Origin of the sequence: Leeuwenhoekiella aestuarii (assembly GCF_004104055.1) — a bacterium.
Classification (GTDB): domain Bacteria; phylum Bacteroidota; class Bacteroidia; order Flavobacteriales; family Flavobacteriaceae; genus Leeuwenhoekiella; species Leeuwenhoekiella aestuarii.
Genome location: NZ_QOVJ01000003.1, coordinates 461373 through 519043, shown reverse-complemented (window position 1 = coordinate 519043; position 57671 = coordinate 461373). Strand labels below are relative to the sequence as shown.

The following is a 57671-nucleotide window of genomic DNA, read 5'->3' as shown; positions in this document are numbered from 1 at the left end:
TTAATGTACTTGCAAAAAATTAAGTGTATTTCATCGAGTATTATTGCATTTAAAGGTTTAAATGCGCTATATTTACGTTATCAAACAAATAAATCAAATCTGTATGAAATCAATCTTTACTTTTTTAGCAATAGCTTTCTTAAGTTTTTCAGCTTTGGCAGAAGTTTCAAGTACACAGAAACAGGCTTTGATTGATTTATATGACGCTACAAATGGTGCTGAGTGGAACAATACTTGGGACCTTAATTCTGATGTTGCAACTTGGCACGGTGTTAAAGTTGTAAATAATAATGTTGTAGGACTTAACCTAAGCATGAATAATTTAAATGGTCAATTACCAGAAAGTTTAGGTAATCTTGATGCTTTAGTTTCTTTAGAGTTATTTTTTAACAAAATACAAGGTTCTATTCCTGCTACTATTGGAAACCTCAAAAATTTAAAAGTATTAGTTCTTAACGGTAATATGCTAGATGGTAAATTACCTAATACAATCTATAATCTTACAAACCTTGAGCAATTGTTACTTACTAGTAATAACCTAAGCGGTTCTTTAAGTGATGATTTAGGTAACCTTAAAAATCTTCAAGTATTAAATCTTTTTGATAACAACCTTAATGGTCAACTTCCTGTTGCTGTATTACAATTAGAGAATCTTAAAGAATTAAACTTATCAAGCAATGACTTAGCTGGTATGATTCCTGCAGGTCTTTCTAAAATGAAAAATCTTCAAGCTGTTGCTTTAGCATCTAATAACTTTGATAATTATAATGAGGGTATCGCATTTACTGAGCATTTAGACAGTAATGCTACTCTTGCTTCTAATGAATAAAGATTTCCCCAAATCATAATAAATTAGTTTTAAGTTGGAAAAAAGACCTGTGACGTAAGTATGTACAGGTCTTTTTATTTATTACACGTGCTCTTGCTCCTAATCCTTTACAATGGCTAAGAGTAACATAATATATTCTCCCTGACATTCACCCATCTAAAAATGAACTTATTCCATTCTGCTGTACATTTAAGAACAAAAAAGATATTCTAACTTATCTTGAATGAAGTATTAAATCATTAAAAAAGCCTTTGCAGCAACACTGTAAAGGCTTTTTTTTATTCTTAATATGTTGAACTATTTTAAACAGTAATCACAAATCACGTCTCTTAATAATTTATTCTCGTTCTTTGGGAACCTGCAGTTTTCTGGGTTTAACCACAAATGGCGTAAACCAATCCCATGTTAGGCTTATTGAAAATCTGGGGTAATTATCTACAAAGCGGTAATTGTAATCATCATAGCCAAAATTAAAACGAGCCATAAAACCTAAATCGGTATCCCAAGGATACAAAGTTGCGCTGGTTTCAGAACGATATATCACAGCAGAAGGATGTACATCGGGATGTAGAAAAACACGCTGTGATAGGCTATAACGCATTTTTTTAAAGTGTGCAGTAAACTCATACCAGCTCTCTATCTGATGCCTGCCGTAGATATCTATATCTTCAGGGTTGTAACCGCCGAATTGAAAAGCGCCTAAAAATCGGTTGTGATACAATTGATACGCCAGCGTAAAGGAATGCGAGCGCAACGGATAATTAGATTCATCAAAGGTATTGATTCGGTAATTTAAAGACACACGCGTCAAATTGGTTGAAAAATTTCCGGAAGACCTATTGAGCAATACTGCCAAATCTGTATCATCTGTTATATCATCATATAAAGCGCTACTTTCATCTGAATTATCTTCAAACTCCTCACTAAAAGCCGACTTACTTTGCCCATTAGAATAATGACCCGTTTCTATAGCTGCCGTAAGAAAATTATTGTTTTTGGTCTTTATTATAGATTGCCAACCAATAAATGCTTTATACGAAGGTGTTTTTACTGGTTTAGAGTTTTCGTCATAAATACGTAAATGAGGCTGAATACTTAAATAAATAGCATCTCCGGCAACAATGGTATCTCTGTTAAGCGCATCGCGTATATCGTTATATATACTATAATAAACTACAGGTTTTGCTTCAAGTAAAATTTTTTCGTAAGGATTATTTCCTGTACCGGCAGCAAGAAAAGGGCGTTCTGCGATTGGAAAATAATCTTTAAATCCGTTAGAAGAGCGGTTATTTTGAGCCTGTGATATATTTGTGATCAGCAAGACAAAAAGTACTAACGTGAATTGTAAATTATTCTGCATAAAATGAAGGTTTATAAATTATGGATAAACTACTTCCGGACAAACCCGCGAAGCATTAAACTGAACAATACGTTTTTAAAACGAAACAAGTCTCGGAACAGTTAAATCTCGATTATCGAGTAAAGTTGCAAAGATCCATGTTCTTAGCATTTGTTTTTAAGATTAATTTGAGTAAACTCCTTCGGTACAAGCCCGCGAAACAAGAAGCTGAACGATACATTTTTATAACGAGAAAAGTCTCGGAGCATTTAAAAATCGATTATCGAGTAAATTCCACAGAATATATCCTGTTTCATTAATGCTAGCAGGAAATGTATAGATAATTCAGAACCAAATGAAACACTACGTATCTAGAACAGTCTTTTATTATAAATAGCTGAAATAACTGTATTTTTGAATCTAAGCCCTATTTGAATAATTGGGCATCATATTTGAAAATAGATTATTTATATTCTTAGAAACTCATTTTTTCATTATAAATACTGAAAATACCCCTTATGAAATTTAAACACATTGCTTGTATACTTTTTATAACACTTTCTGTGACGCTTTCTGCTCAGGGAACTGTTGCGCATATTAATATGGAAGAAGTCATCAACAGTATGCCGCTAGGGGCTGAAGCTGATGCAGAACTCAACCGACTCAAGCAAGCGTACCAACGTGATTTTGAAACTTCGTACCGTGAATATCAGGCACAATTTGTAAAGTTTGAAGATGAGGCCTCTACCTTATCTACTGAAGAAAAGGAAAAACGAAAAAGTGATCTCGAACTCATTGAACGTAACCTAGCGCAAACTCAGCAGAATATAGATAAACAACTCGCTGAAAAACGCGAACTCCTCTATGCTCCTGTAAAGCAAAAAGCCAAAGACTTAGTGACTAAAATCGCAGATAATCTGGGCTTTTTATATGTGTTAGACTCTTCTAAAGATGCCGGTCTGGTTATGGCAAAGGGAAAAGACCTAATGCCTGAAGTTAAACGCGCATTGGGAATTAATTAGGGTATCTTCTATAATAATTGGTTAGTTATACAATGGTGAACCAATTTTTGCTTCGATGAAAACTTTAGAATATTTAAGATACATTTCCCATTCCGGTATTTTACACGAAGTATAAAATCCTGAGGGCTTGGGAAAACTTTTGCAGTTCCTTAGCGCACATATCTCCTAAAGATTAAGAATAAAGAAATAGCTCGTTGTTCTAGATTCTAACTTGACAAGACTTGAAAACTAGCTTATATTTACAATTAGGAATCCGCTATTTAAATCCATAAAAGCTTCTAAAAAGACTGAATTAAAAGGTTGCTTGCATTATCCCCTACTTTACCTGTACTTCACCCAAGGTTCACGCGGGGTTCACCCGTAGATCACCCGTATATCACCCGTATATCACCCGAGGATAAAGCATATATAAGGCTAGTAAAACACCTAATTCACATAACCAAACTACTCAACAGTTCTAATAGAGGCTCCTACTTGAATTACTAAATTGCAATGCAAACAAACAGATAGTTTTGAATCGAAGTAAAGGGATACAACAAAGAGGATTTGGTGGATGGTAGGTATTGTCAAACTCCGTGAGTTTATCAGGATGTTATTAATAATTAACCACTCAAAACCAACTCCTGAGCTACAACTTCAACTTGACTATTTTTAAGCTTTTTCAGAAATCATCAAGAATGATAGGTAATCATGTTTTACTTTTAAGTACAATGTATTTTTGAAAGCTTCTAAAGGTTTGGAAGCATTATTAAAACTATAGGCTACTAAACTGAACATATTTAGGAATTAAAACCTAACTAAATTAAAACTGTTTGGTTTCGAATTAGTAGAGATTGCTCGATAGCCTTAGAATATTTGAATACTGGCGCACTAAAAACAAAATGGTTGCCGGTGGAATCAAACAACTAATATGGATGGAAAAATAAGTTTAAAAGATGCCATTTCAATCGGGATCGGTGGAATGGTTGGCGGTGGAATTTTTGCAGTTTTAGGACTTGCGGTTTCACTGGCTAAAGGGGGCACCCCTATTGCCTTCCTATTTGCTGGCATAATCGCTTTGCTAACTGCATATTCTTACGCCAAACTTTCAAAAAAATACCCCGCAAACGGAGGTACTGTAAGTTTTATACATCAACAATATGGAAATGGGATTTTTGCTGGCGGAATAAACAACTTGCTTTGGATAAGCTATATTGTCATGTTAGCGCTATATTCCTCTGCTTTTGGCTCTTATGGAGCTGAACTAATTTCCTTAACCGGAAATAAAGAAATCGATACTCGGATTTTTCAAAGCTCGATTATTGCAATTGCGTTACTAATAAACTACTTGAGTGTAACCCTTGTCGGAAAAATTGAGTCAATAGCAGTGATTCTTAAACTGGTAATTTTGGTTGGTTTCATTGGTGTAGGTTTTTATGGCTTCACGATACATTCCGAAAACCTTGAACAGTTATCACCAACAAATTGGGAAAACCCACTTTTGTTACTCTCTGGAGGTATGGTTATTTTCGTAGCATATGAAGGATTTGAATTAATTGCCAATTCCATTTCTGATTTAAAGAATAAAGAAAAAAATACTGAAAAAGCCTATTTTGGAGCAGTTGGCTTTGTTGTAGTTTTATATATATTAATTGCAATTGTTACTGTGGGGGCTTTACCTTTTAAAGAAATTGCAAGTGCCCAAGATTATGTGCTGTCAAAAGCGGCAGAACCAGTTCTGGGAAAAGTGGGTTTTACAATTATCTCAATAACCGCTCTAATATCTACATTTTCAGCAATAAACGCAACTGTTTTAGGTAGTGGAAGAGTGAATTATGATATTGCAGAGGATAATGAGTTGCCAAAATATTTTTGTCATAAATTTTGGGGTAAACCTATAGGCTTACTAATAACTGCTATTTTAGCAATTGCCTTAGTCAATTTGTTCAACTTACAAAGTATATCAACTGCTGGTAGTGCTGGATTTCTTTTAATCTTTTCCATAGTCAACTATATCGGCTATAAAAAACATCAAGAACTTGATTCGAAAAAATGGATACATTTAACTGCAAGTTTGCTTTGCTTCGTTGCTTTTATCACATTAAATATTCAACAATTTTCTACCAATAAAATGGGCGTTATTATTGCATTAGGAATAATAGCTTTTTGCTTCGTAATAGAATTAATATATAAAAAAACTTTGCTTGGAAAAGAACTGAGGTAAAAAGTAGTGATTATTTCTTGTAAGCCTCTAATTAATATCAGTTACTTAAAAGTAATATGAAATACCTAGGCCAATCTCAGACATACTAAATTGTGCATTAAAGGTTTTACTCTTAGAATAAAATTCTTGAAAATATTTACTAACTTCTAGTTTAGCGCTTGTATAGCCTAGAAATTCAAAGGTGCAAGAGCAAAATGTGGACTAAAGAAATAGGTTAATCCCGGTCTAAACCCCAATCTAAAAAGGGTTTCATCAGTATAGCCTTCTGATAGTGTGGGAAAACCGTAATCTACTACAGCTCTACCATTTATGAGAAAACGATTAGAAATGTTACAGTATTTTTTTGCATAAATTCCAAAACAATAAAAGCGCTCAATATTCTCTATCACATCGTTGCGGTAAGACGTGTTTACATCTTCAGCATATTTGTATTCCAGATGAGCACCCACTATTAAATTTTCGGAAACTGCTAAACCATAGCTTGTAGAAAGCCCAAAAAGCTTTGATCTATCTCCACTTGCAGTACCAAAACCTGCACGTCATTTTTAATACCAGAAAATCGCAAATTCAGTTCTACATTTTGAGTTCCTTTAGTGATGGTGATCGGGTCATCTTCAGTCTGAGCAACTGCAACTTGAATACCTAAAATAAAAGAAAAATCAAAGCTTTATGCATAGCAAATCAGTTGTTGATTAGTTAGACAAATAGTGCTCATAAAACCTCCAGTAAAATCTACGCCACTTTATAAAATATTTAATTAAATGTTGCGGCTAGGTTATGTGTGTTTAAAAAGAGAAGAACATTTTATAAATTAAGAGCTTTTTAAATCAAAAAACCCCAATGCTTTCGCATCGGGGTTTTTCTTAGTATTAAGTACCAAAGATACCCTTTGGTTCAATCTCAATTATCAAGATTTACTTCACTTCTTCAAAATCTACATCCTCTACATCGCTTCCAGAAGCTCCTTCAGCTTCACCTCCTGATGCCTGACCTGCGTCTGGACCTGGTTGTGCTCCGCCTTGTGCGCCTTCTGCCTGAGCTTTGTAAATCTCTTCAGAAGCAGATTTCCAGATCTCATTCAAATTATCTAGAGCTGGTTGTACTTTCTCAACTTCTTGAGTAGCATAAGCAGTCTTTAACTCTTCTAGAGCTCCTTCGATCTTTGTTTTATTGTCTGCAGATAACTTATCTCCAGATTCTTTCAACAGTTTTTCGGTTTGAAAAACCATCTGATCTGCCTCATTCAATTTGTCTACTTTCTCTTTAGCAGCTTTATCAGACTCAGCATTTGCTTCAGCTTCCGACTTCATTTTTTGAATTTCTTCTTCTGTTAATCCTGAAGAAGCTTCAATACGAATGTCTTGTTTCTTACCGGTAGCTTTATCCTCTGCACTTACTTTGATGATACCGTTAGCATCAATATCAAAGATAACTTCGATCTGAGGAGTTCCTCGCTGTGCTGGTGGAATACCATCTAAGTGGAAACGACCTATAGTTTTGTTATCATTTGCCATTGGGCGTTCACCTTGCAATACGTGAATCTCAACACTTGGTTGATTATCTGCTGCAGTAGAGAATACCTGAGACTTTTTAGTTGGAATCGTTGTGTTAGACTCAATTAATTTAGTCATTACACCCCCCATAGTTTCAATACCTAATGATAACGGTGTTACGTCAAGTAACAATACGTCTTTTACATCACCGGTTAATACACCACCTTGTATAGCAGCACCTACAGCTACAACCTCATCAGGATTTACTCCTTTACTTGGTTTTTTACCGAAGAATTTCTCTACAGCTTCCTGTACAGCAGGTATACGTGTAGAACCACCTACTAAGATGATCTCATCTATATCACTCTTAGAAAGACCTGCAGCTTTAAGTGCAGTCTCACAAGGAGCGATTGTTCTTTTTACTAGATCGTCTATTAATTGCTCAAATTTAGAACGAGTTAACGTACGTACTAAGTGTTTTGGTCCACTAGCAGTAGCCGTAACATAGGGCAAGTTAATTTCAGTTTGGTTAGAAGAAGAAAGCTCTATTTTTGCTTTCTCAGCAGCTTCTTTTAAACGTTGAAGCGCCATAGGATCTTTACGAAGGTCCATGTCTTCTTCAGCTTTAAATTCTTCTGCTAACCAGTTGATGATTTTACTATCTACATCATCACCACCTAAATGTGTATCACCATCAGTAGAAAGTACTTCAAATACACCATCTCCTAATTCTAGGATAGAAACATCATGCGTACCCCCACCAAAGTCAAATACTACGATTTTCTGGTCGCTGTCTTTTTTATCTAGACCATAAGCTAATGCTGCAGAAGTAGGCTCGTTAATAATACGCTCTACTTTTAAACCTGCGATCTCACCAGCTTCTTTTGTAGCCTGACGCTGCGAGTCATTAAAGTAAGCCGGTACAGTAATTACTGCTCCTGTTACTTCCTGACCTAAATAATCTTCTGCAGTCTTCTTCATTTTCTGAAGAATCATAGCAGATAATTCTTGTGGTGTATATAAACGCCCGTCAATATCTACACGTGGCGTATCGTTATCTCCTTTTTGTACCTTGTAAGCAACGTTTTCTAACTCTTTAGAAGACTCGCTATACTTGTTACCCATAAAACGTTTGATAGAAGATATCGTTTTGGTTGGGTTAGTAACTGCTTGTCTTTTTGCAGGGTCACCTACTTTAATTTCTCCTCCTTCTACAAATGCTATAACAGACGGGGTTGTTCTCTTCCCTTCTGCATTAGGTATAACTACTGGTTCGTTACCTTCCATCACGGCAACACAGGAGTTCGTTGTACCTAAGTCAATTCCTATGATCTTACTCATGTTATATATAATTTTAAGTGTTATTAAATTTTGTTCGGTCTGTTAAAGTCAATCTTTATGCCACTAGAAATAATACTGACAAGCTGTCACAAATCCTTTTAATCTTGTCTTTTGGGCAAACCCATACGCCGCTATCGCGGTCGTAGTGGCGGGCTATCCACTACAAGTTCCTGCAAAAAGACAGGAGGATTTCTGTTACTATCCCTTTTGCAACTTTAAAAACGTAAGTTTATACATTCATACGTCCCCTTTGACTTCAAAATATAAGCAACACCATTTTACTAAGAGTTTAAGCCTCTTGCTCCTGCTCTATGCCATTTATGCACTGGCCATACTCATCATCAATACTATTTACCCGGAAATTGAGCTCGCATCTTACAAGCAAAGCAGTCTTATGTCATTTATAAAAGAAAGCCCTCTACAAGCTTTTTTAATGATTCTGGTTGTAGGGCCTGTGTTAGAAGAAATGCTGTTTAGATCTTTACTAAAACCTTCGCATTACGACCTCGCCTATTTTGTAAGCAGCTGGCCGGTGTTTATTGCCTCACAATACATCCCAAATGAAATCAACCCATTTTTAAGAATCATATTTCTGGTTATTTTACTGGCAAGCATGATTTATATAGTTTCGCAGTTGATTCCTCCTTTAAAAGCAAGACGCATTCGTGCCTGGTTGTCAAAATACGTGAGTGTAATCTGGTGCATCAGTTCACTTATTTTTGGATTGTTTCATATAACAAATTATGTAACTGACTTTATTTTTAATATTCCACTGCTTATACTCATTATGCCACGTGTGTTTGCAGGGTTTGCCTTTGGGTATCTTAAAATTAAAAACCAAAAATTAGAATGGTCCATCGCGCTACACATTATTAATAATTTGATTCCCTTGCTGGTGATCTTGTTTCAGTCTACAAATTAAAAACCGTTGAATCTTTTATCTTAAGCTGCTATATTTCCTAGCATTGAGATGGCTTTAACGCATCAACCTACAAGCACTCCGAGTCAATCGTAAGCAACTCCTTCCACTGTGTGGTGTATCTGGGGCTTCGGTCGTTTTTAACCAGTTCCCACTGGCTGATGCGGTTTCCTACTAATGCTGAACAAACAGTAGACTTTCCATATTTTTGATTAAGCTTGTCTACGGTGCGCATCAATTGGGTACGATCTTTACTGATTTCCTGTTCAAAAATATTGGTCTGCACATATTCCTGCGGAATTAGACCACTTAAGTTCACACCTACCTTTTTATAACGATAACCCGGTTTGTAAATCTTCTGTAAGGCTTTTTTGGCTTCACGTGTTAGGATATAGGTATTATTTGTTGCCGTGCTCAACGTCACCGTCACACTTTTTGAATATTGAGCATCTCTGTCACTGTGGTAATTGGTTTGTAAAAAAACCTGAATGTACTGAGCACAAGAATTCTGATTGCGCAACACCTCGCTCACTTCAGAAATATAATACGCACAAGCCTCTTCTATCATTCCCAAATCGGTAAGTTTTTTACCAAAGGATTTTGCAGTTCCTATCGCTTTTTTGGCTTTAGGAAGCATGGCCAAGCTAAGACAGGATTCACCGCGCAACTCCCGCCAAATTCGCTCGCCTACTACGGTCATATTCTTTCGCACCCATTCTAGCGAAACCTCATAAGCAAATTCATAAGCACTAAAAATCCCTTGATTATTCAACCGCTTCCGATGTTGTTTTCCAATACCCCAGACATTTTTCAGTTCAGCTTTCTTTAAAGCTTTGATGCATTTATCAGTCGTATCTAAAACACAAACGTGATCATATCCCATTATTTTCTTAGACATACTGTTGGCAAGCTTTGCTAGAACTTTAGTCGGTGCAATCCCTACGCCTACAGGCAAACCCGTATGTTGTAAAACAGTATTCTTAATCTGATGCCCATGAGCATTAAGATTTACAAACCTCATATTAGCCAGGTCAATAAACGACTCATCAATACTGTAAATTTCTACCTGAGGCGAAAAAAGCTTCAGGGTATTCATGACACGCTGTGACATCTCCCCATATAAGGTGTAATTAGAAGAAAAGAACTCCACCTTATTTTCGATCAGTAATTTTTTGATCTTAAAAACCGGCTCAAACATCGGGATATCAGTAAGGGCTTTAGCCTCTTTATTAGCAGCGATCACGCACCCGTCATTATTGCTCAAAACAACAACAGGTTTACCCCACAGGTCAGGCCTAAAAACCTGCTCACATGAGGCGTAGAAGCTATTACAATCTACCAGCGCAATCATAATACTGCGTGAATGATGTAGGTTATTACGCCCCAAACAGTAAATTCTAAATCATCTACCGAAGCAGTAGGGATACGTTCTATCTTAAAGATGCCATCTGTAACCACAAGTGCTAACTTCCCACGTTTTACAGGAGCTGCCCGGTTTATGATGAGTACGTCTTGATCTAAAATATTATGTGCTTTCCATCCGTTACCGCTGATACGAATAAAAAAAGTGGCATCCCGGTTTGTGGTTAAGATCGAGTTGAGATCGATGGTACTTTCTAAATAATGTGTCGCCGGACTCGGAAAACCGGTCTGCTTAGAGGTACCGGCTTGATGCACCTCATCAGGTACTTTGATCTTATATAATTCTTCAAATTCCATTTTTCAAAAGTATGGAATATTTCCTTTTAAAAGGAAATATTCCTAATAATTAACAGGTGATTGATTTGAATTTCAGCTCTGTGAATTATGCTATATTTGAAGCCAAATTCTCAGTATGCGTAAAATAGAAAGTATCAGCGTTTTTGATATGCTTAAGATTGGTGTGGGACCGTCTAGTTCACACACGTTGGGTCCGTGGCGAGCAGCCTTAAGATGGATCGATAAGCTAAAAGAAAAAAAGAAGTTTGCCAGCATCACTGAAATCACAGTAGAACTCTACGGTTCCTTATCCCTTACAGGTAAAGGCCACGCGACTGATATCGCTGTACTTTTAGGCTTAGAAGGCCTAGACCCGCAACGCTATCCTATAGAAGATATCCCAAAGGTTGTAGAGCGTATAAAAGAAACCAAGCAGATCCAGTTGAATAGCGAAATCCCTGTTGATTTTGATACTGAAAATGCTATTATTTTCAATAAAAAATTCAAAGAATTTCATCCTAACGGAATCACATTCAGAGCAAAATTGAATACCGGCAAACGCACTTCAGAAACCTATTATTCTATAGGTGGGGGGTTTGTGGTTCAGGAAGAACGTCTGCGCTCTAAAGCCAAGCAGGAAAAGCTGAAAGAATTTCCATTTCCGGTACAATCTGGTAAAGAACTACTGGCTTTTTGCAATGCTGAAGATCTTAAAATTTCTGAGCTTGTGATGGCCAATGAACGCTCACTGGCTACTGAAGAAGAAATAGATGTTAAGCTGAAACAAATCTGGGATGTTATGCTCGATTCGATGTATACTGGCTGTCATACAGAAGGTACTTTACCGGGTGGACTCAACGTACGTCGCAGGGCATTTGACACGCACAAAACGCTTATTGGTGATTGCCAGTATACCTCTCCAGATGAATGGATCGCCGCCATACGCAGCACCGAAGTAAAATTTAGACAGATCCTTAAATGGGTGTCGTGTTTTGCACTTGCCGTTAACGAGGTAAATGCTTCGCTGGGACGCGTGGTAACTGCTCCCACAAACGGAAGCGCCGGTGTTATCCCTGCTGTGATGATGTATTATATGGTTATTGAAAATCACGATGCAAACTTTGAAGATGTCAAGCAGTTTATGCTAGTAGCAGGTGAAATAGGAAGTCTGTTTAAAAAAGGGGCTACCATTTCTGCAGCTATGGGCGGTTGCCAGGCAGAGATAGGCGTCTCTAGCGCAATGGCCGCAGGCGCACTTACCGAACTGATGGGGGGAACTCCTGAGCAGGTTTTGATGGCAAGTGAAATTGCGATGGAGCATCACTTAGGGCTTACCTGTGACCCTATTGGAGGTCTGGTACAAATTCCATGTATAGAGCGTAATGCGATGGGGGCAATTAAAGCGATCAATGCTTGCGAGATGGCGCTCGACACGGATTCAAAGAATGCAAAAGTGCCTCTAGATAAGGTAATTGAAACGATGTGGCAAACTGCAAAAGATATGAATTCTAAATACAAAGAAACCAGCGAAGGTGGTCTTGCAGTAAATGTGGCGTTGAGTGACTGCTAGTTTACAAGAGGCGCTTTGAGTAACTTTCGTAGTTTTTTATCGTCAGTATAATCTGCGACGCTTTGTCGCTTTACTGTTTGAGCTTCGGGTAAAGCGCCATAATTCAATAACTTTATAATAGTAGGTTTATTGGTGATTCCGGCTTTTACCGCCCAGTGTAACGGCGTCTCCCCTATTTTGTTCTTTGCATTGATATGGACTCCGTTTTTGATCAACACATCAAGAGTTTCCGCATCGTCTTCATCATATTTATAAACTATAAAATGCAGAAGGCTGTTTTCTTCGTTATCTGTAATGCGTGGATTGAGATTCTTTTCTAGCAATACCGGTATCGCTTTACTAAAACCATCTTTGACAACTCTGATCAAATCGGTATCTACCAGTTTTGCTCCTTTTGCAAGTGCAAGATTTAAAACTTCAATATTCTTAAATTGAAAAGCCGCTTCTAGAGCATAGTCAGGGTTTTGTAAGGAATCCATAAGCACCTCAGCAACTTGAGGCATTCCTTTTTGAATCGCAGTAAACAAAAGCTTTTCTGAAAATTCTTCTTTTGAACCTGAAGCCAATAACAACAATACAAGATCTTCATTACCACTATCTAAAGCCGCATTCATTATTGCTGAATTTAGCTGAGCTCCCAACGCTATATTCTTTTGAACCAACGTTAAATTGTTTGTTTTGATCAAGTCTAACATGATTGCATCAGGATCAATGCTATCGGTATCTAATAGCAACTTCACCAACGCTGTATTTTCAGCTTTGATAGCATTCTGAATCAACTGCGGATTAGATACTGAAGCACCATTTTTGATTAAAAATTGGGTGATTTCAAAATTTCCGGAAGCCACCGCAGCATCTATTCCTAGTTCAGGATTGGCATCCTGAGTTACTAAGAATTTAACCAGATCAAAATTCTGGTTCACTACAGCATGTGGCAATTGACTTTCGGCTTTTAATTCTGTTCCCTTATGCTCGAATACATATATCACGTGATCGAGTTTATCGTAGAAAACAGCTTGCTCAAAAGCCAATTGTGGATCACCCTTATACTGAGTTAATACCTCTTTAAACAAGTCAAAGTCCTCTTCTAAAATTGCATATTCAAAAACCGAATCCGGCTCTGCTCCTTTTTTCAAACTCAACCTAATCGCAGACGTGTTCTTAAAAGCAATTGCCTCTTTTAAAGCAAAATTCTGCAATTCTGAAGCTTCAAGTGCTTTTTCAAGAATCACCATGTTAGTATTCTGAATAGCTGTAGATATGATTTGAGGAGAGATGGTAACAGTTTCTTTTTTAAAAAAGTAATCAAACAACGCTGTATCGTTTGCTTCGGCAGCTACTTCAAGCACCTGTGTACTGCCTGGAGTGATCACTTTTACCTGATCTATAATGTTTTTATCTCCTGTCTTAGTTGCCATCTGTAAGGTTTTGGCATCTGCCTCAGCCCCATAAATTATAAAGGTATTGGTCAGTTCTACATCTCCATTAGCAACCGCAAGCGCAAGCATCTGTTGATCTGCTTCAAAGGTCTCAAAACGCATACTCATCAAAGCTTTAACTACCTCATAATTTCCCATTTTAACAGCAAATGCAACATCGTTGTTAACGGGTATTGCTCCTTCACGCAATAGGGCGTGAATTACCTCTGGTTGTTTAAAAGCAACGGCTTTATAAATCATATTATTTTTAGGAGATGCACCACGTTCTAGCAATGTTAAAGCGTCAGCCTTACTAAAATAATCAGGGTCAAAAACGATGTCAAGATCTGCTGTGGTAGGACGCACACCAAAGTCACAAATCACATTTAAAACTTCGGCATCGTCAAAATTCTGGATAGCAGCTTCTAACACCCCGCTTGTTGTTCGGGAGGCACCTTTGGCATATAGATTTTCTAGTGTCTCAATGTCACCACGTGCGGCAGCAGCAACAAGCTCAGACTCCATAGAATAAGTATAGCTGTTGTTTGCACTTAAAATAGCAGTAGTATTACGTAGCTGCTCCAGACTATATTTAACGGTGTACACAGCTCCATCAATCGTGGTAATTGCAACTTCGTTATAAACCGGGCTGACCAATGCATCTCTAAAAGGAATTTGCGCATCTTGAGGACCTGAAACAAATAGTGCTGTGCGCTTCTCACCTTTTACCAACTTTTTTGCATCATCCCAAACACTCACATAACTTTCTTTCAATTCTTCTGGAGAAATCGTAAAATCAAGGATTCGGTTGAGTTTAACCTCCTCATCGGTCAATAACGAATTGAGATCTATCCCGTTATTCTCAATTATCGGGGCTGTTTTGAGCGGTTCTCGATTTTTACTAAATGCCCCGTAAAATAAGTCCCCCACATAGGCATTTGGCTTTTCTTCAGCTCCTGTTTCAATCTTTATCACTGAAGTGATTTTTTGACGAAACTGCAACGAAAACTTCTTATAAAAATCAGCAGTAGAATCTTTTGCCTGCCAGGAGATCGATTTTTGCTGTGCAGAAATAATAGCTGCGTGAAGCAAATCGCGTTTGTAATTAAGCGCTTCAGTTTCCGGGAAGTTATTTGTGGAAAGTAAATTGGTAAGTTCCACAAGCCGGGTATTAATGACAACTGCGTTATCTTCAGTAACCGTATTTTCCCAGCGCTCAGCCCATAGTTCAGCAGAGACTCCACCCTTTGTAAAAACTTGTGGCTGACCGATATTGATATAAGGTTCGGTCAATGAATCACCACGCTGCTGCTGAGCAATCTTGAGAAGCATATTTTTTTGAAATGCGTTTTCATCATAGGGTGAATTCACATAATCCCGGCTACTTATTTTATTTCGCAAAATGTACAATCCACCATAAGTAAGCTGCTCGGCATAATGGGTTCCAAATTTGGAAATAAAACCTTTAGGAGTTAGATCTCGTCCCAGACGCTCTACAGCATCTTTAAATTCTTCTGTAAAATTTAGCTCATTCAAACGCAGATCATAGAGCGGCTTTCTATTTAGCGTATAGACAAAAACCGACTCTTCTTTCCCATTTTCTTTACTGAACGTATTATAAGCTTCGGAAAAGCGAGCGGAAAATGTATTGGCAATCGTATCGCTTAATAGAAGCTCCCGTTCAAAATCTAATGCGCTATAGATCAATACATAGCTAAGCCCGGTAGCAACTTCAGATTTTAATTTAGGAAGTTTAGTTTCAGCATTAAAAATAGCTTGAGTATTACCAGAAATCACGGAGTTTGCTTCTTGATCTAAAGGATCAAAAAATCGAATATCTACTGTAAAACCGGGACGTAAAGTTTCTAAATAGGATTCTTGTTGCTGGGCATAATTAAAGCCATACATCAATATAAAAAGCAGAAATAAAGTATATAATTTTTTCCCCAACTTCTAAAAAGTATAAAAGTAATTAGCTTAAGATCAGGGGAAACATTAAGGTTATGAAAGATAGCCAATTACTTTAAACCTGCAAAAATATTATTTGCAAGTTTCTGATTTTCGGGTGTCTACGATATAAAATATCTTCCATTGTTTATCAACCCAGATTAACTGAAAACTATTTACTCCACAATGGCTTAATGCACCATTAATATAAAATTCATAAGGCGTCCACACGTTAGCCATCAATCCGTCTGAACGGACTTGATAATCCAGAATACGCTCTTCAAATGTCACCTCTTTAGGAATTGACGCTATCGACTTTAAAAAAGCATCAAAACCACTGTTAGAAATCTTTACTGTTCCATCTGGTCTGGTCTGCACCGATTGTATTTTTACGGTATCGTAAATCAGTTCTTTTAGCGCTAGTGTATCCTGCTGATGAAAAGCATTAAAAAAAGCGACTACTGTTTCTTCAGGATACATATCTTCTTGTGCATGCAGATAATTAAAAGAGATAAAAACGAGTAGAACAACAATTCTTTTCATAAAGTGATGGTTATAAACCGCTTCTTCGCAAGCTGCTACGGGATTTATACTGTACTATTTTTAATTCGAGCGAAGCTCTAAGCCCATTTTATCTCGATTATCGAGTAATTTACTACTTTTACCCGCATTAAAAAATTGTGCTATGTCTGCAGCAAAAAAAGAATACAAGAGAATAACCGTAAAGTCACTTACCGAGATGAAAAGTCACGGTGAAAAAATCGCTATGCTTACGGCTTATGATTATACCATGGCAAAGATTGTTGATCGCGCTGGTATAGATGTTATTTTGGTTGGTGACTCGGCTTCTAATGTGATGGCGGGTCACGAAACCACCTTACCCATCACCCTTGATCAGATGATCTACCATGCATCTTCGGTTATCAGAGCCATTAAACGTTCTCTGGTAGTTGTTGATTTACCTTTCGGAAGCTATCAAAGTGATCCTAAAGAAGCGCTTCGCTCTGCAATACGCATTATGAAAGAAAGTGGCGGACACGCTTTGAAATTAGAAGGGGGTAAAGAAATCAAAGAATCGATCAAACGTATTCTAAATGCCGGAATCCCTGTGATGGGACACTTGGGACTTACTCCACAGTCTATATATAAATTTGGTACGTATACGGTACGCGCTAAAGAAGAAGCCGAGGCTCAAAAACTGAAGGAAGATGCCCTGCTTCTTGAGAAAATAGGATGTTTTGCCGTTGTACTCGAAAAAGTGCCCAGCAAGCTTGCTAAAGAAGTAGCCGAAAGTTTAACAATTCCTGTAATAGGTATTGGTGCCGGTAATGGTGTTGACGGCCAGGTTTTGGTGATGCACGATATGCTGGGTATGAGCAAAGAATTCAGTCCGCGCTTTTTAAGAAGATATTTGGATCTGCACACGCAAATGACCGGAGCTTTTGAGCAATACATTTCTGACGTGAAATCTGTAGATTTCCCCAGTGATGACGAGCAATATTAAAAAATATAAAGTGGGGAGTCTAAAATAGAGCTACTTTTGGATTGCTTTCGTTTAGAAAATAATTGCCCTTATGAACTTCAGAAAGATTTTTCAATCAATAAGCTACCTTCAATACCCATTAATGTTGATAGGGCTATTCTATGCTTTAGTTCCTTACTTAAAGGGATTTGATTATCTAAAAGAAAATCCAGATATAATTTTTGAGAATTATAATTACACACTTATATTTATGGGTTTAGGAATAAGCATTTCTACATTACAAGACACGACAAAAACCCAAAATAATTTCTCTAAAAAAATTTGGGAAAATCCCAAAAAAGGCAAAGTTGCAATTGGAATTTTTGGATATTTTATTTCTGTTAATGAGAAATTACAACAATTATCTATTGGAATATTAATTTTTGGAATAGGTTTAATCGGATTTTTGAAAACTGCCTTAGAAGTTTTTGAAAATCATCGATTAGATAAAAATGTAGCTCCAAAATCTTGAACATTTAACGTTGATCACAAATCCACACAGCACAAAAGACAACCTACAGGTTCTTTACGAAGATAATCACATCATCGTGGTAAACAAGCGACCGGGTGATATTGTACAAGGTGATAAGACCGGTGACAAGCCGTTGAGCGAAGTGGTTAAAAGCTATATTGCAGAAAAGTATGACAAGCCTGGAGCTGTTTATCTGGGTGTAGTACACCGTCTGGACAGGCCTACCAGTGGGATTGTAGTTTTTGCACGGACTTCTAAAGCTTTACCGCGGTTGAATAAGTTATTTGCTCAGAAAGAAGCTAAAAAAACATATTGGGCAGTGGTGAAAGATGCTCCGCCCCAAAAAGCAGATACGCTTATACATTATCTAAAACGAAACCCTAAGCAGAATAAATCGTATAGCCACGCAAATGAGGTTCCTGATAGTAAAAAGGGAATTTTAGACTATAAGATTATCAAAGAACTCAATAATTATTACCTGCTGGAAATAGATCTGCATACCGGAAGGCACCATCAAATACGCTCGCAGTTAGCAGCCGTTGGTTGTTCAATTAAAGGGGACCTAAAATACGGCGCAGACCGAAGTAATAAAGACGGAAGCATTCATTTACACTCCAGAAAATTGGTTATAACCCACCCTGTTAAAAAAGAGGAAATGACCTTTATTGCAGAACCACCCACTGAAGATGCGATCTGGAATGCGTGTATCAGCTACTAAATTACCTCAGGGCTAACCCAAGAGGCATTTGTTAAAACAAATTTTTCTATTTCAAGACAAGCTTCGGGGCGTTACACCCTTTAGCGGTGCCAATAAAAAAAGCCCACAGATCAGCGAGCTTTTTTATTTAGGAAAAACGTTTAATACCTAAGCCATATTGTTATTAGGAGCCCAATGCGAACAAAGCATTTCTGGGGCTGCTTTTTGTGGATTAGCGCAGGTTGGACCATGAAAGCGTGCACAATTTGCGCAATTAGGATCATTTTTAAGTGCTGCTTTCATTTCAAAACTGTCACAAGTATATCCTGCAGTTACATGAACTCCATGTAATTTACAGGCGTTCGATGCTGTCAAATTTTCACAATTTGAACAACTATTTCCTAGTCTGATAGCCATAGTTCTTGTTTTTAGAAATTAATAGAACTTTAAGTTACCCAGACATACGCATAGAAACAATACAAATAATTGAAACAACAAGTTTTTATATTTAGACTTTATAAAAAGAAGACTGTATAAAGTGCTTTTACCCCTTCCCTTTTGCACTGCGTAAACTTTCCACAACTACTGCGCTTATAATGAGTAAGCCACCCACAATAGTCAATAGCTTTGGGACTTCTCCCAAGAGTAAAACGCCTAATAAAATACCATAAACCGGCTGAACGCTACTGATGATACTAGCTGTAGTTATTGAAAAATACCGAAAGGTCAGCAGAAATAAAGTATGACCTAATGCGGTAGTAAAAAGTGCTAAAGCTAAAATCCAGATCAGATTCTCCTGCAGCGCTACAGCTGTAATTTGAAAACTCAAGGGTGTCAGTACCACTCCAATTATCAAAGCTTGATACATCATTAATAAACTTCCGTGATAACGCGAAACTTGTTTTTTCATCAATATATTACGCAGGGCATACGCCAATGCAGAGCCTAGACCATAAGCTACGGCCTGTGTGTATTCATTCTCAAAGTCAAGATCAGGAATCAGTAATGCGATCCCGCCCAGAACCAGTAGTCCCAAAAACAAATGAATTTTCTGAAACGGCAAGCGTAAAAGCAACGGTTCTAAAATACTGGTCAATGCCGGGTAAGTAAAGATCGTAAGCATTCCAATCGCAACATTACTCAATTGTAAAGCTTTAAAATAAGCCACCCAGTGTATACCCATTAAAATCCCGCCTAAAACAACCTGCTTCCGGTCCTCTTTTTCAATCCTAAAAGAAATTTTTTTCCACTTTAGAAAAACAACTAAGAATAGCATTGCAAGCAAAGCCCGCCATCCTATTGTAACCACAGGAGGCAACGTGACCGCGCGTCCCAGCACGCCACTGGTGCTCACTAAAAGCATCGCCAGATTGAGTTGAAGAATGTTTTTTAAAAAAGAATTGGGTTGGTTTGGCAAAAGAACGGGGGTTTCGGGTTTCGGGTTTAGGGTTTCGAGTTTCGGGTTTCTAAAAGTAAAAAAGTGGAATCGGGTAATTGTTTAACTGTTGAATCGTTATGGCAGCTACATTTCTTACCTGTTCCTTTTTACTGCCAACTGAGACTGTCCACTGATCTTTTGTCTTTCTTCTAAAGTCTCAAGTCTCAAGTCTAGCATCTAAAATCTACCTATTCAACACCATTGCTTTTTCCTTAATAATTTCAGCAACCGGGCGACTTTCAATTCTACTGTCTAACCAGGAAAGAATATCAAGATATAAAAAGGCTCTGCGCTCGTATGGATCTTCTTCATAAACCTCCAGCCGTTTACGTAGTTTTTTAAATTCGTTCTTCAGCTCACTAGGAAAAATATCTCCAAGATTTCTAAGGAATTTTATCATTTCCTTTTGGACCTCATGCAGATCGTCCATTTTGATCAAAAACTTATAGGTACTCTTCAGTAAGGTTTCAAGATGGTAATCCATTCCCGCCTCATAATGTGCTACGAGATTCAGAATACGAGAAAAACACATCAAATCTTCTCGCATTTTGAGCGATTTATTATTGATGATTTTTCCTAAATATTCAATGCATTTTTTGTTCTGTCCATTACCAAAATACAGACTTGCGATCTTGTAGTAAAACACCATAATGTGGTGTTCGTCCATCCGCTGCCCGTTTTGCTTCAAATACTTTTCGATCTTTTCAATCAATCCGTCACTGGTGCTGAAATCACCTACCATAAACTTCAGATTCAATTTATGCGAATACACGTATAAAAACTCTAAAATCTCCAGGTTATCACTGGTGGGAAAATCTGTTGTTTGCAGTCGCATCTCCAGACTTTCAAGAACTTCTTTAAATTTGGTGTGATGTTTTAAGTAGAAAAGAGATTCTAATAAATAATGATTTCCTTTTAAATAAAACACCGGGTTACGAGCAATCATTGCCGGATTTTCCTCAAAGAGTTCTACATACCGGGTGGCATATTTAAAGCAGGACAAAAAATCCTGAATCAAAAAACTATGCCACAGATAGGCCTTGTACAACCAGAGTTTTTCGCGGAAACCCAACGTGCTCAATTTATATTTGGGTAGTGATTGAGTGAAAAATGCAGTGATCTCACGTTTTTCTTCATCGCTGCGCACATAGCCCGTCTTAAGCATTACCCCATACAACTGAATAGACAAATTAGAAAGCTTGCTGGTCATTAGATTTTGCTGACTCAAAACTTTGGCTTCGTGCGCTAATTCTTCGGCGCGGGTACTCATACTGCGAGTTATATACTGGGTTTCAATAACCTTCTCAAGCTCTACAATTTCATAAGCCACATTTTTCTCTTCATTTTCAATCGCCATATGTTTGGCTTTCTCGAGTAATTTGAGGCTTTGCTGATACAATCCTTTTTGATATAAAACAGTAGCAAAATCCAGCTGTTCGCGTATTTGAACGCGTATATTTTGATGAGCTGGGCTGAGTCTTAGGGAAATTAGAATTTGTTTATAAAGGTGTGCTTTAAGATTAGAGAGCTGCTGTTTTTTAACGATGTTATTCTTAAAAATCTCGCTTTCATTATAAGAATTCATCTTATCCATCAGGTTGAAAAGCTGCAAATATTTAGAATCTGCATTACCGTCTAAACGACCTACATATAATTTAAACTGACGCTTTTCAGACTTAGATAACGACTTTATCAAAACGTAAAGTGAATCTTTTGAATCATTTGCTGTTGTAATGATTTTACGCATAAAAAACTGTTTATCAATGTTTTATATAGAGACAAATTTAATTAAACATCGTAGGTTATTTGCCGTTAAGAACTTCAAAAGTACTACCAATATATATATTCACACTTAAATTGAGAAAAAAAGCACTATGACCGATAACAAAGTCCAAATTTTTGACACGACGCTTAGAGACGGGGAGCAAGTCCCGGGCTGCAAATTAGACACCAATCAAAAACTGATTATAGCAGAACGTCTCGATTTACTGGGTGTTGATGTTATTGAGGCCGGTTTCCCTATTTCTAGTCCCGGTGATTTTAATTCTGTTGATCAAATTGCACGTCTGGTAAAAAACGCTACAGTTTGTGGACTTACCCGCGCTGTAAAAAAAGATATTGAAGTTGCTGCTGAAGCGCTTAAACACGCTGTAAAGCCGCGTATACATACAGGTATCGGTACCAGCGACTCACATATAAAATATAAATTCAAGTCTAATCGTGAAGACATAATCAAGCGTGCTTATGATGCTGTGGCCTATGCCAAGACTTTTGTGGAGGATGTGGAGTTTTATGCTGAAGATGCCGGCCGTACAGATAATGAATATCTAGCGCGTGTTTGCGAAGCTGCGATTAAAGCAGGTGCAACCGTTTTAAACATACCAGATACTACAGGATATTGCCTTCCGGAAGAATATGGTGCAAAAATGAAATACCTTAGAGAAAATGTAAAAGGTATTGATAAAGCCATACTTTCTTGCCATTGCCATAACGACCTGGGCTTAGCAACAGCAAACTCGATTGCTGGTGTTATAAATGGTGCACGTCAGATTGAGTGTACGATCAATGGTATTGGCGAACGTGCAGGAAATACTGCTTTAGAAGAAGTGGTAATGATCTTACGCCAGCATCCTAATTTAGGTTTAGATACTGATATCAACTCGCGTTTATTGTGGGATACCAGTAAAATGGTGAGTGATAAAATGGGAATGCCTGTACAGCCTAACAAAGCAGTTGTAGGTTCTAACGCTTTTGCGCACAGTTCTGGGATTCACCAAGACGGAGTGATTAAAAACCGGGAGACTTATGAAATCATGGATCCTGAGGAAGTAGGTGTTACTGAAAGTGCTATCGTACTTACCGCCCGTAGTGGTCGTGCTGCCTTAGCTTACCGATCTAAGAAAGTAGGTTATGAATTAACCAAGGTTCAGTTAGACGCGGTTTATGATGTGTTTCTTAAATTTGCAGATAAGCAGAAAGAAATACATGATGAGGACATTCACGAGATTATGAAAGAAGCAAACATTCAGACTCAGGTCGAAGCTTAATTCATTATAAATCAAAATTTAACATAAGGATTCTTCATCATAAGAATCCTTATTTTTTCAAATACTATTAAAGTTCTACGGAACTAATTACACTAAAATGGCAGGAAAAACCTTATTTGATAAAGTCTGGGATGCACACGTGGTAGACACGGTGCCTAATGGACCACAAGTACTTTACATTGACAAACACCTTATTCACGAGGTGACCAGCCCACAGGCCTTTTCAGAATTAGAAGAGCGTGGCATTCCTGTAGCACGCCCAGATCAAATTGTGGCGACTGCAGATCACAACACCCCAACTGTAGATCAGCACTTACCAGTGCGTGATGTACTTTCAAGAAATCAACTTAAACAACTCACCGAGAATTGTGAGAAACACGATATCACGCTGTATGGTTTAGGTCATAAATACAACGGTATCGTTCACGTGATGGCTCCAGAACTGGGAATAACACAACCAGGAATGACTATGGTTTGTGGAGACAGCCATACCTCTACTCATGGTGCTTTTGGTACCATTGCTTTTGGTATAGGTACCAGTCAGGTTGCGCAGGTTTTTGCGAGTCAGTGTTTATTATTGACCAAGCCGAAAAGTTTACGAGTTAAGGTAAACGGAAAACTAAAACCAAATGTATTGCCTAAAGATGTTATTCTTTATGTGATCTCAAAAATAGGCACCAATGCCGGTACAGGGTATTTCTGTGAATACGCCGGTAATGTTTTTGAAGAGATGTCTATGGAAGGGCGTATGACCGTTTGTAATATGAGTATCGAAATGGGTGCTCGAGGCGGAATGATCGCTCCAGACCAGACTACCTTTGATTATGTACAAGGGCGCAAGTTTGCACCTGAAGGAGCTGAATGGGACAAAAAACTAGAATACTGGAAAACCCTTCCAACCGATGCCGATGCGGTCTTTGATAAAGAATATTCTTTTGACGCAGAAGACATTGAACCTATGGTAACGTACGGTACAAACCCGGGAATGGGGATCAAAGTGACCGGTACGATTCCTGATAAAGAAGATGTGAATTTAGAGAAGGCTTTGGCCTATATGAACTTTAAAAAAGGAGAAAGCCTCATCGACAAGCCTATAAATTATGTATTTATAGGAAGCTGTACTAATTCGCGTATCGAAGATTTCCGCATTGCGGCAAACTTTGTAAAAGGAAAACAAAAAGCAGCAAACGTCAATGCCTGGTTAGTTCCGGGATCGCAGCAGGTTGCTAAGCAGCTTGTTGAAGAAGGTTTAGACAAAGTTTTTACCGAAGCAGGATTTGCACTAAGACAACCGGGTTGCTCGGCGTGTTTAGCGATGAACGATGATAAAATTCCGGAAGGAGAGTATTGTGTTTCTACCTCTAACCGAAACTTTGAAGGAAGACAAGGTCAGGGTGCACGTACCATTTTGGCGAGTCCGCTAATGGCAGCAGCAACAGCCGTAGCCGGAAAAATTACAGACATTACAAAACAATTAAACTAAATGGAAAAGTTTATAAAACTTACCGATACTGCTGTTCCGTTACCTATTGAAAATATAGATACTGATCAGATCATACCTGCACGCTTCTTAAAATCTACTGACAAGCAAGGTTTTGGCGATAATGTATTTCGCGATTGGAGATACGATCATGAGGGGAATGAAAACAAGGATTTCGTATTGAATGACGATACCTATAGCGGACCAATTTTGGTTGCTGGAGATAACTTTGGCTGTGGTTCTAGTAGAGAGCACGCGGCATGGGCAATTGCCGGCTATGGATTTAAAGTGGTGATCAGCAGTTTTTTTGCTGATATTTTTAAGGGTAATGCGCTGAATAACGGCATCTTACCAATACAAGTAACCCCTGAGTATTTAAAGGAATTGCTTCAGACTATAACAGATAAACCCGATACTAAACTTACGATTGATCTGGAAAACCAAATATTAACTTCTCCAGCTGGAGATTTAGAATTTGAGATCGATCCGTATAAAAAAGTATGTATGATCAACGGGTACGACGACATCGACTTTTTGATCAGTAAAAAAGACCGAATCGAAGCTTTTGAACAGGAACGCAGTTTTTAGAAAATGCACCTATGAATGACTCAATTATTTTAAATAAGCCTACAATTCACTCAGAAATTGAAAAGAAATCCCAGGAGATAGGGTTTACGATGCCTTCTGATCTTTATGTAGGAACTCTTTTAAAAACCTTGATAACTTCAAAACCAAAATCCAATCTACTAGAACTAGGAACCGGCATAGGATTGTCGTTATCCTGGATGTTAGACGGAATGGATGCTGAATCTAAAATTACTAGTGTAGACAATGATCCTGAACTCATCGAGATGGCGAAGCATCATTTTTCTGGGGAAAGCAGGTTACAATTAATTAATGCTGATGCTTCTCAATGGATTAAAGAGTATCAGGGAGCTAAATTTGACCTCATTTTTGCTGATGCCTGGCCGGGCAAGTATAGCGAACTTGATCTAGTGCTTGATTTATTAAAAACAGGTGGCTTCTATATTATTGATGATATGATGGCGCAGCCCAACTGGCCTGATGGTCATCAAAAAAACGTGGATAAACTTATAGAATATTTAGAAGACCGAAACGATCTAAATCTTACCAAAATGAATTGGTCTACTGGAATTATTATAGCAGTAAAAAAATACTAAACTTTAAGTATGATTCTGTCCAAAACTTGACGGGCTCATACAGATAGCAAAACGAAGAATTAAATACAGATTATGAAATTTAATATAGCCCTTTTAGCCGGAGACGGCATTGGTCCTGAAGTGACCGAGCAGGCGGTAAAAGCATTAGACGCTATTGCCGATGTTTACGATCACACGTTCAAATTCACCAAAGCCCTGGTAGGTGCCTGTGCAATTGACGCCACCGGTAATCCATTGCCTGATGATACGATTGCACTTTGTAAAGAAAGTGATGCAGTATTGTTTGGTGCTATTGGGCATCCCAAATACGACAACGACCCGTCTGCAAAAGTAAGACCCGAACAAGGCTTACTCAAACTGAGAAAATCACTCGGTTTGTTTTGCAACATCAGACCGGTAAAGGCTTACGAGCGCTTGATTGAGAATTCACCTTTAAAAAAGGAAATCATCAGCGGGACTGATATTTCAATCTATCGCGAGCTTACCGGTGGAATTTATTTTGGGGACAAGCATCTCAGTGATGATGGTCAGGTTGCAAGCGATGGCTGTTCCTATTCTGTAGAAGAAATTACGCGCATTGCGCATCTGGCTTTTAAAGAGGCGCAAAACCGAAGAAAAAAATTAACGCTTGTTGACAAAGCAAACGTGTTAGAAACATCTCGTTTATGGCGCAAAACAGTTACCGAAATCGCCAAAGAATACGACGATGTTGAACTCGATTTCTTATTTGTAGACAATGCTGCGATGCAAATGATCTTAAACCCCAGTCAGTTTGACGTGATCCTAACCGAAAACTTATTTGGTGACATCATCTCAGACGAGGCTTCAGTAATAGGGGGTTCTATCGGATTGTTAGCATCAGCTTCTGTTGGTAGTACGGTAGGTATGTTTGAACCTATTCACGGTTCGTTTCCACAAGCTACTGGTAAGAACATAGCAAACCCACTGGCTTCTATTCTTTCTGCTGCGATGATGTTGCGTCATTTAGACTTGCATGAAGAAGCAAACGCGATTGAAAACGCAGTTGAAAAATCATTGGAGTTGGGAATCACCACCGGAGATATCAATCCTAAAAAGGCTTTTACAACGACTAAAGTGGGAGATTTTATTGCAGATTATATCACCCATCCTGATGATACCAACCGCAATTTTAAGAACATCCACATGGGACAGAGCACGATCATTTAGATCTGAGATGTTAGATGTTAGAACATAGAAGAAAGATGAAAAAGCGACCCGGTTTGGGCCGCTTTTTCATTGATTAAATCTATTTAATGCTAAACCACCACATCTATCTCATTTATCTGCTCCTTATAATTTTCCGGTAATAAAAGAGCTTTTAAGAGTACATCCAGTTTTAAACTACGACTCAATTTATAAAAAGGAATTACAGGAGTTAGCATCGAAAAGCGGCTAAAATCAAGTAGCATGCTCACTTGTGCAGGTACGAGCAACTTTTGTCCTTCGATTAAAAAGAAATAACGAAGAGTGCCCAAATGCTTTTTATACTGTTTGAATAAGTCTTCTGTATAATCGCTTTTCCTGAGATTGTTATCTAAATGTTCTCCGCGCTGCGGCAACCAAGTTAAATAATCTGGAGCAAGATCTTTCAAATGCATGTGGTTTCCAAAACGGTAAAACACATCATAAATTTCTTGTTTTTCGGCAGCGGTAAGTTTTCGCTCTAAAACCTGAAAGGAAGCAATCGAATAATGAATGAGCATAAAGAGCACATCACGATAGGCCCAGTCTGGTATTGTAGCATCCCGCTTCTGCTCTACTGCTTTATGAATATGATATATAGCATTTATAGTTTGATGGGCCTCCGCTTCTTCAGCAAAAATAATCTTACGCGCATAAGTCACGGTAGAAAATAAACGTCCTAAGGGATCTGCAGGAAGTTTACCGGTAAAATACAACCAATCTACAGCTTTGTTGAGTGCAAACTCTGCAGCAGCACCGGCAAAAATGAGTAAAACAGTATCGCTTTTACCCCAAATTTCACGCACTATAGAATCTTTTTTTTACAAACGATTTCATCGATTCGATTACAGAATATATAAAATAACGAAACAAATTTAGATGTGGTATAAAATTATCTCGATCCTTAAGTAAACTAAAACAAACTACTTTGAGATTTTAAACCCTTTTGGCGGTGCCAATAAAAAACCGCCCGGGACATCACCTCCGGGCGGTTTCTAGTTTGAAACACTTCCGATATCAAGAAGAAGTGCTGCAAACCACCTCAACACTAACTAAATTTTAGTTCCAGCCACCACCTAGTGCTTGATACATATGCACATAAGCGTTCATCTGATCCATTTTGGTTTCTACTAATTCGAAGTTGGATTCTAAAGCATCACGCTGAGTCATCAAGACTTCCATATAATCTGCGCGTGCCGATGAAAACAACTGTCCCGAAATAGTTACCGAGCGGTTCAAAGCTTCAACCTCCTGAGATTTCAGATCAAAGCTTTTACTCAGATTATCTACCTTGGCAAGCTGATTGGCCACTTCGATATAGGCATTCAGTACGGTTTTTTCATAATCGTAAACCGCCTGTACCTGCTTGGCACTTGCACTTGCATACGAAGCTTTGATCTCATTCCTGTTGATCAACGGCGCGGTCAATTCACCGGCGATAGTATACAATAAAGACTCTGGTGTATCTAATAAATACTTAGGATTGAACGCCTCAAAACCCACTCCTGCAGAAATACCTAATGATGGATAAAAACGGGCCTTAGCAACTTTCACATTCAATTTAGAAGCTTCTAAAGCCAGTTCTGCTTGTTTGACATCAGTCCGATTTTCGAGCAATTGGGCAGGAATACCCGCTTGAATTGCCTTAGGAACCATGGTTAACAATTGTTCTGAACTGCGTTCTACGTGCTGCGGAAAACGACCTACCAGAAAGTTGATGCGGTTTTCTGCTTCTACAATACGCTGCTGAATGTCAAACTGCAAACTTTTGGTATGTAGAACTTCAGCTTCAAATTTACTTACCGCAAGACCTGTAGCCCGGGCCGCTTCTTTTTGTAAACGCACAATGCGATAAGCATTACTCTGTATCTCAATATTTCGGTTTACGATTTCAAGCTGGTTATCAAGAGCAAGAAGTTCATAATAACTTTCAGCGATCTCGCCTACTAATTGCGTAACCATAAAGTTTCGGCCTTCAACACTTGATAAGTAATTGAAAACTGCTGCCTTTTTAGCATTGCGTAACTTCTTCCAGATGTCTAATTCCCAGGTCGCCTTTAATCCAAATTCATAATTAGGCAACGGTTCCGGAAATTCTTGTCCGGGTCTGATATCAGTATTTGCATCATTAGCTCCCTGACTGGTATACCTACCTACCTTTTCCGTTTCGGCACCTGCACCAAAACCTACAAAAGGCAAGTATTCTCCTTTTTTGGCTCTGATTTCTGCTTTAGAAACCGCAATCTCCTGAAGCATCATATTCAACTCCTGATTGTTTACCAAAGCAGAGTCTACTAAACGCGTCAGGTAAGGATCTGTAAAATACGCTTTCCATTGTATCAATGCGGTATTAGTAGTATCTGCATTACCTCTGGCGAAGTTCTGAGGGAGGTCTTTTAAATCGACCTCCCGTTCTAGTACGCTGGGTGCTTTACAGGCTGAAAAAGCCAGTAAAACAAACACCACTGCGCTAAATATATAAGGGGTTTTATTTATCTTCTTGATCATCTTCTTCTGAATTTGAAAAACTATCTATTTCGTGTACAAAGCCCTCTGTTAAAGAACCGTCTTCTTCGTCTTTAATTAACTTTCTTCCGTCTGCAAGAGAGCCAAATATGAAGTACAATCCGGGAACAATAACAACCCCGAAGATGGTACCAAACAACATACCTCCCAGTGCAGAACCACCTATGGTATGGTTACCTATCGCACCGGCTCCTGAAGCAAACAGCAGCGGAATCAACCCGGCGATAAAAGCAAACGAAGTCATTAAAATAGGTCTGAAACGTACTTTTGCACCTTCTATCGCAGCGTCTAGGATTGTCGCTCCCTGTGAACGTTTCAATACCGCAAACTCTACGATAAGCACGGCATTTTTACCCAGAAGACCTACCAGCATAATAAGACCTATCTGTGCGTAAATGTCATTCTGAAGTCCCATCATCTTGAGCACCATAAAAGAGCCGAAAACCCCGACAGGTAACGAGAACACAACTGCTAGTGGTATGATGAAACTCTCATATTGTGCCGCCAAAACAAAGTAGACAAACACCAATACAATTAAGAAAATGTAAATAGACTCGTTACCACGATTAGCTTCGTCATAAGAAAGACCTTCCCAACCTATATCATAGCCTTTAGGCAATGTGGTTGCGGCAACTTCTCGAATAGCTTCAATAGCGTCTGCTGTAGTATATCCAGGAGCCGGAAGCCCTCTGATCGCAGCAGAATTGTACATATTAAAACGCGTAACTTCGTTAGGACCTTGTGTTTTCTTCAAAGTCATAAATGCTGAATACGGCACCATCTCTCCCTCATCATTCTTGACAAACATATTTAAAACATCAGAAGGAAGTCTTCTAAACTTAGGATCAGACTGTACATAAACCTTGAAGAAACGACCAAACTTAATAAAGCCTTGTTCATAGGTACTACCTATCATAATGTTCAGGTTTTCCATAGCATCACCTACAGAAACTCCTTTTTGCATAGCCAGATCATTATTGATCTCTAGCTCGTACTGCGGATAGTTTGCAGCAAAGAAGGTGAATACACCCGTAAGCTCTTTGCGCTCTTTTAAATGCTCTATAAACTCCTGATTGATTTTATCAAAATCCTGATAATCAGTCTCGGTATTCTCATCCAATAAACGCATAGAGAATCCACCAGAAGAACCAAAACCAGGGATTGCTGGTGGCTCAAAGAACTCGATTATTGCACCAAGACCTTTAGATTTTTCCTCAAGCTCTTCCATGATCTCAGTTACATCATGCTCCCGTTCTGACCAGGGTTTTAAATTGATCAAACACGTACCCGCATTAGATCCACGACCTTCGGTCATAATCTCATAACCCGCCAGTGAAGAAACAGATTCTACACCATCTACGTGCTCAGCAATTTTCTGAAGCTCTAAAGAAACTTTATTGGTACGCTCTAAGGTTGCACCCGGAGGTGTCTGAATAATCGCATAAATAGTACCCTGATCTTCACTAGGTATAAATCCGGAAGGCAGATATTGACTTTGTACAAAAATACCGATGCAGAATGCGATTAGAATTCCAAAAGTCAACCAGCGCCTGCTAACGATTTTCTTAAGAAGAATCACATATTTACCGGTAAGTTTATCAAAAACACTATTGAATTTATCAAGCGAACGGGATAAAATATTGCGCTTTTTCTCTTTACCGTGATTGTTTTTCAAAAGCATGGCACACAATACCGGTGTAAGGGTAAGTGCAATTAATGCTGAAATCACAATCGAACTCGCCATCGTGATCGAGAACTGTCTGTAAAACGTACCTACCGGTCCAGACATAAAGGAGATAGGTAAGAATACCGAAACCATAACCCCGGTGATCGCGATAATCGCACCACTTATTTCACCAAGAACCTGCTGTACTGCTTTATAAGGTGAAATATGGGGATGCTCTGCAAACTTAGCATGCACCGCCTCGACGACGACAATCGCATCATCTACCACAATACCAATGGCAAGTACGAGTGCAAAGAGGGTTACCATATTTATCGATATCCCAAAGAATTGAATGACAAAAAATGCCCCGATCAAAGAAACCGGTACTGCAATAATTGGGATCAATGTAGAACGCCAGTCTCCTAAGAAAATAAACACTACAAGTGCCACTAAGATAAAAGCATCTCTAAGTGTATCTATCACCTGCTCTATTGAAGAATCTAAGAATTTAGAAACGTCATAACTGATCTTATAATCCATCCCGGGAGGAAAATCAGCTTTCATTTCTTCAAGCTTTTCTTTTACCTCATCAATTACATCACTTGCATTACTACCGTAATTTTGTTTCAGTACGATAGCCGCAGAAGGATGACCGTCTAAATTGGAGTAAATATCAAAGAATTCACTTCCCAGTTCTACTTTACCAATATCTTTAAGCCTGATGCTCTCACCTTCTGAATTAGCTCTGATGATGATATTCTCGTATTGTGAAGGTTCGTTATACCTTCCTTTATAGGTCAATACATATTCCAAGGACTGTGCCTCAATACCCGAGCTTCGTCCCAGACGTCCCGGTCTACCTACAATACTTTGCTCTTGCATCGCTTTCATCACTTCATCTACCGAAATGTTGTAAGCACGCATACGGTCTGGGTTTAACCACACACGCATCGCATATCTACGGCTACCTAAAATCTGAGAACGTGCAACCCCCTTAAGACGGTTGATCTCGGGTATCATTTTTACATTGGCATAATTGTACAGAAATTTTTCATCCATACTTTTTTCCTTAGAATACAGGTTCACATACATCAACATACTAGGCTGTATGGGTGTAATAACTACCCCTTCTCGCTGAACCAACTCAGGCAAGAGGGGCATAACCTGGTCAACCCTGGTCTTGACCCGCACGACCGCCTGATTGGGATCTGTACCGGGTTCAAAAATAATTCTCAGGGTTGCTTCACCGGCACTGGTCGCATCGGTGGCCATATAACGCATCCCTTGTACTCCGTTGATGGAGTTCTCAAGAGTTACTAAGGTTGATTTTACTAATACATCTGCACTCGCACCAGGATAAGCAATAAAGATATTAACCGTGGTGGGTGCGATTTGCGGGAACTGGGATATAGGCAGCTGCTTGATCGCGAGCGAACCTATAAACACGATAATAATAGAAATTACTATCGCAAATACGGGTCTGTGAATAAATCTACTAAACATTTTTTTCTTTTTTAGAGCGGTGATTACTCGGCATAAAGCTCTAAATCAGCCATGGCCTCATTAGGGTCTTCTACTTCATACGCTATTTTATCATTCTCTCTAACCAGGCGTAAACCTTCTAAAAGAATTTTATCGTTAGTGCTCAAGCCTTCTTTAACGGCATACAAATGCGGCATCTCTTCAGCGATAACAATTTGCTTAGAGTGAACAGTACCTTCGTCGTCTATCACATAAACATATTTTTTATCCAAAACCTCAAAAGTTGCTTTTTGTGGAATTAATAGCGCTTGATCCAACGGAATGGTTACGTGAACATTACCGGTTTCCCCGTGTCTCAACAATCCGTCAGGGTTAGGGAAAGTCGCTCTAAATGGAATATTACCGGTCTCATTATTAAAATCTGCTTCTATAGTTTCTACGATACCGGGATGACCAAAGAATTTATTATTAGCCATAAGCAATTGTACTTTAGGCTTGGTAGAATCTTTCAGGGCAGCTTTGTAGTCTAAATATTCTGCTTCCGGAACATTGTAGTAAACCCACATAATGTTATTATCTGAAAGATTGGTAAGCAACTCTCCTTCATCAACCAGACTACCTAAACGTACGTGAAAACGGTCTACAATACCATCAAAAGGTGCTCTGATCTGTGTGAATTCTAGATGTACCTGCGATAAAGACAATTCTGCATTTGCCTTTTCAAGTTTAGCTTTAGCCATCGCCAGTTCATTAGGAGCCACAACATTACTGTCTGCAAGTTTTTTTGTGTTTTGGTATTCAATTTCTGCAAAGCGGGCTTCGGCTTTTGCTTTTTGCATTTCTGCCTCATAAAGTTTTGGCATAATCTGAAATAACAACTGCCCTTTTTTTACAGATTGTCCTTCATCTACAAAAATTTTCTGAAGATACCCTCGCTCCTGCGCACGCAATTCAATATGACGGCTGGAGTGAATTTGGGATACATAATCTTTTGTGATGACGGTGTCTTTTACAACAGGATTAGTAACCAAAAAGGTTGTTTTTTCTTCGTGTTCTTTGTGTTCTGACTTACAGCTCACGTGCAACAACAGCGCACCTAAGCCAAACATCATGAGAATTTTTTTCATGTGATGTGAATTTTACTTTAAAAATTAAAATGGATTTGATGCTTTTTCGGAATGAAAAAACACAGGATTTTCCGCTTAGTTTGAGAATCTAAGTGTGAGGTAAACTAATTGCGAAAAATGCGTTTAGCCCAACTAAATTGAGCGTGAAAAGAAGTTAAAATCAAAGTCTGAATACCTGAAACAAAAGGTAAGGCTTGACTGCAGCACTAATAGAAGATCGTGCTTTAGATTTTAAATGCTTGTATTTAAAGTAAAAACATCTGGGAGCAGATGTCTGGGTAGCTAAAATAGAAGTGTTTAGACTTTGTGTCTGCTTGTCTTTAGAAACAGAATCACTGCTTTCTTCGATCTCAAACTCAGCCATTCTAATTTCAGGGCTGTGCTTGTGATTCACATCGAAATGGAAAAATTGCTGACTGTATAATGAAGCTTCAGCATTATATTCTATAGCGGTGTTTGCACGAGCAGGAAGAGTGGCTCCACCGGACAGCTGCACAAAACCAGCTAAGAAAATAATAAATGAATATATGAGCTTCATAAAGTCTTTTTAGAAACAAGACGATGCAAAATTAAAAGAAGAACAAGCAAAGCACCAAATTTGTAAGTGAAAAGTTTTTACGAATAATCTAATTCTCAATATTTCACCATAATAAAATCTATAAAATCAAAAAAACCTGCTCAAATTATCATTTAAGCAGGTTTTTAATTAAAACGTTAAGTTTTTAGTTATTTAATATCCAGAGCAGTTGAATACTTGCGCATTTTGGCTTTGATTTCTGCAAAACCGGGATTGTGAATACTACCAATATGGGTATGGCTTTTACCGGCTTCAGGCTTATAGGTACCGGCCTGTACCTGCCCACCTATTTCCTGATAAGCTTCACGAAAGGATTTACCTCCAACCACCAGATCATTGATGCTGTCTACCGTAAACAGGTATTTATATTTGTCGTCATTCAGGTCAATTTCTTTAACCTGCACCTGCCCGATTGCATAGTCAAAAATCTCCAGAATATCTTTCATCGACTCTACAGCATTGATGGTGTTTTCTTTCAACAATTGATAATCGCGGTGGTATCCACTGGGCAGGTTATTGGTAATGAGAACCATCTCGGTACTTAAAGCCTGGATTTTATTACACTTCCCGCGTATGAGTTCAAAAACATCGGGATTCTTTTTATGCGGCATAATGCTGCTTCCGGTAGTCAATTGCTCCGGAAAGCTTACAAAGCCAAAATTCTGACTCATATACAAACACACATCCATCGCAAAGCGTGAAAGCGTATTGGCCAGACTTCCCAAAGTGGAAGCCAGCGTACGCTCACTCTTACCGCGAGCCATCTGCGCAGCAACCACATTGTATTTCATCGTGGCAAAGCCCAGCTCTTTAGTCGTCATTTGGCGGTCAATAGGAAACGAACTTCCGTAGCCGGCTGCAGAACCTAACGGATTTTGATCTACAATATCCTGCGTGGCATTAAGAAGAATGACATCATCAATAAGTAATTCTGCATAGGCGGTAAACCAAAGTCCAAAACTGCTAGGCATCGCTACCTGTAAATGTGTATATCCAGGTAACAATTTGTTTTGGTGGGTTTCCCCCAAATGCATCAAAGTTTCAAAAAGCGAAATCGTACGGGCCTTAATCTGCTGCAGCTGCTCTTTGTAATACAATTGCAGGGCCACTAAGACCTGATCGTTACGCGAGCGTGCTGTGTGTACTTTTTTACCAGTTTCGCCCAGAATAAGGGTTAATTCGGCTTCTAGCTTAGAATGAATATCTTCATACTCGGGTTCAATAAAGAAGTCGGGGTTTTGGGTGTGCGCCTCGAGTATATCCAGTTGGGGCAATAAATCCTTAAGCTCCTGACCTGTCAGAATACCAATTTTATTTAACATTTTTACGTGCGCGCGGGTTGCCTGCACATCGTATTTCGCAATATGGGTATCAATCTCTCGATCATTACCTACTGTAAAATTGATGATCTTGTCATCGATGTTTGCTCCTTTATCCCAAAGTTTCATATCTCCTTTTTTTTTATTTCCGCCCTTCGACTATCGCTCAGGATAAACTACAGACTGGAAATCTTATTGTCCTCCCCTAAACCCCTCTCAGGGAGGGGGAACTTTTATTTCGTGAAATTAAAATCGCTGGCGATTTTAAAGATGTTAGTATTATTTCTATTCCCGCTAATCATTACCCCTTCGGGGCTATGGGGATTATAATATGCTTTTCAGCAAATCTATATAAATCTGTATTCCTTCTTCGATTTCGTTGACGTAAATAAACTCATCTGCACTGTGTGAACGCGTACTGTCTCCGGGCCCTAACTTAAGAGACGGACACGTCAATACGGCCTGATCGCTCAACGTAGGCGAACCATAGGTACTTCTACCCAAAGCAATACCGGCTTTGACCAATTCGTGCTCCTTAGGTATAGAAGACGAGTTTAGGCGCAAACTACGCGGTATAATTTCATCACAGGGTGCCTGAGCTTGTAACATATCTGCAATTTCCTGATTGGAATATTTATCATTTACCCGTACATCTACAACGAGATCCACATCTGCAGGAACTGCATTGTGCTGCTTCCCGCCTTTTATCTGGGTAACGGTCATTTTTACTTCTCCCAAAGCTTCAGAAGTTTTATCAAACTCAAAAGCCTTGAACCATTGCAATACCTCTATACAGTTATAGATCGCGTTGTTATCATTCGGATGCGCGGCGTGAGACGGAGTCCCTTTTACTTTGGCATCAAAAACCACCAGGCCTTTTTCGGCGATAGCCAAATTCATCAAAGTTGGTTCACCTACGATTGCCACATCTATATGTGGGATGACTTCCAGCATACTGTTAAGCCCGTTAGGACCACTGCTCTCTTCTTCTCCGCTGGCTACAATAACCAGATTGTATTTTGGGTTTTCCTGAGCATAGAAATAGGTAAATGTGGCTATTAACGAAACCAAACAGCCACCGGCATCGTTACTTCCTAAACCGTAAAGCTTTCCGTCTTCAATATCCGGACTATAGGGATCTCGGGTATAGCCATTATTAGGCTGAACCGTATCGTGATGACTATTCAGTAACAAGGTGGTTTTACCTTCCTCAAAGTTTTTGTTGGTTGCCCAAATGTTATTGGCTTGCCGCTTAAAAGGGATATCGTGTGCTTTAAACCAATTCTCGATCAACGCAGCGGTACCCTCTTCTTCTGAAGAAAAAGACTGCGTTGCAATCAGGTTTTTTAATAATTCTATCGCCTCTTGCGTAAGTGTTTCTATGCTCATTGCAGTCGTAAGGTTGTAAAATTAGTATTCCTATTCTTTAGCATTTCGGGTTTGCCTAGTTGTACCTGGTGTACGCCGCCTTTAAGCGCATAAAAGCAATTTTCAAGCTTGGGAAGCATCCCATCTGCTATAATCTTATCATTGAGTAATTCGGTATATTTTTCTGAATTGATGTCTTTTACTACCGAATTATCATCATTAATATCCAGCAATACTCCGGCTTTCTCAAAACAGTAGTTTAAAGTCACCTCGTACTTTTCTGAAAGACCAATCGCGAGTTCACAAGCAATGGTATCTGCATTGGTATTGAGCAGTTGTCCCTTACCATCGTGCGTGATTGCACAAAAAGCAGGTGTGATCCCAATGCTCAACAAGTTATCAATCATTTTGGAATCTACCGCGACAACATCGCCCACAAAACCAAAATCAATATCCTTCACAGATCGCTTTACCGACAGAATCGTATTCCCATCAGCTCCAGAAAATCCAATAGCATTACAATCACGAGCCTGAAGACCGGCAACAATACTCTTGTTTACTTTTCCGCCGTAGACCATCGTGATGACTTCAACGGTTTCGGCATCGGTGATGCGGCGACCATTAGTCATCTGTACGGGTATATCAAGGCGTTCTGCAAGCTGTGTCGCCAATTTGCCTCCCCCGTGAACCAAAATTTTGGGTTCAGGCAAAGCCGCAAAAGCATCTAAAAAAGCCTGTAAATCTTCCTCTTTTTCGATGATGTTTCCGCCTACTTTGACGACGTTAAGCTTTTTCATACTTCCTTTTTAATTCAGATTCTCTAAAATCTTTTTCAAAACCACCTGTGCCGAAAACGTACGGTTATTGGCCTGCTCGATCACTACAGAATTGATTCCGTCTAAAACCGCATCTGCAACAATCACATTACGACGTACCGGTAAGCAATGCATAAATTGGGCATTGCCTAGTTTCTCAGGTGTGATCATCCAATCGGAATGTGTTTCCGGCGTAGCCGAAACTTTTCCATAGTCTTTATAACTGCTCCAGTTTTTGACGTAGACAAAGTCGGCATCTTCGAGTGCTTGATCCTGATCGTAGTTTACTGAAGTATCTTTGATAATCGCATCGCTGAGCTCATAGCCTTCAGGATGTGTGACCGTAAGATCTACATCCATTTTTTGCATCATCCCGATAAACGAATTGGCCACGGCATGTGGCAAAGCTTTGGGATGTGGCGCCCAACTCAACACGACTTTAGGCCGTTTCTTTTGAGAAAGCTCTGTTATGGTAATGGCATCTGCCAGTGCCTGTAAGGGATGTGCGGTTGCACTTTCCATATTGACAACAGGTACCGAAGCATACTTCACAAAATTGGAAATCACATATTCCGATTCATCTTTAGCTTTGTCTGTTAGCGTAGGAAACGCTCGCACCGCGATCACATCGCCGTATTGCGAAATCACCTGAGCGGCTTCTTTGATGTGTTCTGAAGTGTCGGCATTCATTACGGTGCCGTCTTCAAATTCCAGTTTCCAGGCGTCACTGTTAAAGTTCATCACGGTGACGTCCATTCCCAGGTTACAAGCTGCTTTTTCGGTACTTAAGCGCGTGCGCAAACTGGAGTTGAAAAACAACAGTATTAAACGCTTACGCTTTCCTAATTCTTCAAAAGCGTATGGATTTTTTTTGAGTTCGCGAGCTTCCGCGATGAGTTCCTGTAGATCGGTAATGTCGTCTAAACTGGTGTATTTTTTCATTAGTTGATTCCTGTCAAAGTTTATATTTAGCAGCCGAAATCTCTGCTTCTCCCCACCCCTAACCCCTCCCCAACTGGGGAGGAGAATTTGAGCAATATTTTAATTAAAATTCTTGGGTTTATAATTTATCTAATTCGATTTTGAGTGCTTCAAAGAACTGATCGATGTGTTCATTCTGCACCGTTAAAGGCGGAAGAATACGAATCAGGTTTTTGTTTTTGGCACTTCCTGTAAAAATATGCTGATCGTAAATGAGCTTTTTACGCAAAGCTGCAGTATCAAAATCAAATTCGATGCCCAGCATGAGTCCGCGGCCTTTTACGTTTTTGATCTGCGGAATTTCAGTAGTTTTTGCTTTAAAATGATCAGAAACTAGCAGCGCATGCTCCATTAGGTTTTCTTCTTCTAAAACTTCAAGCACCGTTAGCGCAGCAGCACAAGCCAGGTGATTTCCACCAAACGTAGTTCCCAGCATTCCGTACTCTGCTTTGATTGAAGGATGAATGAGAATTCCACCAACCGGAAATCCATTCCCCATACCTTTGGCCATAGAGATCAGTTCCGGCTCTACGTTGTATTCCTGAAACGCGAAAAACTTACCCGTACGCCCAAAACCCGCCTGTACCTCATCTGCGATTAAGCAGGTACCGGTCTCTTTACAGAGCTTATCCACACCTTCGTAAAATTCAGCAGTGCTGATGTCTAAACCACCTACACCCTGAATAAACTCAACGATCACAGCACATACATCGCCTTTAGCCAGAACAGCTGCAAGCGCATCGAGATCGCCCAGTGGCAAAAACTCCACTTCCTGCTGTGCGTTGATAGGCGCTACAATTTTAGGGTTATCGGTCGCGGCAACTGCTGCAGAAGTTCTTCCGTGGAAACTGTTGTGAAAGGCCACAACCTTTTTTCTTCCGGTAACAAAAGAGGCCATTTTTAGCGCATTCTCGTTCGCTTCTGCCCCACTGCTACACATAAACAACTGGTAACCGGGACAATTGGCCTGTTTCGGCAATTTTTCGCCTAAAGCCTCTTGTAAGGGGTTATGCACTGCATTGCTGTAAAAGCCGATGTCGTGCAATTGCTTGGTTAGATTTTCAATGTATTTGGGATGCCCGTGACCTATTGAGATCACTGCGTGGCCCCCGTATAAATCTAAATACTTTGTAGGTGTGGCATCATAAACCCAGACGTCCTGAGCTTTTATAGGTGTGACATCATAAAGTGGGTAAACATCAAATAAACTCATTATTTCTGGTCTGTTTTTATAACATTAATTTTGTTGAAGGAAGCCACCATTCCCTGAATTAAAGACGAACTCAAGCCTTTATGCTCCATTTCGTTCAAGCCTTCAATGGTGCAGCCTTTTGGAGTGGTTACGCGGTCGATTTCTTCTTCCGGATGGTTACCCGAATCGATGAGTAATTTTGAAGCACCGTTACAGGTATGCATCGCTAGTTCCTGAGCTTCTTTGGCATCAAAACCAAGCTGAATCGCTGCCTGAGTGGTTGCACGAATCAGACGCATCCAGAACGCAATACCGCTGGCACAAACAACCGTTGCTGCCTGCATTTGATTTTCCGGAATTACCAGACTGTTTCCCAAACGGTTAAAAATAGCCTCAGCGATTTTGATACGCTTCATCCCTTTTTCATTACTCGCTAAACAAGTCATCGAAGCGCCCACAGCAATCGCCGTATTGGGCATCGCCCTGATGATAAACTGATCGGTACCCACGATGGCTTCAATTTGCGAGATCTGGTAGCCGGTAATGGTTGAAATCAACACATGCTTATCAGTCAGCTCTTCTTTGATATCGTGCAAAATAGCTCCCAACTGTGCGGGTTGTACCGCAAAAATGATAATATCTGATTTCTTCACCGCCTCAACGTTATCTGAAGTCACAAACACATTCTTATACTCCGCATACGACGCAATACCTTCCGGATTACGGCGGGTCATATAGAGTGTTGTGATTGCATTGTTGGTGATCAACCCTTTTGCGATGGAAAGTCCTAAGTTTCCGGTACCTATAATTGCTATTTTCATCTATAATATCTTTTTATCATTCCCGCGCAGGCGGGAATCTTTTAATCCTCACCCCCAGCCCCTCTCCAAAGGAGAGGGGAGTTGGATTTATTTTTTAAATATTATTTTCATTTCTGCCCTTTGGCTTATGCTCAGAATAATATGGTTTTTAATATCTCTATAGAGGTTAGAAATAACTTCCTTTTAAATTCAATCCTTCTGTTTGGGGAAGGCCAAAAATCAGGTTCATATTTTCTACTGCCTGTCCTGACGCGCCTTTTAGCAGGTTATCAATACAACTCGTTATCAACAGTTGATTGTTGTGTTTGTGCAAATGAATCAGGCATTTATTAGTATTTACCACCTGCTTCATATGAATATCGTTATCCGAGACAAATGTAAAGGGTGCATCGGCATAAAAATCTGTGTAGACTTTTTTGAGGGCTTCTAAATCTCCATCAAATTGGGTATAGGCTGTTGCGAAAATTCCTCTTGAAAAATTTCCCCGATTGGGAAGGAAGAAAATCTCCTTGTCAAATCCGCCTTGTAACTGACCAACGGTCTGATTGATTTCGCCCATATGCTGATGCGTAAAGGGCTTGTAATACGAAAAATTGTTATCTCTCCAGGTATAATGCGTGGTCGCTGAAAGCGAAGTTCCTGCGCCCGTAGCTCCGGTTACCGCATTGATGTGCACATCTGACTCAATCTTACCGGCATCAGCTAACGGAAGTAAGGCCAACTGAATTGCTGTGGCAAAACACCCCGGATTAGCGATAGAACCGGCTTCTTTGATCGCGCTTTTATTCAATTCCGGTAAGCCATAAATAAATTCACGCCCTTGAAATTCCGCGTCGGGTTTTAGGCGAAAATCATTGCTTAGATCAATAATAATGGTGCTTTCGCTAAAAACATTTTGTTCTAAAAAGGCTTTAGAATTCCCATGTCCCAAACACAGGAAAACCACATCCACGTCAAAATCAACAGCATCTGCAAATCGAATATCGGTACTGCCTAAAAGATCCTGATGTACATCGCTTAGCAGGTTTCCGGCATTAGAGGTACTGAAAACAAAACTTAAATCAACATACTTGTGATTCAGTAAAATTCGAATCAATTCACCCGCAGTATATCCCGCACCACCTACAATTCCTGCCTTAATCATGAATTTCCGTTTACGTGGTTGTAAATCTTATTTTGATTCCCTGTGATCTTGATAAATCCTTTGGCATCATCTGCCGTCCAGCCTTTATTCATTTCGCCGTAGGCGCCAAAAGAAGCATTCATCAAATCGTGATCCGATTTGATTCCTTCTAATGTAAAACGATAGGGTTGTAAGGTCACATAAACCTCTCCCGAAACATTTTTCTGACTGTCGGTTAAAAATGCCTCTATATTGCGCATTGCGGGATCTAAGTACTGTCCTTCGTGCAGATGCATTCCGTAGAAATTAGACAAATACTCTTTATGCTGCATTTGCCATTTGGTAAGCGTATGCTTCTCTAACAAATGGTGTGCTTTTAGAATAATCACGGGAGCCGCAGCTTCAAAACCTACACGGCCTTTAATCCCGATGATGGTATCACCCACGTGAATATCGCGACCGATTCCAAACGGAGCCGCTAGCTTTTGAAGTGTTTCAATATTTTCAACCGGAGTGCCCGATTTTCCGTTCACCGCGGTAAGTTCTCCTTTTTCAAAAGTTAAGGTCACCTGTTCTGCTTCGCTTTTTTCTACCTGAGATGGAAAAGCAGATTCCGGTAAACCTTTGTGCGAGGTCAGGGTCTCGCTACCGCCTACTGAAGTCCCCCAGAGTCCACGGTTTATCGAGTACTGTGCTTTCTCCCAGGACATCTCTACGCCGTGACTTTTTAGGTAATCGATCTCCTCCTGACGGGAAAGTTTCAAATCTCGAATAGGCGTAATAATTTCGATTTCGGGAGCCAGAGTTTGAAAAATCATATCAAAACGCACCTGGTCGTTTCCGGCTCCGGTGCTTCCGTGCGCTACGTATTCGGCACCAATAGATTTTGCATAATTGATGATCTCAACCGCCTGAATGATACGCTCTGCACTAACAGAAAGTGGATAGGTATTGTTCTTCAAAACATTACCAAAAATCAGATACTTAACTACTTTATCGTAAAAGCGGTCAACCGCCTGAACATTTTTATAGGTTTTTGCACCAATTTTTAATGCCTTTGATTCAATATCGTTGATTTCTTCCTGAGAAAATCCACCGGTATTGATGCTCACGGCGTGAACTTCAAATCCTTTTTCCACGGAAAGGTATTTAGCGCAATAGCTGGTGTCTAATCCGCCACTGTAGGCGAGAACTAATTTTTTCATTATACTTATTTATTCTGAAATACTCCTTTAACTGAAAGTAATGTTCTTATTCGTCTTTTTTTTTATCCTTTTTCAAAAACAGATGCTCCTTTATGCTCTTCAAACGGGTAAAGGCCTTAGGATTCATAGTTTTGTCTTTTTTAGCTTCTGAGCCTGATGACTTAGCCGCCTCCAGTTTTTTCTTTTCCTCTTTTTCAGGATCGTACAACATCCCGGTACACAAGCACATTTTCTGCTCCGTACGCTGTAGGATATCGTAATTACGACAGGTTTGACAGCCTTTCCAGAATGTAGGATCATCGGTAAGTTCTGAGAAGGTAACCGGTCTGTAGCCCAGATCTGAATTGATCTTCATTACGGCAAGACCTGTAGTGATACCAAAAACTTTAGCATCAGGATATTTCTCCCGAGAATGTTTAAAAATGGCTTCCTTGATTTGTCTGGCCAGTCCGCTACCTCTATAATCGGGATGTACGATGAGTCCGCTGTTTGCCACAAATTTACCGTGGCCCCAGGCCTCGATGTAGCAAAAACCGGCAAACTTATCACCATCTAAAGCAATGACGGCATTACCGTTTTCCATTTTTGTGATGACGTATTCCGGAGTACGCTTAGCGATTCCTGTGCCACGTACTTTAGCTGATTCTGCGATCGTATCGCAAATATATTGTGCATATCCCGCGTGGGATTTGTTAGCAATAACAATTTCCATATTCTGTTGAATTGGAAGTTAGAAAAAAAGTGAAATAATAATTTGAATTGAAGACGGAACCGGACTCACCTAAGTTCCCAAGAAAACTGCACCCACTAGGGGCGGCGGCGCTCATGGCGACGTACAGGGATTAATATCATTGTAGTCCTGGAAGTTTCAGGATACAAAAATGAAATACCAGCCTCTGCTGCTTCTTTCAATTGTATGATATGTTTTTTAATTCCCTTCATTGGTACTGCTAAAATACAAAGTAGATTTAAATGACCGTCCCATTTTACAGGGAAATGTCACCTAAATCTACTTTTTTATGATTTCTTTAGATTTCTATCCAAATTACTGTGCTCACTGATTATTATTTAATCAAAATCTCGATTATGAACGATTACAATAAGTAATCGGTGCTTACAAAGTTTGATTTCTTAGTATCTAGCAGCTCATTAAGTATTGCATTGTTGTATGCATTGTCTTTTGAGGCTAAAAACGTTCGTATTGAAAAAGAACGTAAGGCATCATGAACACTCAAGGTTCCCACCGCTGAATCTTTTCGACCGGTGAACGGGTACACATCAGGACCACGCTGACACGAACTGTTTAAATTCACACGACATACCAGATTCACTAAAGTGTCAATTAGCGGAGCCAAAGCTTTTACATCTTTACCAAAAAGACTCACCTGCTGCCCATAATTAGACTCAGCCATATCATCTAAAGGCTCATCGATATGTTTAAAGGTTAGCACCGGAATAACGGGCCCGAATTGCTCCTCTTTGTATACTTCCATATCCTTATTTACCGGGAATAAAACTGCCGGCCAGATAAAATTCTCTGAATGCTCACCACCCTTTTCATTGAGAATTTCGGCTCCTTTAGCTTTTGCATCATCAATCAATCCCTGTATGTATTCGGGTTTTGAAGGTTCAGGTAATGGAGTAAGGTTTACACCATCTTCCCAGGGTAATCCAAATTTGAGCGCATCAACTGCTTCAGCAAATTTACGGTTGAAGGTTTCAGCAATGTTTTCGTGTACATAAATTACTTTAAGCGCAGTACAACGCTGTCCGTTAAACGAAAGCGTTCCCGCAATACATTCGGCTACCGCCAAATCTAAATCGGCATCCGGAAGAATAATCGCCGGATTTTTAGCTTCCAAACCTAAAACAAGACGCAAACGGTTTTGCTTGGGATGTAACGCCTGAAGCGCATTAGCCGAAGAACTGTGACCGATTAAGGCTAATACATCCACTTTACCGGTTTTCATAATGGGTGTGGCTACTGCTCTACCGCGACCGAATAAAATATTTACTACTCCCGGAGGAAAACTTTCCTGAAAGGCTTCAAGCAACGGAGTGATTAATAAAACACCGTGTTTCGCTGGCTTGAATACCGCAGTATTCCCCATAATTAATGCTGGAATCAGCAGGCAAAATGTTTCATTTAGTGGATAGTTGTACGGCCCCAGACAAAGCACAACACCTAATGGCCCTCTGCGTATGTGGGCGTGGATTCCGGCTTGTTTGTGGAACTTGGCACTATCCCGATCCATCTCCTTATAGTCTTCAATGGTATCGAGAATATATTCTACTGTACGGTCAAATTCCTTCTGAGAATCGGGATGATTTTTACCTATTTCCCACATCAGGAGTTTTACAATAAGCTCCCGCTTTTCTTTCATTTTGGTAACAAAAGTCTGCATACACTTGATGCGATCTGCTACTTTCATCGTAGGCCAAAGTCCCTGACCCCGGTCATACGCCTGATGCGCAGCATCTACCGCAGCGATGGCTTCTTCTTCTCCCAGACTAGGTATAGAACCCAAACGCGTGGGTTTTCGCTCGCCGTCAACATCGGTATGAATACTTGAAAAAACATCTGCTGTTTCCCCCTTCCAGTTAAACAGCTTTCCGTTAATTAAATAATTACGCTGCTCAATAGGCTCTACACTAAACTCGTTTGGTATTTCTGAAGTTAATTGTTTCATTTGGTTGGTTAACTTTACACATTAATTAAGAATTTGTAAAAACATATTCTCTAATTTATCAAATTTCAGATTAAGAGATTATTAAATCAGGAATTCGAATAAATCTGGCTTATCGTTCAAATACTCTCCAAAGAATTTACGACTCTTCATACGTGCTATTAAAGGCTTAAGGTCAGAGCGGTCTTTGAGTTCAATACCTACCACTGCAGGACCATCCTCGCGAGACGTTTTCTTTTTGTATTCAAAAAATGTGATGTCATCTTCGGGCCCTAAAATTTCATTTAGAAATTCACGCAAAGCACCAGCGCGCTGTGGGAATCTTATAATGAAATAGTGTTTTAAACCGTGATACAATAACGCACGCTCTTTAATTTCTGCAGTACGGGTAATATCGTTATTGCTTCCGCTAACGATGCATACTACGTTTTTTCCTTTGATCTCCTCTGCAAACTGATCTAACACCGATAGCGTCAAAGCACCCGCTGGCTCTACTACTATTGCATCTTTATTATACAGATCTAAAATGGTTTGACATACTTTTCCCTCAGGAACAGTCACCATTTTTTCAAGGTATTCTTTACAAATAGCAAAAGTGCGTTCTCCCACTCGCTGAACCGCTGCTCCATCTACAAACTTTTCAATGAGAGATAACGTCGTGTTCTCTTTATTAAATATAGAAGTACTCATTGAAGGTGCTCCTTCCGGTTCAACGCCGATAACTTTTGTATGGGGAGATAACAAATGAAAAACCGTACTCAAGCCTGATGCGAGACCACCACCACCTACAGGGACAAAGACATAATCAATATCCGATGTTGATTGCTCTATAATCTCCAACCCTACAGTCGCCTGACCTTCAATAATTTTTTCATCATCAAAAGGGTGAACAAAGATTTTACCTAGCGCATCACATTCGATTTTTGAAGCTTTATAGGCATCATCAAAAGTATCTCCTGTGAGCTGAATAGTTACAAAATCCCCTCCAAACATCGATACCTGTTCTATCTTCTGCTTAGGTGTGGGAGCCGGCATAAAAATAGTTCCGTTAATTTTCAATTTTGCACAGGCAAATGCCACGCCTTGCGCATGATTTCCTGCACTGGCGCAAACAATACCCTTAGCACGCTCCTCTTCTGTTAACGAATTTATTTTATTAAACGCTCCACGTATTTTATAAGACCGCACCTGTTGTAGATCTTCACGCTTCAGCATTATATTAGCTTCAAACTTGCGTGAATAATTTAAGCTAGGCAATAAAGGAGTTAAGGCTGCAACTCCCTCTAAGGTTTTTGCAGCCTTTTTTACATTTTCTAAGTCTGGAAAAAATGTTGTTTTTAAGTCGCTCAAAATTTAAATATTTTGATTGACTAAATGTGCATCAAAAATTTGATGCACATTTAGTGTATTCAGTTAACTCAACATATGAGATTTAAATACTCTGAGGTTTCCTCAAGAGAACTTATACTAATTTAAGCAGTCACCGCTTCTTCTGAAGCAACTGTTTTAATTTCTTTCATTGCTGTCATAGACTCACGCAACCACGCTCCTACGGCTTCAACTTCGTGAGCACGAATAGCATCATTTACAGCGATCAGTGTCTTGTTGTCTACAGCATTATCTGTAGCATACGCTTTACCGATTACATCAGTATCTATTTTCTTCATAAAATCGGTTAGCATAGGCTTACACGCATGGTCAAATAAATAACAACCGTATTCTGCAGTATCAGAAATCACACGATTCATTTCAAATAATTTCTTACGTGCAATAGTGTTAGCGATAAGTGGCGTTTCGTGCAAAGACTCGTAGTATGCAGACTCTTCAATAATACCTGCTTCAGTCATGGTTTCAAAAGCAAGCTCTACCCCGGCTTTTACCATAGCAACCATCAATACTCCGTGGTCAAAGAATTCCTGCTCAGAAATTTCCATACTTCCTGCAGGAGTTTTTTCGAAAGCAGTTTCTCCTGTTTCAGCACGCCATTTCAATAAATTAACATCATCATTGGCCCAGTCTTCCATCATCGTTTTTGAGAAGTGACCCGAGATGATATCATCCATATGCTTATGGAATAACGGACGCGTAATGTCTTTAATTTCTTCAGCTAGTTCAAAAGCTTTTATTTTTGAAGGATTGTTCAAACGATCCATCATATTGGTAATTCCACCGTGTTTTAAAGCTTCGGTGATAGTTTCCCAACCATATTGAATCAATTTAGAAGCATATCCTGCATCAATTCCTTTTTCTATCATTTTGTCAAAGCAAAGAATAGATCCTGTTTGAAGCATACCACAAAGAATGGTTTGCTCCCCCATTAAATCACTTTTTACTTCAGCAACAAATGAAGATTCTAAAACACCTGCTCTGTGACCACCGGTTCCAACAGCATAAGCTTTTGCCTGATCTAAACCTTTTCCTTCAGGATCGTTCTCAGGGTGAACAGCAATCAAAGTAGGAACACCAAAACCACGCTTGTATTCTTCACGTACTTCAGAACCCGGACATTTAGGCGCACACATAATAACCGTTAAGTCTTTACGGATTTGCATGCCTTCTTCTACGATATTAAAACCGTGGCTATAGGCCAACGTCGCACCTTCTTTCATCAAAGGCATAACTGTATTAACCACTGCTGTATGCTGCTTATCAGGTGTAAGGTTACACACTAAATCTGCAGTAGGAATTAACTCTTCGTAAGTCCCAACGGTAAAACCATTATCTACAGCATTTTTATAAGAAGCTCTCTTTTCTTTAATCGCGCCTTCACGCAAAGCGTAAGAAATATCTAAGCCGCTGTCACGCATATTTAAACCTTGATTTAAACCCTGTGCACCGCAACCTACGATGACTACTTTTTTTCCGCGCAATGCTTCTATCCCGTTAGAAAATTCTTCAGATTCCATAAAGCGACACTTGGCCAACTGAGCCAATTGTTCTCTTAGGGATAGCGTATTAAAGTAATTTGACATTTTATTAAATTTTATTGATGTGGATTAGTTTATTTTATTCTGCAAATTCTGCAAGCATTGATGATATTTTCATTTCTTCTTTAGAAACTGAAATACGTCCGGAACGGGTAAACTGCATAATTCCAAAAGCACTCAGCTCCCGGTACAGTAAATCTATTTCACTACGCCGCCCGGCTTTTTCAAGAACAAAGAATTCTTTGTTTACCGTCACAATGCGTGCACTGCTTTCTTTAATGATATTTTGGATCTGACGTTCTTCAAAAAGCAAATCTGATTTTATTTTAAACAGACAGGTTTCTAAAAAGATCGTCTCTTCGTCAGTGTGATAATAGGCTTTAATTACCTCAACCTGCTTTTCTAACTGACCGATCACTTTCTTTACACGATCTTCAGTAAGGTTGATCACGATTGTAAATTTTGAAACACCTTCTATTTCAGAAATCGAAGTGTTCAGGCTTTCAATATTTATTTTTCTACGCTGAAATATTGCCGAAATGCGGTTCAATAAACCTACATTATTTTCGGTATATATGGATACGGTATATGTTTTTGTCTCGCTCATAACTATTCTAATCTAATATCTGAAACAGAGGCTCCTGTTGGAATCATTGGGAATACATTATCTTCTTTCTCTACTTTCACTTCTAAGAAATAAGGGCCTTCAGCCGCAAGCATTTCTGATATAGCTCCTGCAAGATCTTCTCGTTTTGAAACGCTTTTTGCTTCTATAAAATATCCTTTAGCAATTGCAACAAAATCAGGGTTAATCAACTCTGTTGAAGCATAACGACGATCAAAGAACAACTGTTGCCATTGGCGCACCATTCCTAAGAAATCATTATTCAACACAACGATTTTTACAGGAACTTTAGTTTGAAAAATTGTCCCCAGTTCCTGAATAGTCATCTGATAACCCCCGTCACCAATAATTGCTACCACAGGTCTGTTAGGAGCTCCCATTTTTGCACCTATTGCAGCCGGAAGCGCGAAGCCCATCGTTCCAAGTCCGCCAGAAGTTACGTTACTCTTAGACTTATTGAACTTAGCATAGCGACACGCGATCATCTGGTGCTGTCCTACGTCTGATACAATAACGGCGTCTCCTTTAGAAACCTTATTAATACCTTCAAGAACCTCCCCCATAGTAAGACCTTCTTTCTCTGGAGTTATATCATTTTTTATGATTTTATCATATTCAATCTGATACAGTTCTTTAAAACGATTATGCCAATCTGTGTGTTGCTTTTCTTCTAAAAGTGGAAGTAATGCTGCAAGCGTTTCTTTGCTATTACCTAAAACAGCAATATCTGCTTCTACATTCTTATTTACTTCTGCGGGATCAATCTCAAAATGAATCACTTTGGCCTGCTTAGCATACGTCTCTAAATTACCAGTAACCCGATCATCAAAACGCATCCCGATTGCGATTAAAACATCACATTCATTAGTAAGTACATTAGGACCATAGTTACCATGCATGCCTACCATACCCACATTTAAAGGATGATCTGTAGGGATTGCAGAAACACCAAGAATAGTCCAAGCTGCAGGAACACCTGATTTTTCTACAACTGCTTTAAATTCTTCTTCAGCCTTACCTAGAATAACTCCTTGCCCCCAAACAATCATGGGTTTTTTAGCATTATTAATTAAATCTGCAGCAGCCTTAACTGAATCTGGATTTAATTTAGGTACAGGTTTGTAACTACGAACAGCCTTGCATTTTTTATACGCAAAATCAAATTCCTCAAACTGAGCATCTTTTGTAATATCAATCAAGACTGGGCCCGGACGACCACTTTTTGCAATATAAAATGCCTTTGCAAGTACTTCAGGAATTTCTGAAGCTTTAGTGATCTGGTAATTCCATTTGGTTACCGGAGTAGAGATACCAATAATATCCGTTTCTTGAAATGCATCACTACCTAACAAATGAGACGCTACCTGACCCGTAATACACACCATAGGAGTTGAGTCTATTTGTGCATCAGCAATACCTGTTATAAGGTTAGTTGCACCAGGTCCCGATGTTGCAATTGCGACACCTACTTTACCGCTCACGCGTGCATACCCCTGAGCTGCGTGTGTTGCACCTTGCTCGTGACGGGTTAAGACGTGATGAAGTTTGTCTTGATATTTATACAACTCATCATAAACAGGCATAATAGCTCCTCCCGGATAGCCATAAAGTGTATCTACACCTTCTGCAAGCAAGCATTTTATTATTGCTTCTTTACCTGTTAAACGCTGCGTAGCTTCTACTGCAGTGTCTTGCAATTTAATTGTTTGAGTATTACCCATAGCCTTTTACATTTCGTCTGTCACACAACCTTTTGATGCTGACGAGACGGTTTTAGCATATTTATAAAGTGCTCCACGCTGAAATCTAAGCGCAGGAGCGGTCCATTTTTCTCTTCTTTTATCTAACTCTTCATCAGATATTTCAATATTGATCGTATTCTTCACCGCATCAATTGCGATAATATCACCATTCTCAACAAGTGCGATATTGCCACCCACTTGTGCTTCTGGCGAAACGTGTCCCACTACAAAACCATGTGATCCTCCTGAGAAACGACCATCAGTAATCAATGCCACATCCTTACCTAAACCAGCTCCCATAATTGACGATGTAGGTTTAAGCATTTCTGGCATTCCGGGCCCACCTTTTGGGCCTTCATAGCGAATGATCACTACATCACCTTTTTTCACCTTTCCGGTTTTGATGCCTTCATTTACAGCAGCTTCGCTGTCAAACACGTTTGCTGTACCTCTAAATTCTAAACCTTCTTTACCTGTGATTTTTGCCACAGCTCCTTCAGTAGCTAAGTTTCCAAATAAGATCCTGATATGACCACTATCTTTAATAGGCTTATCAAGGGTTCTTACAATATCTTGACCGTCTATTAAATTGGGTACATCTTTTAGATTTTCGGCCAGCGTTTTTCCGGTTACTGTTAAACAATCTCCGTGCAGCATATCGTTATCTAGCATATACTTTAGTACACCAGGAATACCACCTACTCCGTGAAGATCTTCCATAGAGTATTTACCACTAGGTTTTAAGTCTGCTAATAGTGGCGTGTTGTCACTGATTTTCTGGAAATCTTTAAGTGTAAATTCTAGCTGTGCAGATTTAGCAATCGCTAAAAAGTGCAATACCGCATTTGTTGATCCTCCTAAAACGGTTACTAAACGGAATGCATTTTCTAATGATTCTTTAGTCACAATATCAGAAGGTTTAATATCGTGCTCTAATAAGTATCTCAACGCTTCCCCTGCTTTTACACATTCTGCTTCTTTAATATTAGAATCTGTAACCGCCGGATTTGAAGAGTTAAAAGGTAACGACATCCCTAAAGCTTCAATTGCTGAAGCCATCGTATTTGCGGTATACATACCTCCACAAGCTCCTGCTCCCGGACACGCCTTATGCACAACTTCTTTAAATTCTGATTCATCTATCGTACCGGCAACTTTTTGTCCGTAAGCTTCAAAAGCAGAAATAATATCTAACTTTTTACCGTTATGACATCCTGAGGCAATTGTACCTCCATAAACTAAAATAGAAGGTCTGTTTAAACGCAATTGCGCCATTAAAGCTCCCGGCATATTTTTATCGCAACCCACTACAGTTACGAGTCCGTCATAACTCATTGCTTGAACGACGGTCTCCATAGAGTCCGCAATAATATCACGCGAAGGTAGCGAGAAACGCATTCCAGGTGTTCCGTTAGAAATGCCATCACTAACACCTATCGTGTTAAAAATAAGTCCTACCAGGTCTGCATTAGCCGCCCCTTTTTTAACGTGAGTAGCCAGATCATTAAGGTGCATATTACACGGATTACCTTCATAACCAGTACTCGCAATACCAATTAGCGGCTTTTTTAAGTCGTCATCCGTTAGACCAATTGCATGTAACATTGCCTGAGCTGCCGGCAATGTTGGGTCTTGAGTTACAGTTTTACTGTATTTATTTAATTCCATTGTTATAAATCTATATCGAAATTAGCTATTCCTTCTTTTTATCAGTTATTCTCTTAAAATTCTTTGGATATACCAAAAAAACTTAAAAACATCACAACTTATTGTTTTTCAGTTTTTTAACATACAAATACTACTATGTTCAATAGATTAAAAAACCTTTATAATTAGAAAAATCAACATCAAAAAAAAACCTTCCAGTTTAACGGAAGGTCTATTTATAATATATAGCGTTCCGCATCAAAACAGTTTGATGACAATAATTGAACGAACACTAATTAGTTGCTTTCTCATATACAGTAAAATTATTTATAATATGTCGGGCAGCATTACACATTTATAGAAAATTTTAACTAAACATCAATTTTTCAAAATACACTATTTTAAGACCGCTTTGTAAACTTTTTGTTAGCAGAAAATAAGTGGTTTTGTATTTTTAGTGAAAATTCTCAAACACATTTATAATGAATTACCGAAAATTAGGTAAAACCAATCTCAATATATCAGAAATCTCACTGGGCACATGGCAAGTTGGTGGCAAATGGGGCTCTGGTTTTGACGACACCACTGCCGAAAAAATCATCAACACCGCAATAGATAAAGGCATAAATTTTATTGACACTGCTGATGTTTATGAAAGCGGCCTGAGCGAAGCTGCTGTAGGTCGTGTGTTGCGTAGCCGATCTGAAGAAGTTTATATAGCTACAAAATGCGGTAGACAAATTAATCCTCACGTGGATGAAGGCTATACGCCTAAAGCGCTGCGTAAATTTGTGGAAGCCAGCTTAAAGAATACTGGTTTAGAACGTCTGGATCTTATTCAGCTGCATTGCCCTCCTACAGACACCTATTACAGACCCGAGATTTTTGGACTTTTTGAAGATTTGAAAAAAGAAGGTAAAATCGCTAATCTGGGCGTAAGTGTAGAAAAAGTGGAAGAAGGCATCAAGGCGATGCAGTACGATAATGTAACTACAGTGCAAATCATCTTCAATCTGTTTAGACAACGACCTGCTGAACTATTCTTTCGCGAAGCGGAAAAAAATGATATCGGAGTAATCGTTCGTGTCCCTCTGGCCAGCGGATTACTTACTGGAAAATTTGATCAAAACACCTCTTTTGATAAAGAAGACCACCGAAATTTCAATCGGAATGGAGAAGCTTTTGATAAAGGAGAAACCTTCTCTGGAGTTAACTATGAAACCGGTCTAGAAGCTGTAAATGAACTTAAGCAATTATTTCCGGACGCAGAAAATCTCGCCCCAATAGCTTTGCAATGGATATTATCTCATAAAACAGTAAGCACCATTATTCCGGGAGCTTCTAAGGAAGAACATTTATTATCTAATTTATCTGCAGTAGAAAAAAAGACTTTATCTGAAGATCAAATTGAAAAAATGAATGCCATTTATGACAAACATTTAAAAGCTCAGATTCATCAAAAATGGTGATTTTATCGTCACAAGATCGCTAAGAGTTGCTCAATTAAAAATCCCGCCTATAGTGTAGACGGGATTTTTAATCAAGCTATAATATTTTTCCATATTTTGTTAAGTCTGGCGTAAAACCTAAAGACTGGTAGAGCTTGCGGGCCTTTTTATTGTCATCAAAAACATTTAGTGTAAGCAGTTTGTAGCCACAGTCCTTTGTCCACGCTTCTGCTTTATTCATGAGCAATTTGCCTATTCCGCGGCCGCGAGCATCTGGAGCAACAATAATGTCTGCGATATGACCGTGAGGCTCTCTATGATAATAGTCAGTACCTATTTCAAGAAAAATAAAACCGAGTTGCTTTTGAGTCTCGCTATCTTCTGCTATAAAAATAGCATTGTCTTCACTCCCATCCTGAATTTCAGATTTCAAGATCCGCTGATCAATATCCAGCATTACATCTGGATCTCGCCAATGGGGTAATTCAGGATCGGTAAGACTGGGCAATAAGCTTAAAATAAAGTCGGTATCTTCCTTAGTGACACGACGTATATTAATTTCGGGCATAGAATGGATTGTTCGTTATTTTTTTAAAAATAGTGAGTTATTTAAAACTCAAGCGTCAACATTCAAATTTTATAGTTCTCGACGACACCTGATATGATTAGTATTTATTAAAGTAAACCGTTTTTCGGTTTACAAATTCCTGAATACCGTCTGCTGAAAGTTCACGACCATAACCGGATATTTTCGTTCCGCCAAAAGGCAGGCGCGGATCACTCTTTACCAACTCGTTTACAAAAACTGCTCCGTCGTCAAATAAAGGAACTAGCTTTTTGGCACGCTCCATATCTTCTGTAAAAATGGAAACCCCCAAACCAAATTCAGACTGATTAACCAAATCAACCGCTTCTTCTTCGGTTTCAAAAGTGGTAATACCTATTACAGGACCAAAAGTTTCTTCTTTAAACAAAGACATTTCCGGAGTTACACCCGTCACTACTGTTGGTTCAAAATAAGCGTTGTTTCGCTTCCCTCCTATTAAAACTTCGGCACCCGCATTTACACTGTCTTTCAACTGCGCTTCTAATTCTTCAGCAAGATCAGGACGCGCCATCACACCTATATACGTGTTTTCATCCATAGGATCACCGCTCTTGAGTTCACGCACAGCTTTTACATAGTTCTCGGTAAATGCTTCCGCTATATTTTTATGTAAAATCAAACGCTTACCTGCAATACAACTTTGCCCGGTATTCTGAAAACGTGCCTGCACAGCAGTTTTAAGGGTCTCTTCCAGATTACAATCTTCAAATACCACAAGTGCGTTGCTTCCGCCTAATTCTAAAACCGATTTCTTGATTTCATTTCCGGCAGTTGAAGCCACAGCGCTACCTGCTGGTTTGCTACCGGTAAGCGTAACAGCCTTTACTTTAGGGTTTTTGATGATCGCTTCGATCTTAGAACTGCTCAGTGGCAAATTGGTAAAACAAGCTTTAGGAAAACCTGCGCGTTCAAACACTTTTTGAATATTAATCGCGCTCTGCATCACATTACTGGCGTGCTTTAAAATACCGATGTTTCCCGCCATCAATGCTGGTGCCGCAAAGCGAAAAACCTGCCAAAAAGGGTAATTCCAGGGCATTACAGCAAGCACAACACCTAGGGGTTCGTAGCTTACATAACTTGCTGCCGCATCGGTTTTGATAGTTTTATCGGCCAGATGACTTTCAGCATGCGCTGCATAATATTCACAAACCCAGGCACATTTTTCGATCTCTGCGATGGACTGTGCAATAGGTTTCCCCATTTCTAAAGTCATCGTCTCTGCATATTCCTGCTTGTTCTTTTTGAGTTCAGCTGCTGCTGCGTGCATCAGTTTACTGCGCTCTGAATACGAAGTTTTCCGCCAGGATAAAAAACGCTTGTGCGCTTCATCTATGGCTTCTTCGGTTTCTTTTTTGGTGAGTTCTTTGGTTTCAAATACAACTTGCTGATTGTATGGATTTATGGACTTGATCATGATATTTGTAAACTAAATTTCTTTAAAGTTAGCAAGCTCAGGCTAAAGCAAGAGCTGGATTAAGAGCACTTTAACGGTGAGATAATTTAAAAAGCGATTCGATAACATAGCATCCGGATCCTCCCTTCAAAGGAAAGGAACCTAAGTATTATTTAGCGCGAAGACTACTTCGGGGCAAGCTTGCGATGCACTAAACGGAACAAAATCTTTTTAGAATGAGACAAGTCTCGGAGCATTTAAATCTCGAATATCGAGTAAATGTTTATAAGTCGTTTACAACTCTTTTGGAGTCATTCTTGAAGCGTCTTATATAATTGTAATTTTAAAAAACTTCATGTTATGGAAACCCGAGATTCCCAATTGATCGCATTAAGACCTGAAATCCCTTCTGCCCGTGTTAACGACACGATGAGTGCTGATGAGCAATTTCAGAACGGTTCACTCAGACCCGTGGTTAAACTGCAAAATGACTTACTGGTAGAAGCTTTTCGCAATTACATCACCAAGCACAAAAATGTGTTTTACAATCTGACTATTGAACGTCGAATGGAATACATCGCCAATGCGATTCAAAAGGACATCAAGTTTAGAAACAGCTTAAAGGGGATGGTAATTGGCCAGTTCACAGTTGACGAATACCGAACCTATATTCAAAATTCGTCTGCGCTTAATAAACGCATGATGAATCTGGTACGCGAACGTATTCAGAGTAATATCCAGTTACTCGAAAAGGAAATGGTGGTGTAATCAAAAGGAGTGTATTACAACCCCACCAACTACTGCAAGAGCAAAAGCTGCAAAGGTGACTTTTTTCCATTTATCTGAAATGGTTTCACTTCTATATACCCCATAAAGCCCAAGTGGAGGAACTAGTATTAACAAGTAACCCACGATATATCGATTATACCATTTTTGCTTAGATTTCATAGTTATGTTTTAAGGTTCAATCTGTCTTTAATTTAAGACTTTTTCTCCACATTCATCCTTTAAATAAACAAACAATTTTGACAAGAATTTCGCTTTGTGACGTTTAATTCACTGGAAGTGACAATAAAAAGTTAGACATACAAAAAAAACATTTCACAAAAAAAATCCCTTTGAACCACGTACAAAGGGATTTTTATATTCTTTAAAGTGTTACTGCCAACCGCAGGCCGTCAACTGAATTATACATTAAATAAGAAGTGCATCACATCGCCGTCTTTAACAATGTAATTCTTTCCTTCTACACCCATTTTACCGGCTTCTTTAACTTTAGCTTCGCTACCAAATTTCACAAAATCTTCATAACCAATAACTTCAGCACGAATGAATCCTTTTTCAAAATCGGTATGAATCACACCGGCTGCCTGTGGTGCCGTAGAACCTATATTGGTCGTCCACGCCCGTACTTCTTTTACACCCGCTGTAAAGTAAGTTTGTTGTTTCAATAATTTATACGCTGCACGAATGAGTTTTGCAGAACCCGGCTCATCAAGGCCGATGTCCTGTAAGAACATCTGGCGCTCTTCATAATCGTCAAGTTCGTTAATATCAGCTTCAGTACCTAC

General features: G+C 39.2%; 49 protein-coding genes (1 of these 49 only partly in view). 15 read left to right on the top strand and 34 right to left on the bottom strand.

Translation table 11 applies throughout. The annotated features are described in order from the left end of the window. Positions 1 to 103: 103 nt before the first annotated feature. A complete protein-coding gene (locus tag DSM03_RS11150) occupies positions 104 to 829 on the top strand; it encodes a Two component regulator three Y domain protein (protein ID WP_161567068.1) in 726 nt (241 codons plus the stop codon). Between the two features lie 337 nt (positions 830 to 1166). On the opposite strand, the gene DSM03_RS11145 is transcribed toward DSM03_RS11150, so the two are convergent. Then, positions 1167 to 2189, bottom strand: coding sequence for a hypothetical protein (locus tag DSM03_RS11145; RefSeq protein WP_236638770.1), 1023 nt, complete (start codon positions 2187 to 2189; stop codon positions 1167 to 1169). A 497-nt stretch (positions 2190 to 2686) separates the two neighbouring features. Between DSM03_RS11145 and DSM03_RS11140 the strand changes: the two genes are divergently transcribed. Together DSM03_RS11140 and DSM03_RS11135 are read left to right on the top strand one after the other, a co-directional pair. Continuing rightward, positions 2687 to 3190, top strand: coding sequence for an OmpH/Skp family outer membrane protein (locus DSM03_RS11140; protein ID WP_128760592.1), 504 nt, complete (start codon positions 2687 to 2689; stop codon positions 3188 to 3190). Between the two features lie 910 nt (positions 3191 to 4100). Further along, on the top strand, positions 4101 to 5393 hold the full coding sequence (locus DSM03_RS11135; RefSeq protein ID WP_128760591.1) for an APC family permease: 1293 nt from the start codon (positions 4101 to 4103) through the stop codon (positions 5391 to 5393). A gap of 167 nt (positions 5394 to 5560) precedes the next feature. On the opposite strand, the gene DSM03_RS11130 is transcribed toward DSM03_RS11135, so the two are convergent. Next, positions 5561 to 5842, bottom strand: a complete 282-nt coding sequence (locus DSM03_RS11130) for a hypothetical protein (RefSeq protein ID WP_128760590.1) — start codon at positions 5840 to 5842, stop codon at positions 5561 to 5563. A 465-nt stretch (positions 5843 to 6307) separates the two neighbouring features. Next, positions 6308 to 8227, bottom strand: a complete 1920-nt coding sequence (gene dnaK / locus DSM03_RS11125) for a molecular chaperone DnaK (RefSeq protein WP_128760589.1) — start codon at positions 8225 to 8227, stop codon at positions 6308 to 6310. Positions 8228 to 8477: 250 nt separating this feature from the next. Here dnaK and DSM03_RS11120 point away from each other — a divergent pair, with 250 nt between their 5' ends. Continuing rightward, positions 8478 to 9149 (top strand): CPBP family intramembrane glutamic endopeptidase, encoded by a 672-nt coding sequence (locus DSM03_RS11120; RefSeq protein WP_128760588.1) that lies wholly within the window; start codon positions 8478 to 8480, stop codon positions 9147 to 9149. Between the two features lie 67 nt (positions 9150 to 9216). Here the strand turns inward: DSM03_RS11120 and DSM03_RS11115 are convergent, their stop codons facing one another. Continuing rightward, the gene (locus DSM03_RS11115; protein ID WP_236638768.1) at positions 9217 to 10533 is read right to left on the bottom strand and encodes a Y-family DNA polymerase; all 1317 of its coding nucleotides are present in this window, start codon (positions 10531 to 10533) and stop codon (positions 9217 to 9219) included. After that, positions 10494 to 10865: a S24 family peptidase gene (locus DSM03_RS11110; RefSeq protein ID WP_128760587.1), complete on the bottom strand. Its 372-nt coding sequence runs from the start codon at positions 10863 to 10865 to the stop codon at positions 10494 to 10496. The genes DSM03_RS11115 and DSM03_RS11110 overlap by 40 nt, the downstream gene beginning before the upstream one ends. 115 nt (positions 10866 to 10980) lie before the next feature. Between DSM03_RS11110 and DSM03_RS11105 the strand changes: the two genes are divergently transcribed. Further along, positions 10981 to 12414, top strand: coding sequence for an L-serine ammonia-lyase (locus tag DSM03_RS11105; RefSeq protein WP_128760586.1), 1434 nt, complete (start codon positions 10981 to 10983; stop codon positions 12412 to 12414). Here DSM03_RS11105 and DSM03_RS11100 read toward each other — a convergent pair. Next, complete coding sequence (locus tag DSM03_RS11100; protein WP_128760585.1) at positions 12411 to 15782, bottom strand: ankyrin repeat domain-containing protein; 3372 nt, start codon at positions 15780 to 15782, stop codon at positions 12411 to 12413. The two genes, DSM03_RS11105 and DSM03_RS11100, sit on opposite strands and share 4 nt — an antisense overlap. 90 nt (positions 15783 to 15872) lie before the next feature. Next, positions 15873 to 16322, bottom strand: coding sequence for a nuclear transport factor 2 family protein (locus DSM03_RS11095; protein WP_128760584.1), 450 nt, complete (start codon positions 16320 to 16322; stop codon positions 15873 to 15875). Between the two features lie 142 nt (positions 16323 to 16464). On the opposite strand from DSM03_RS11095, the gene panB reads away from it, so the two are divergent. From panB to DSM03_RS11080, 3 genes are all read left to right on the top strand, one after another. Further along, the gene (gene panB, locus DSM03_RS11090) at positions 16465 to 17283 is read left to right on the top strand and encodes a 3-methyl-2-oxobutanoate hydroxymethyltransferase (RefSeq protein WP_128760583.1); all 819 of its coding nucleotides are present in this window, start codon (positions 16465 to 16467) and stop codon (positions 17281 to 17283) included. A gap of 70 nt (positions 17284 to 17353) precedes the next feature. Next, positions 17354 to 17773, top strand: coding sequence for a hypothetical protein (locus tag DSM03_RS11085; protein WP_128760582.1), 420 nt, complete (start codon positions 17354 to 17356; stop codon positions 17771 to 17773). A gap of 13 nt (positions 17774 to 17786) precedes the next feature. Next, positions 17787 to 18491, top strand: a complete 705-nt coding sequence (locus DSM03_RS11080) for an RluA family pseudouridine synthase (protein WP_128760721.1) — start codon at positions 17787 to 17789, stop codon at positions 18489 to 18491. Positions 18492 to 18638: 147 nt separating this feature from the next. Here the strand turns inward: DSM03_RS11080 and DSM03_RS11075 are convergent, their stop codons facing one another. From DSM03_RS11075 to DSM03_RS11065, 3 genes are all read right to left on the bottom strand, one after another. Then, the gene (locus DSM03_RS11075) at positions 18639 to 18887 is read right to left on the bottom strand and encodes a hypothetical protein (RefSeq protein ID WP_128760581.1); all 249 of its coding nucleotides are present in this window, start codon (positions 18885 to 18887) and stop codon (positions 18639 to 18641) included. A gap of 127 nt (positions 18888 to 19014) precedes the next feature. Beyond that, complete coding sequence (locus DSM03_RS11070; RefSeq protein WP_338068069.1) at positions 19015 to 19887, bottom strand: DMT family transporter; 873 nt, start codon at positions 19885 to 19887, stop codon at positions 19015 to 19017. A 205-nt stretch (positions 19888 to 20092) separates the two neighbouring features. After that, positions 20093 to 21655, bottom strand: a complete 1563-nt coding sequence (locus DSM03_RS11065; protein ID WP_128760580.1) for a hypothetical protein — start codon at positions 21653 to 21655, stop codon at positions 20093 to 20095. Positions 21656 to 21782: 127 nt separating this feature from the next. Between DSM03_RS11065 and DSM03_RS11060 the strand changes: the two genes are divergently transcribed. The 5 genes from DSM03_RS11060 (at position 21783) to leuB (ending at position 26804) form a co-directional block, all read left to right on the top strand. Beyond that, positions 21783 to 22955, top strand: coding sequence for a 2-isopropylmalate synthase (locus tag DSM03_RS11060; RefSeq protein ID WP_128760579.1), 1173 nt, complete (start codon positions 21783 to 21785; stop codon positions 22953 to 22955). 97 nt (positions 22956 to 23052) lie between these two features. Further along, positions 23053 to 24438 carry a 3-isopropylmalate dehydratase large subunit gene (gene leuC / locus DSM03_RS11055; protein ID WP_128760578.1) on the top strand — a complete coding sequence of 462 codons (1386 nt, stop codon included), beginning with the start codon at positions 23053 to 23055 and terminating at the stop codon, positions 24436 to 24438. Continuing rightward, positions 24439 to 25023 carry a 3-isopropylmalate dehydratase small subunit gene (leuD, locus tag DSM03_RS11050; RefSeq protein ID WP_128760577.1) on the top strand — a complete coding sequence of 195 codons (585 nt, stop codon included), beginning with the start codon at positions 24439 to 24441 and terminating at the stop codon, positions 25021 to 25023. It begins immediately after the preceding gene. A gap of 11 nt (positions 25024 to 25034) precedes the next feature. Continuing rightward, on the top strand, positions 25035 to 25616 hold the full coding sequence (locus DSM03_RS11045) for an O-methyltransferase (protein WP_128763168.1): 582 nt from the start codon (positions 25035 to 25037) through the stop codon (positions 25614 to 25616). A gap of 72 nt (positions 25617 to 25688) precedes the next feature. Next, entirely contained in the window at positions 25689 to 26804 is a 1116-nt protein-coding gene (gene leuB / locus DSM03_RS11040; protein ID WP_128760575.1) for a 3-isopropylmalate dehydrogenase, read from the top strand. An 89-nt stretch (positions 26805 to 26893) separates the two neighbouring features. Here leuB and DSM03_RS11035 read toward each other — a convergent pair whose 3' ends face one another. The 20 genes from DSM03_RS11035 to ilvD all read right to left on the bottom strand — a co-directional run bounded on the left by DSM03_RS11035 (position 26894) and on the right by ilvD (position 52670). Continuing rightward, entirely contained in the window at positions 26894 to 27625 is a 732-nt protein-coding gene (locus DSM03_RS11035) for an oxygenase MpaB family protein (RefSeq protein WP_236638767.1), read from the bottom strand. A 253-nt stretch (positions 27626 to 27878) separates the two neighbouring features. Next, positions 27879 to 29327 carry a TolC family protein gene (locus tag DSM03_RS11030; RefSeq protein ID WP_128760573.1) on the bottom strand — a complete coding sequence of 483 codons (1449 nt, stop codon included), beginning with the start codon at positions 29325 to 29327 and terminating at the stop codon, positions 27879 to 27881. Continuing rightward, the gene (locus tag DSM03_RS11025; protein ID WP_128760572.1) at positions 29308 to 32514 is read right to left on the bottom strand and encodes an efflux RND transporter permease subunit; all 3207 of its coding nucleotides are present in this window, start codon (positions 32512 to 32514) and stop codon (positions 29308 to 29310) included. Before DSM03_RS11025 ends, DSM03_RS11030 begins: the two co-directional genes overlap by 20 nt. A 23-nt stretch (positions 32515 to 32537) precedes the next feature. Then, positions 32538 to 33620 (bottom strand): efflux RND transporter periplasmic adaptor subunit, encoded by a 1083-nt coding sequence (locus tag DSM03_RS11020; protein ID WP_128760571.1) that lies wholly within the window; start codon positions 33618 to 33620, stop codon positions 32538 to 32540. Positions 33621 to 33780: 160 nt separating this feature from the next. Continuing rightward, positions 33781 to 34158 (bottom strand): hypothetical protein, encoded by a 378-nt coding sequence (locus tag DSM03_RS11015; RefSeq protein ID WP_128760570.1) that lies wholly within the window; start codon positions 34156 to 34158, stop codon positions 33781 to 33783. A 188-nt stretch (positions 34159 to 34346) separates the two neighbouring features. Beyond that, on the bottom strand, positions 34347 to 35645 hold the full coding sequence (gene argH, locus DSM03_RS11010; RefSeq protein ID WP_128760569.1) for an argininosuccinate lyase: 1299 nt from the start codon (positions 35643 to 35645) through the stop codon (positions 34347 to 34349). Between the two features lie 195 nt (positions 35646 to 35840). Then, positions 35841 to 36905 (bottom strand): M20 family metallo-hydrolase, encoded by a 1065-nt coding sequence (locus DSM03_RS11005; protein ID WP_128760568.1) that lies wholly within the window; start codon positions 36903 to 36905, stop codon positions 35841 to 35843. After that, positions 36902 to 37681: an acetylglutamate kinase gene (argB, locus tag DSM03_RS11000; RefSeq protein WP_128760567.1), complete on the bottom strand. Its 780-nt coding sequence runs from the start codon at positions 37679 to 37681 to the stop codon at positions 36902 to 36904. Before argB ends, DSM03_RS11005 begins: the two co-directional genes overlap by 4 nt. A 9-nt stretch (positions 37682 to 37690) precedes the next feature. Next, positions 37691 to 38641 (bottom strand): N-acetylornithine carbamoyltransferase, encoded by a 951-nt coding sequence (locus tag DSM03_RS10995; protein ID WP_128760566.1) that lies wholly within the window; start codon positions 38639 to 38641, stop codon positions 37691 to 37693. A 118-nt stretch (positions 38642 to 38759) separates the two neighbouring features. Beyond that, positions 38760 to 39893, bottom strand: a complete 1134-nt coding sequence (locus tag DSM03_RS10990) for an aspartate aminotransferase family protein (protein ID WP_128760565.1) — start codon at positions 39891 to 39893, stop codon at positions 38760 to 38762. Then, positions 39893 to 40693, bottom strand: coding sequence for a pyrroline-5-carboxylate reductase (proC, locus tag DSM03_RS10985; protein WP_128760564.1), 801 nt, complete (start codon positions 40691 to 40693; stop codon positions 39893 to 39895). The genes DSM03_RS10990 and proC overlap by 1 nt, the downstream gene beginning before the upstream one ends. A gap of 166 nt (positions 40694 to 40859) precedes the next feature. Next, a complete protein-coding gene (gene argC / locus DSM03_RS10980; protein ID WP_128760563.1) occupies positions 40860 to 41837 on the bottom strand; it encodes an N-acetyl-gamma-glutamyl-phosphate reductase in 978 nt (325 codons plus the stop codon). Beyond that, positions 41834 to 43021 carry an argininosuccinate synthase gene (argG, locus tag DSM03_RS10975; RefSeq protein ID WP_128760562.1) on the bottom strand — a complete coding sequence of 396 codons (1188 nt, stop codon included), beginning with the start codon at positions 43019 to 43021 and terminating at the stop codon, positions 41834 to 41836. Before argG ends, argC begins: the two co-directional genes overlap by 4 nt. A gap of 46 nt (positions 43022 to 43067) precedes the next feature. Beyond that, a complete protein-coding gene (locus tag DSM03_RS10970; RefSeq protein WP_128760561.1) occupies positions 43068 to 43733 on the bottom strand; it encodes a GNAT family N-acetyltransferase in 666 nt (221 codons plus the stop codon). 382 nt (positions 43734 to 44115) lie between these two features. Then, positions 44116 to 45711 carry an NADP-dependent glyceraldehyde-3-phosphate dehydrogenase gene (locus DSM03_RS10965; RefSeq protein WP_128760560.1) on the bottom strand — a complete coding sequence of 532 codons (1596 nt, stop codon included), beginning with the start codon at positions 45709 to 45711 and terminating at the stop codon, positions 44116 to 44118. 81 nt (positions 45712 to 45792) lie between these two features. After that, on the bottom strand, positions 45793 to 47058 hold the full coding sequence (ilvA, locus tag DSM03_RS10960) for a threonine ammonia-lyase IlvA (RefSeq protein ID WP_128760559.1): 1266 nt from the start codon (positions 47056 to 47058) through the stop codon (positions 45793 to 45795). Positions 47059 to 47180: 122 nt separating this feature from the next. Next, positions 47181 to 48680, bottom strand: coding sequence for a ketol-acid reductoisomerase (gene ilvC / locus DSM03_RS10955; protein WP_128760558.1), 1500 nt, complete (start codon positions 48678 to 48680; stop codon positions 47181 to 47183). Positions 48681 to 48714: 34 nt separating this feature from the next. Then, complete coding sequence (ilvN, locus tag DSM03_RS10950; RefSeq protein ID WP_128760557.1) at positions 48715 to 49242, bottom strand: acetolactate synthase small subunit; 528 nt, start codon at positions 49240 to 49242, stop codon at positions 48715 to 48717. 2 nt (positions 49243 to 49244) lie between these two features. Further along, the gene (ilvB, locus tag DSM03_RS10945; protein ID WP_128760556.1) at positions 49245 to 50981 is read right to left on the bottom strand and encodes a biosynthetic-type acetolactate synthase large subunit; all 1737 of its coding nucleotides are present in this window, start codon (positions 50979 to 50981) and stop codon (positions 49245 to 49247) included. Between the two features lie 6 nt (positions 50982 to 50987). Continuing rightward, positions 50988 to 52670, bottom strand: coding sequence for a dihydroxy-acid dehydratase (ilvD, locus tag DSM03_RS10940; RefSeq protein ID WP_128760555.1), 1683 nt, complete (start codon positions 52668 to 52670; stop codon positions 50988 to 50990). A 461-nt stretch (positions 52671 to 53131) separates the two neighbouring features. Between ilvD and DSM03_RS10935 the strand changes: the two genes are divergently transcribed. Beyond that, the gene (locus DSM03_RS10935; protein WP_128760554.1) at positions 53132 to 54118 is read left to right on the top strand and encodes an aldo/keto reductase; all 987 of its coding nucleotides are present in this window, start codon (positions 53132 to 53134) and stop codon (positions 54116 to 54118) included. A gap of 76 nt (positions 54119 to 54194) precedes the next feature. On the opposite strand, the gene DSM03_RS10930 is transcribed toward DSM03_RS10935, so the two are convergent. Next, positions 54195 to 54665 (bottom strand): GNAT family N-acetyltransferase, encoded by a 471-nt coding sequence (locus DSM03_RS10930; RefSeq protein WP_128760553.1) that lies wholly within the window; start codon positions 54663 to 54665, stop codon positions 54195 to 54197. 97 nt (positions 54666 to 54762) lie between these two features. Continuing rightward, positions 54763 to 56121 carry an NAD-dependent succinate-semialdehyde dehydrogenase gene (locus DSM03_RS10925; protein WP_128760552.1) on the bottom strand — a complete coding sequence of 453 codons (1359 nt, stop codon included), beginning with the start codon at positions 56119 to 56121 and terminating at the stop codon, positions 54763 to 54765. A gap of 339 nt (positions 56122 to 56460) precedes the next feature. Between DSM03_RS10925 and DSM03_RS10920 the strand changes: the two genes are divergently transcribed. Beyond that, a complete protein-coding gene (locus tag DSM03_RS10920) occupies positions 56461 to 56868 on the top strand; it encodes a glyoxalase (RefSeq protein ID WP_128760551.1) in 408 nt (135 codons plus the stop codon). Here DSM03_RS10920 and DSM03_RS10915 read toward each other — a convergent pair whose 3' ends face one another. After that, on the bottom strand, positions 56869 to 57048 hold the full coding sequence (locus DSM03_RS10915; protein ID WP_128760550.1) for a hypothetical protein: 180 nt from the start codon (positions 57046 to 57048) through the stop codon (positions 56869 to 56871). It abuts the gene before it with no gap. 239 nt (positions 57049 to 57287) lie between these two features. Then, a protein-coding gene (gene ychF, locus DSM03_RS10910; RefSeq protein WP_128760549.1) for a redox-regulated ATPase YchF crosses the window boundary here: on the bottom strand, positions 57288 to 57671 show its 3' portion. The gene runs 711 nt beyond the window's last position; 384 of the gene's 1095 nt are visible here — the last part of the coding sequence; the start codon falls outside the window, past its right edge; the stop codon is at positions 57288 to 57290.

Excerpts from the sequence above, each read along its gene's own strand:
- DSM03_RS11150 (WP_161567068.1), top strand. The coding sequence starts at position 104 with ATGAAATCAATCTTTACTTTTTTAGCAATAGCTTTCTTAAGTTTTTCA.
- DSM03_RS11145 (WP_236638770.1), bottom strand. The coding sequence starts at position 2,189 with ATGCAGAATAATTTACAATTCACGTTAGTACTTTTTGTCTTGCTGATC.
- DSM03_RS11140 (WP_128760592.1), top strand. The coding sequence starts at position 2,687 with ATGAAATTTAAACACATTGCTTGTATACTTTTTATAACACTTTCTGTG.
- DSM03_RS11135 (WP_128760591.1), top strand. The coding sequence starts at position 4,101 with ATGGATGGAAAAATAAGTTTAAAAGATGCCATTTCAATCGGGATCGGT.
- dnaK (WP_128760589.1), bottom strand. The coding sequence starts at position 8,227 with ATGAGTAAGATCATAGGAATTGACTTAGGTACAACGAACTCCTGTGTT.
- DSM03_RS11110 (WP_128760587.1), bottom strand. The coding sequence starts at position 10,865 with ATGGAATTTGAAGAATTATATAAGATCAAAGTACCTGATGAGGTGCAT.
- DSM03_RS11105 (WP_128760586.1), top strand. The coding sequence starts at position 10,981 with ATGCGTAAAATAGAAAGTATCAGCGTTTTTGATATGCTTAAGATTGGT.
- DSM03_RS11095 (WP_128760584.1), bottom strand. The coding sequence starts at position 16,322 with ATGAAAAGAATTGTTGTTCTACTCGTTTTTATCTCTTTTAATTATCTG.
- panB (WP_128760583.1), top strand. The coding sequence starts at position 16,465 with ATGTCTGCAGCAAAAAAAGAATACAAGAGAATAACCGTAAAGTCACTT.
- DSM03_RS11085 (WP_128760582.1), top strand. The coding sequence starts at position 17,354 with ATGAACTTCAGAAAGATTTTTCAATCAATAAGCTACCTTCAATACCCA.
- DSM03_RS11075 (WP_128760581.1), bottom strand. The coding sequence starts at position 18,887 with ATGGCTATCAGACTAGGAAATAGTTGTTCAAATTGTGAAAATTTGACA.
- DSM03_RS11065 (WP_128760580.1), bottom strand. The coding sequence starts at position 21,655 with ATGCGTAAAATCATTACAACAGCAAATGATTCAAAAGATTCACTTTAC.
- DSM03_RS11060 (WP_128760579.1), top strand. The coding sequence starts at position 21,783 with ATGACCGATAACAAAGTCCAAATTTTTGACACGACGCTTAGAGACGGG.
- leuC (WP_128760578.1), top strand. The coding sequence starts at position 23,053 with ATGGCAGGAAAAACCTTATTTGATAAAGTCTGGGATGCACACGTGGTA.
- leuD (WP_128760577.1), top strand. The coding sequence starts at position 24,439 with ATGGAAAAGTTTATAAAACTTACCGATACTGCTGTTCCGTTACCTATT.
- DSM03_RS11045 (WP_128763168.1), top strand. The coding sequence starts at position 25,035 with ATGAATGACTCAATTATTTTAAATAAGCCTACAATTCACTCAGAAATT.
- leuB (WP_128760575.1), top strand. The coding sequence starts at position 25,689 with ATGAAATTTAATATAGCCCTTTTAGCCGGAGACGGCATTGGTCCTGAA.
- DSM03_RS11030 (WP_128760573.1), bottom strand. The coding sequence starts at position 29,327 with ATGATCAAGAAGATAAATAAAACCCCTTATATATTTAGCGCAGTGGTG.
- DSM03_RS11025 (WP_128760572.1), bottom strand. The coding sequence starts at position 32,514 with ATGTTTAGTAGATTTATTCACAGACCCGTATTTGCGATAGTAATTTCT.
- DSM03_RS11020 (WP_128760571.1), bottom strand. The coding sequence starts at position 33,620 with ATGAAAAAAATTCTCATGATGTTTGGCTTAGGTGCGCTGTTGTTGCAC.
- DSM03_RS11015 (WP_128760570.1), bottom strand. The coding sequence starts at position 34,158 with ATGAAGCTCATATATTCATTTATTATTTTCTTAGCTGGTTTTGTGCAG.
- argH (WP_128760569.1), bottom strand. The coding sequence starts at position 35,645 with ATGAAACTTTGGGATAAAGGAGCAAACATCGATGACAAGATCATCAAT.
- DSM03_RS11005 (WP_128760568.1), bottom strand. The coding sequence starts at position 36,905 with ATGAGCATAGAAACACTTACGCAAGAGGCGATAGAATTATTAAAAAAC.
- argB (WP_128760567.1), bottom strand. The coding sequence starts at position 37,681 with ATGAAAAAGCTTAACGTCGTCAAAGTAGGCGGAAACATCATCGAAAAA.
- DSM03_RS10995 (WP_128760566.1), bottom strand. The coding sequence starts at position 38,641 with ATGAAAAAATACACCAGTTTAGACGACATTACCGATCTACAGGAACTC.
- DSM03_RS10990 (WP_128760565.1), bottom strand. The coding sequence starts at position 39,893 with ATGAGTTTATTTGATGTTTACCCACTTTATGATGTCACACCTATAAAA.
- proC (WP_128760564.1), bottom strand. The coding sequence starts at position 40,693 with ATGAAAATAGCAATTATAGGTACCGGAAACTTAGGACTTTCCATCGCA.
- argC (WP_128760563.1), bottom strand. The coding sequence starts at position 41,837 with ATGATTAAGGCAGGAATTGTAGGTGGTGCGGGATATACTGCGGGTGAA.
- argG (WP_128760562.1), bottom strand. The coding sequence starts at position 43,021 with ATGAAAAAATTAGTTCTCGCCTACAGTGGCGGATTAGACACCAGCTAT.
- DSM03_RS10970 (WP_128760561.1), bottom strand. The coding sequence starts at position 43,733 with ATGGAAATTGTTATTGCTAACAAATCCCACGCGGGATATGCACAATAT.
- DSM03_RS10965 (WP_128760560.1), bottom strand. The coding sequence starts at position 45,711 with ATGAAACAATTAACTTCAGAAATACCAAACGAGTTTAGTGTAGAGCCT.
- ilvC (WP_128760558.1), bottom strand. The coding sequence starts at position 48,680 with ATGTCAAATTACTTTAATACGCTATCCCTAAGAGAACAATTGGCTCAG.
- ilvN (WP_128760557.1), bottom strand. The coding sequence starts at position 49,242 with ATGAGCGAGACAAAAACATATACCGTATCCATATATACCGAAAATAAT.
- ilvB (WP_128760556.1), bottom strand. The coding sequence starts at position 50,981 with ATGGGTAATACTCAAACAATTAAATTGCAAGACACTGCAGTAGAAGCT.
- ilvD (WP_128760555.1), bottom strand. The coding sequence starts at position 52,670 with ATGGAATTAAATAAATACAGTAAAACTGTAACTCAAGACCCAACATTG.
- DSM03_RS10935 (WP_128760554.1), top strand. The coding sequence starts at position 53,132 with ATGAATTACCGAAAATTAGGTAAAACCAATCTCAATATATCAGAAATC.
- DSM03_RS10930 (WP_128760553.1), bottom strand. The coding sequence starts at position 54,665 with ATGCCCGAAATTAATATACGTCGTGTCACTAAGGAAGATACCGACTTT.
- DSM03_RS10925 (WP_128760552.1), bottom strand. The coding sequence starts at position 56,121 with ATGATCAAGTCCATAAATCCATACAATCAGCAAGTTGTATTTGAAACC.
- DSM03_RS10920 (WP_128760551.1), top strand. The coding sequence starts at position 56,461 with ATGGAAACCCGAGATTCCCAATTGATCGCATTAAGACCTGAAATCCCT.
- DSM03_RS10915 (WP_128760550.1), bottom strand. The coding sequence starts at position 57,048 with ATGAAATCTAAGCAAAAATGGTATAATCGATATATCGTGGGTTACTTG.